At 68.2% G+C, this 57671-nt stretch carries 48 protein-coding genes and 1 riboswitch (2 of these 49 running past the window's edge); of the genes, 19 read left to right on the top strand and 29 right to left on the bottom strand.

Translation table 11 applies throughout. The features are described 5' to 3' along the window. Nucleotides 1-1024, bottom strand: the 5' portion of a protein-coding gene (locus ACT89H_RS25550; protein ID WP_445111191.1) for an acyl-CoA dehydrogenase family protein. It extends 932 nt beyond the left edge of the window; the window shows 1024 of its 1956 coding nt (coding positions 1-1024); it begins with the start codon at nucleotides 1022-1024; its stop codon lies off the left edge, out of view. A 160-nt stretch (nucleotides 1025-1184) separates the two neighbouring features. Beyond that, nucleotides 1185-2366: a DUF8462 domain-containing protein gene (locus tag ACT89H_RS25545; RefSeq protein ID WP_445111190.1), complete on the bottom strand. Its 1182-nt coding sequence runs from the start codon at nucleotides 2364-2366 to the stop codon at nucleotides 1185-1187. Nucleotides 2367-2531: 165 nt separating this feature from the next. On the opposite strand from ACT89H_RS25545, the gene ACT89H_RS25540 reads away from it, so the two are divergent. The 3 genes from ACT89H_RS25540 to ACT89H_RS25530 all read left to right on the top strand — a co-directional run bounded on the left by ACT89H_RS25540 (nucleotide 2532) and on the right by ACT89H_RS25530 (nucleotide 4257). Continuing rightward, a complete protein-coding gene (locus tag ACT89H_RS25540; RefSeq protein WP_445111189.1) occupies nucleotides 2532-2789 on the top strand; it encodes a hypothetical protein in 258 nt (85 codons plus the stop codon). 219 nt (nucleotides 2790-3008) lie between these two features. Further along, a riboswitch (cyclic di-AMP (ydaO/yuaA leader) is annotated at nucleotides 3009-3177 on the top strand. Between the two features lie 78 nt (nucleotides 3178-3255). Then, nucleotides 3256-3849: a C40 family peptidase gene (locus tag ACT89H_RS25535; RefSeq protein ID WP_445111188.1), complete on the top strand. Its 594-nt coding sequence runs from the start codon at nucleotides 3256-3258 to the stop codon at nucleotides 3847-3849. Between the two features lie 3 nt (nucleotides 3850-3852). Beyond that, complete coding sequence (locus ACT89H_RS25530) at nucleotides 3853-4257, top strand: RNA-binding S4 domain-containing protein (protein ID WP_445111187.1); 405 nt, start codon at nucleotides 3853-3855, stop codon at nucleotides 4255-4257. Between the two features lie 21 nt (nucleotides 4258-4278). Here the strand turns inward: ACT89H_RS25530 and ACT89H_RS25525 are convergent, their stop codons facing one another. Genes ACT89H_RS25525 through ACT89H_RS25515 form a run of 3 tightly spaced genes read right to left on the bottom strand, consistent with a single transcriptional unit; the run spans nucleotide 4279 to nucleotide 11461 of the window. Next, entirely contained in the window at nucleotides 4279-6114 is a 1836-nt protein-coding gene (locus ACT89H_RS25525; protein WP_445111186.1) for a fatty acyl-AMP ligase, read from the bottom strand. Then, nucleotides 6111-11168 (bottom strand): SDR family NAD(P)-dependent oxidoreductase, encoded by a 5058-nt coding sequence (locus ACT89H_RS25520; RefSeq protein ID WP_445111185.1) that lies wholly within the window; start codon nucleotides 11166-11168, stop codon nucleotides 6111-6113. Before ACT89H_RS25520 ends, ACT89H_RS25525 begins: the two co-directional genes overlap by 4 nt. Continuing rightward, nucleotides 11165-11461, bottom strand: a complete 297-nt coding sequence (locus tag ACT89H_RS25515; RefSeq protein ID WP_445111184.1) for an acyl carrier protein — start codon at nucleotides 11459-11461, stop codon at nucleotides 11165-11167. Before ACT89H_RS25515 ends, ACT89H_RS25520 begins: the two co-directional genes overlap by 4 nt. 151 nt (nucleotides 11462-11612) lie before the next feature. On the opposite strand from ACT89H_RS25515, the gene ACT89H_RS25510 reads away from it, so the two are divergent. Beyond that, nucleotides 11613-12584, top strand: coding sequence for an MBL fold metallo-hydrolase (locus tag ACT89H_RS25510; RefSeq protein WP_445111183.1), 972 nt, complete (start codon nucleotides 11613-11615; stop codon nucleotides 12582-12584). Between the two features lie 6 nt (nucleotides 12585-12590). Here ACT89H_RS25510 and ACT89H_RS25505 read toward each other — a convergent pair whose 3' ends face one another. The 3 genes from ACT89H_RS25505 to ACT89H_RS25495 form a co-directional block, all read right to left on the bottom strand. Further along, a complete protein-coding gene (locus ACT89H_RS25505; protein WP_445111182.1) occupies nucleotides 12591-13568 on the bottom strand; it encodes an NAD(P)H-dependent flavin oxidoreductase in 978 nt (325 codons plus the stop codon). Between the two features lie 255 nt (nucleotides 13569-13823). Continuing rightward, nucleotides 13824-14501 (bottom strand): TetR/AcrR family transcriptional regulator, encoded by a 678-nt coding sequence (locus ACT89H_RS25500; RefSeq protein WP_445111181.1) that lies wholly within the window; start codon nucleotides 14499-14501, stop codon nucleotides 13824-13826. Nucleotides 14502-14750: 249 nt separating this feature from the next. Next, entirely contained in the window at nucleotides 14751-17123 is a 2373-nt protein-coding gene (locus ACT89H_RS25495; RefSeq protein WP_445111180.1) for a lysylphosphatidylglycerol synthase transmembrane domain-containing protein, read from the bottom strand. Between the two features lie 278 nt (nucleotides 17124-17401). Between ACT89H_RS25495 and ACT89H_RS25490 the strand changes: the two genes are divergently transcribed. Continuing rightward, entirely contained in the window at nucleotides 17402-18301 is a 900-nt protein-coding gene (locus ACT89H_RS25490; RefSeq protein WP_445111179.1) for a polysaccharide deacetylase family protein, read from the top strand. A gap of 51 nt (nucleotides 18302-18352) precedes the next feature. Here the strand turns inward: ACT89H_RS25490 and ACT89H_RS25485 are convergent, their stop codons facing one another. Both ACT89H_RS25485 and ACT89H_RS25480 read right to left on the bottom strand, forming a co-directional pair. Further along, entirely contained in the window at nucleotides 18353-19081 is a 729-nt protein-coding gene (locus tag ACT89H_RS25485) for an SDR family NAD(P)-dependent oxidoreductase (RefSeq protein ID WP_445111178.1), read from the bottom strand. Further along, the gene (locus ACT89H_RS25480; RefSeq protein WP_445111177.1) at nucleotides 19068-19862 is read right to left on the bottom strand and encodes a 2OG-Fe(II) oxygenase family protein; all 795 of its coding nucleotides are present in this window, start codon (nucleotides 19860-19862) and stop codon (nucleotides 19068-19070) included. The genes ACT89H_RS25485 and ACT89H_RS25480 overlap by 14 nt, the downstream gene beginning before the upstream one ends. 463 nt (nucleotides 19863-20325) lie before the next feature. On the opposite strand from ACT89H_RS25480, the gene ACT89H_RS25475 reads away from it, so the two are divergent. Continuing rightward, entirely contained in the window at nucleotides 20326-21102 is a 777-nt protein-coding gene (locus ACT89H_RS25475) for a GntR family transcriptional regulator (protein WP_445111176.1), read from the top strand. A 50-nt stretch (nucleotides 21103-21152) separates the two neighbouring features. On the opposite strand, the gene ACT89H_RS25470 is transcribed toward ACT89H_RS25475, so the two are convergent. From ACT89H_RS25470 to rpsF, 8 genes are all read right to left on the bottom strand, one after another. Then, nucleotides 21153-22277: an NAD(P)H-dependent flavin oxidoreductase gene (locus ACT89H_RS25470; RefSeq protein ID WP_445111175.1), complete on the bottom strand. Its 1125-nt coding sequence runs from the start codon at nucleotides 22275-22277 to the stop codon at nucleotides 21153-21155. 468 nt (nucleotides 22278-22745) lie between these two features. After that, on the bottom strand, nucleotides 22746-23411 hold the full coding sequence (locus ACT89H_RS25465) for a class I SAM-dependent methyltransferase (RefSeq protein WP_445111174.1): 666 nt from the start codon (nucleotides 23409-23411) through the stop codon (nucleotides 22746-22748). 197 nt (nucleotides 23412-23608) lie between these two features. Continuing rightward, nucleotides 23609-25315 carry a cutinase family protein gene (locus tag ACT89H_RS25460; RefSeq protein WP_445111173.1) on the bottom strand — a complete coding sequence of 569 codons (1707 nt, stop codon included), beginning with the start codon at nucleotides 25313-25315 and terminating at the stop codon, nucleotides 23609-23611. A gap of 261 nt (nucleotides 25316-25576) precedes the next feature. After that, entirely contained in the window at nucleotides 25577-29446 is a 3870-nt protein-coding gene (locus ACT89H_RS25455; protein WP_498049541.1) for a replicative DNA helicase, read from the bottom strand. A 628-nt stretch (nucleotides 29447-30074) separates the two neighbouring features. Further along, the gene (gene rplI / locus ACT89H_RS25450) at nucleotides 30075-30527 is read right to left on the bottom strand and encodes a 50S ribosomal protein L9 (RefSeq protein WP_445111172.1); all 453 of its coding nucleotides are present in this window, start codon (nucleotides 30525-30527) and stop codon (nucleotides 30075-30077) included. Between the two features lie 17 nt (nucleotides 30528-30544). Beyond that, nucleotides 30545-30796, bottom strand: coding sequence for a 30S ribosomal protein S18 (rpsR, locus tag ACT89H_RS25445; protein ID WP_043734341.1), 252 nt, complete (start codon nucleotides 30794-30796; stop codon nucleotides 30545-30547). Between the two features lie 58 nt (nucleotides 30797-30854). Continuing rightward, nucleotides 30855-31391: a single-stranded DNA-binding protein gene (locus ACT89H_RS25440; RefSeq protein ID WP_445111171.1), complete on the bottom strand. Its 537-nt coding sequence runs from the start codon at nucleotides 31389-31391 to the stop codon at nucleotides 30855-30857. Nucleotides 31392-31481: 90 nt separating this feature from the next. Further along, the gene (rpsF, locus tag ACT89H_RS25435) at nucleotides 31482-31769 is read right to left on the bottom strand and encodes a 30S ribosomal protein S6 (RefSeq protein WP_040871220.1); all 288 of its coding nucleotides are present in this window, start codon (nucleotides 31767-31769) and stop codon (nucleotides 31482-31484) included. Between the two features lie 202 nt (nucleotides 31770-31971). Between rpsF and ACT89H_RS25430 the strand changes: the two genes are divergently transcribed. Further along, on the top strand, nucleotides 31972-33441 hold the full coding sequence (locus tag ACT89H_RS25430) for a glycosyltransferase family 87 protein (RefSeq protein WP_445111170.1): 1470 nt from the start codon (nucleotides 31972-31974) through the stop codon (nucleotides 33439-33441). Nucleotide 33442: 1 nt separating this feature from the next. Here ACT89H_RS25430 and ACT89H_RS25425 read toward each other — a convergent pair whose 3' ends face one another. The 3 genes from ACT89H_RS25425 to ACT89H_RS25415 form a co-directional block, all read right to left on the bottom strand. Next, nucleotides 33443-34066 carry a TerD family protein gene (locus ACT89H_RS25425; RefSeq protein WP_445111169.1) on the bottom strand — a complete coding sequence of 208 codons (624 nt, stop codon included), beginning with the start codon at nucleotides 34064-34066 and terminating at the stop codon, nucleotides 33443-33445. Between the two features lie 94 nt (nucleotides 34067-34160). Continuing rightward, nucleotides 34161-35258: a DUF475 domain-containing protein gene (locus tag ACT89H_RS25420; protein WP_445111213.1), complete on the bottom strand. Its 1098-nt coding sequence runs from the start codon at nucleotides 35256-35258 to the stop codon at nucleotides 34161-34163. A 158-nt stretch (nucleotides 35259-35416) separates the two neighbouring features. Further along, nucleotides 35417-35992 carry a TerD family protein gene (locus tag ACT89H_RS25415; protein WP_039803198.1) on the bottom strand — a complete coding sequence of 192 codons (576 nt, stop codon included), beginning with the start codon at nucleotides 35990-35992 and terminating at the stop codon, nucleotides 35417-35419. A 144-nt stretch (nucleotides 35993-36136) separates the two neighbouring features. Between ACT89H_RS25415 and ACT89H_RS25410 the strand changes: the two genes are divergently transcribed. Genes ACT89H_RS25410 through ACT89H_RS25390 form a run of 5 tightly spaced genes read left to right on the top strand, consistent with a single transcriptional unit; the run spans nucleotide 36137 to nucleotide 42032 of the window. Further along, the gene (locus ACT89H_RS25410; protein WP_445111168.1) at nucleotides 36137-37360 is read left to right on the top strand and encodes a hypothetical protein; all 1224 of its coding nucleotides are present in this window, start codon (nucleotides 36137-36139) and stop codon (nucleotides 37358-37360) included. 13 nt (nucleotides 37361-37373) lie between these two features. Then, nucleotides 37374-38588: an HpcH/HpaI aldolase/citrate lyase family protein gene (locus ACT89H_RS25405; protein ID WP_445111167.1), complete on the top strand. Its 1215-nt coding sequence runs from the start codon at nucleotides 37374-37376 to the stop codon at nucleotides 38586-38588. After that, nucleotides 38585-40048 carry a phosphoribosyltransferase domain-containing protein gene (locus ACT89H_RS25400; RefSeq protein ID WP_445111166.1) on the top strand — a complete coding sequence of 488 codons (1464 nt, stop codon included), beginning with the start codon at nucleotides 38585-38587 and terminating at the stop codon, nucleotides 40046-40048. Before ACT89H_RS25405 ends, ACT89H_RS25400 begins: the two co-directional genes overlap by 4 nt. Continuing rightward, the gene (locus ACT89H_RS25395) at nucleotides 40045-41184 is read left to right on the top strand and encodes a cysteine protease StiP family protein (protein ID WP_445111165.1); all 1140 of its coding nucleotides are present in this window, start codon (nucleotides 40045-40047) and stop codon (nucleotides 41182-41184) included. Before ACT89H_RS25400 ends, ACT89H_RS25395 begins: the two co-directional genes overlap by 4 nt. A gap of 59 nt (nucleotides 41185-41243) precedes the next feature. Then, on the top strand, nucleotides 41244-42032 hold the full coding sequence (locus tag ACT89H_RS25390; protein ID WP_445111164.1) for an HAD family hydrolase: 789 nt from the start codon (nucleotides 41244-41246) through the stop codon (nucleotides 42030-42032). A gap of 249 nt (nucleotides 42033-42281) precedes the next feature. Here ACT89H_RS25390 and ACT89H_RS25385 read toward each other — a convergent pair whose 3' ends face one another. Further along, nucleotides 42282-42683 (bottom strand): MerR family transcriptional regulator, encoded by a 402-nt coding sequence (locus tag ACT89H_RS25385; protein WP_445111163.1) that lies wholly within the window; start codon nucleotides 42681-42683, stop codon nucleotides 42282-42284. A 47-nt stretch (nucleotides 42684-42730) separates the two neighbouring features. Here ACT89H_RS25385 and ACT89H_RS25380 point away from each other — a divergent pair, with 47 nt between their 5' ends. From ACT89H_RS25380 to ACT89H_RS25370, 3 genes are all read left to right on the top strand, one after another. Continuing rightward, entirely contained in the window at nucleotides 42731-43549 is an 819-nt protein-coding gene (locus ACT89H_RS25380; protein ID WP_445111162.1) for an MBL fold metallo-hydrolase, read from the top strand. Nucleotides 43550-43801: 252 nt separating this feature from the next. Then, nucleotides 43802-43969: a hypothetical protein gene (locus ACT89H_RS25375; RefSeq protein WP_445111161.1), complete on the top strand. Its 168-nt coding sequence runs from the start codon at nucleotides 43802-43804 to the stop codon at nucleotides 43967-43969. Further along, nucleotides 43966-44148, top strand: a complete 183-nt coding sequence (locus ACT89H_RS25370) for a hypothetical protein (RefSeq protein ID WP_445111160.1) — start codon at nucleotides 43966-43968, stop codon at nucleotides 44146-44148. Before ACT89H_RS25375 ends, ACT89H_RS25370 begins: the two co-directional genes overlap by 4 nt. 45 nt (nucleotides 44149-44193) lie before the next feature. Here the strand turns inward: ACT89H_RS25370 and ACT89H_RS25365 are convergent, their stop codons facing one another. From ACT89H_RS25365 to ACT89H_RS25350, 4 genes are all read right to left on the bottom strand, one after another. Beyond that, nucleotides 44194-45039 (bottom strand): hypothetical protein, encoded by an 846-nt coding sequence (locus tag ACT89H_RS25365; protein ID WP_445111159.1) that lies wholly within the window; start codon nucleotides 45037-45039, stop codon nucleotides 44194-44196. Nucleotides 45040-45212: 173 nt separating this feature from the next. Next, the gene (locus ACT89H_RS25360; RefSeq protein ID WP_445111212.1) at nucleotides 45213-45977 is read right to left on the bottom strand and encodes an AIM24 family protein; all 765 of its coding nucleotides are present in this window, start codon (nucleotides 45975-45977) and stop codon (nucleotides 45213-45215) included. A gap of 2 nt (nucleotides 45978-45979) precedes the next feature. Beyond that, nucleotides 45980-46675: an AIM24 family protein gene (locus ACT89H_RS25355; RefSeq protein ID WP_445111158.1), complete on the bottom strand. Its 696-nt coding sequence runs from the start codon at nucleotides 46673-46675 to the stop codon at nucleotides 45980-45982. A 6-nt stretch (nucleotides 46676-46681) separates the two neighbouring features. Beyond that, nucleotides 46682-47305, bottom strand: coding sequence for an AIM24 family protein (locus ACT89H_RS25350; RefSeq protein WP_445111211.1), 624 nt, complete (start codon nucleotides 47303-47305; stop codon nucleotides 46682-46684). A 182-nt stretch (nucleotides 47306-47487) separates the two neighbouring features. Between ACT89H_RS25350 and ACT89H_RS25345 the strand changes: the two genes are divergently transcribed. Continuing rightward, nucleotides 47488-48909, top strand: a complete 1422-nt coding sequence (locus ACT89H_RS25345; RefSeq protein WP_445111157.1) for a TerD family protein — start codon at nucleotides 47488-47490, stop codon at nucleotides 48907-48909. A gap of 26 nt (nucleotides 48910-48935) precedes the next feature. Next, complete coding sequence (locus tag ACT89H_RS25340; RefSeq protein WP_445111156.1) at nucleotides 48936-50507, top strand: TerD family protein; 1572 nt, start codon at nucleotides 48936-48938, stop codon at nucleotides 50505-50507. Between the two features lie 15 nt (nucleotides 50508-50522). On the opposite strand, the gene ACT89H_RS25335 is transcribed toward ACT89H_RS25340, so the two are convergent. From ACT89H_RS25335 to ACT89H_RS25325, 3 genes are all read right to left on the bottom strand, one after another. Further along, a complete protein-coding gene (locus ACT89H_RS25335) occupies nucleotides 50523-52193 on the bottom strand; it encodes a glycosyltransferase family 87 protein (RefSeq protein WP_445111210.1) in 1671 nt (556 codons plus the stop codon). A gap of 186 nt (nucleotides 52194-52379) precedes the next feature. Next, a complete protein-coding gene (locus ACT89H_RS25330; protein WP_445111209.1) occupies nucleotides 52380-54815 on the bottom strand; it encodes a transglycosylase domain-containing protein in 2436 nt (811 codons plus the stop codon). A gap of 429 nt (nucleotides 54816-55244) precedes the next feature. Continuing rightward, complete coding sequence (locus ACT89H_RS25325) at nucleotides 55245-55664, bottom strand: DUF5318 domain-containing protein (protein ID WP_445111155.1); 420 nt, start codon at nucleotides 55662-55664, stop codon at nucleotides 55245-55247. 112 nt (nucleotides 55665-55776) lie between these two features. Here ACT89H_RS25325 and ACT89H_RS25320 point away from each other — a divergent pair, with 112 nt between their 5' ends. Together ACT89H_RS25320 and ACT89H_RS25315 are read left to right on the top strand one after the other, a co-directional pair. Then, a complete protein-coding gene (locus tag ACT89H_RS25320; protein WP_445111154.1) occupies nucleotides 55777-56880 on the top strand; it encodes a DUF1707 SHOCT-like domain-containing protein in 1104 nt (367 codons plus the stop codon). A gap of 5 nt (nucleotides 56881-56885) precedes the next feature. Beyond that, nucleotides 56886-57671: the 5' portion of a DUF1707 SHOCT-like domain-containing protein gene (locus tag ACT89H_RS25315; protein WP_445111153.1), read on the top strand. 12 nt of this gene lie beyond the right edge of the window; the window shows 786 of its 798 coding nt (coding positions 1-786); it begins with the start codon at nucleotides 56886-56888; its stop codon lies beyond the right edge, outside the window.

Raw genomic sequence — 57671 nt, 5'->3', positions numbered from 1 at the left:
TGGTCGCCGCGATGAACGCGATCTTCTGGCCCACGGCCGCGTGCTCGCCGACCGGCCTGCCCCACTGCACCCGCTGGGTGCTCCACTCCCGCGCGATCTTCAACGACCACTTGGCAGCGGCGGTGCACAGCGCCGGGATGGCGAGCCTGCCCGCGTTCAGGGTGGTGAGCGCGATCTTGAGACCGTCACCCTCGCGGCCGATCAAGTTGCGCTTGGGCACCCGGACATCGTGCATCCGGGTCACGCCGTTCTCGATGCCGCGCAAGCCCATGAACGAATTGCGCCGCTCCACGGTGATGCCCGGTGAGTCGGCTTCGACCACGAACGCCGAGATGCCGCCGCGGTGCCCCTCGCTCTTCGGCACGCGCGCCATCACCACCAGCAGCTCGGCGACCACGCCGTTGGTCGTCCACAGCTTCACGCCGTTGAGCAGGTAGGCCTCGCCGTCTTCGGTCGGTGTCGCGGTGCTGGCCATCCGGGCCGGGTCGGAGCCGACGTCCGGCTCGGTGAGCAGGAACGCGCTGACCGCCCCGGCCGCGCAGCGGGGCAGGAACTCGGCCTTCTGCTCGTCGGTGCCTGCCAGCTTGAGCGGTTCGGGCACTCCGATGGACTGATGTGCGGAGAGCAGGACGCCGAGGCTCGGGTGCGTCGAGCCGACCAGCATCAGCACTCGGTTGTAGCCGAACTGGGAAAGGCCCTGGCCGCCGTACGATTGCGGAATCTTTAGGCCGAAGCAACCGACTTCGGCCAAGCCTTTGACGTACTCGTCCGGGATCCGGCCCTCCGCTTCGATCACCGATCCGTCCATGGACTCGCACAGCGTCCGGAGCCGGGACAGGTACGCCTCGGTCCGCTCGGCCTCCTCGGGGCCGGGCTGTGGATACGGATGGATCAGATCGAGCCGGAACCGTCCCAGGAACATCTCCTTGGCGAAGGACGGCTTGGCCCAGCTCGTTTCGCGGGACTCCTCGACCAGTGCGCGGGCCTGTTCTTCGGTGGCGTCGACTTTCGCGGCTGTCGCCATGATGTCCTCCCTCGGACGTGATCAGGATCACATACGAGTCTAGGAGGGTTTGTTACCCATCGGTAGGCCTGCTGGTCGAGAGAAATATACGAATATCTAGCGATCTTGAAAGAGAGTCGAATAGTCGGCAATGGCCGCTGTGTGCCCGGTCGGGCCGCGCTCAGACCGAGCGCAGATAGCGGCCGAAGTGCGGCACGGTGAATCCGATCGTGCCGCGCTCGGCGGAATAGATGAGACCTTTCTTGATCAGGCCGTCGCGGGCGGGAGACAGCGAAGCCGGCTTGCGGCCGAGTTCGTTGGCCACCGCGGCGGTCGCCACCGGGCCGTCGTCGCCGGACAGGTCGGCCATGGCGCGCATGTATTCCCGCTCCGCAGGAGTAGCGCGCTCGTAACGGGAACCGAAGAATCCGACCGCCAGCTCCTCCTCCGCGGCAGGCGAGGCCACCTCGACATCTTCGGCCGTGATCGGGCTCTCCGGGGCCTGGTCCCACGCGGCCTTGCCGTACGCCTGCACGAAATACGGGTAGCCATCAGCCTTGCTGTACAGCGCGTCCAGCGCCTCGTCGGTGAACTTCACGTCCTCGCGCCGGGCCGGTGCGATCAGCGCTTGGTCGGCCGATTCCCGGTCCAAGCGGTCGATGCGGTGGTAGCTGAATAGTCGCTCCGAATAACTCTTCGAGGCCGACAGCACGGCGGGCAGGTGCGGCAGGCCCGCGCCGACCACGATCAGTGGCGCGGCGTCCTGGCTCAGTTCGTGGCACGCGCCGCAGATCGCGGAGATGTCGGCGGGCCCGAGATCCTGCATCTCGTCGATGAAGATCGCGATGCCGACGCCGATGTCACCGGCCAGCGCCGCCGCCTCGACCAGTAGTTCCACCAGGTCGATCTCGATGTCGCCGGAATCGGCGCGGCCGCTCACCGCCGGTACGTCGATGCCGGGCTGCCAGCGTTCGCGCATGCCCTTGTCCGCGGTGGCCCGCAGCGCGAAAGCCTTGAGGATGCCGAGGAAATCGTCCACCCGTTCCGGATTGCGGTGCGCCGTGGCGATCGCCCGCGCCGCCATGTGCAGCGCCGAGGACAGCGGGCGGCGCAGTTCCTGGTCCGGCCGCGCCTCGATCTTGCCGGTGCCCCAGCCGCGCGATATCGCGGCCGAGCGAAGCTGGTTGAGCAACACTGTCTTCCCGACGCCGCGCAGGCCGGTGAGCATGACGCTGCGTTCCGGCCGACCACGCGCGACGCGTTCGAGCACGATGTCGAAAGCCGTGAGTTGCTTGTCGCGCCCGGCCAATTCGGGCGGGCGCTGTCCCGCCCCGGGGGCATACGGATTCCGCACGGGGTCCATGCCCCGACACCGTAGCGCGTTTCGTCCGGATAATCTGGGCACATCTACGGCGTGTCCTAGAAAGCCTTAGCGTTGCGTAGGGCACTATGGGTCGCGCCGCCGGTTCGAGGCCGGTGGCGGTTCGCCAGAACGGTCGCGCGGCACGCAGCGCGGGAACGGAGGGGCATGTCCGACGAACTACCTCTCGCCGGCCTCGCCGAGGTGGTCGGGTCCTGGAAGGTTCCGGCGGGCGCCACGGTGGCCGAACGCATCCGGTCCAACATCCTCGTCGCGATCGAACGCGGCTACGACGATCCCCAGCTGGTCGCCGATCTCGCGGTGGGCCCACTGGTCATGGCGCTCGGCAAGCTGGAGGTCGAGCTGGCGGAGGCGCGCCGCAGGATCGACGAACTCGAGCGCGCGGTGCACGGCACGCGACGCTGAGCCGAGCGGTGGTGCGGCCCGGCATTGTCCATTCGGTGACCTGGCGGCGTTCGGCGAGATCGGTTCGTGACCTTGCCCTGACGGCCATTTTCCGCCGATCGAACTGGCGCTCCGGCCGCGATGGCAAAGACGCAGCTCCCTGCGCTGGACAACACCGCGTCGGCATCGTAATCTCTTCGTGACTTAGTGGAACCAGTCGCTTCGAAAGAGAAACGGCGCCACTAGTTACCGCCGCAACGGCGGTCGGGGCCGACTGGTCTCGACTGTCGTACCGGGGACCCAGGTTCGTCTGGGGTGAATCCTCGTGGCCGATTCCGGTCGACGAGGTAGGGCCGCTCTCCCGGCCCGAACCCGTCAGCTAACCCGGTCGGCGGGAGAGCAGCAAGATCGGAGACGTAGCTCGGTGGGTAAACACAGCTTGCAACGGGATTCTCGGGTTCCGAATTCCGTCAAGGGTGCGATTGTCATGGGTGCGGTGGCCGCGACCGGCGCCATGCCCGCGATTCCGGCCATGGCCGCGACCATCAACGTTCCCGGTGTCGGCAATTTCGACGTTCCGCAGGAGTGGGAACAGCCGGCCCAGCAGCTCAATCAGCAGATCCAGCAGGCGCTCGCGGCCGTCCCCGCCGCTCCTCAGGCGCCGCAAGAGGTCGCTCCTCAGGCCCCCAATTTCGCGCCCATGCTGCCGGGCCTGTTCGGTCAGCAGCAGAGCAACACTCCGGGCGACATCGCCCTGGACGCCGCCAAGACCAAGGTCGGCGCTCAGTACTCCTGGGGCGCCGCGGGTCCCCGCTCCTTCGACTGCTCCGGCCTCGTCCAGTGGGCGTTCCGCCAGGCGGGCGTCGAACTGCCCCGCACCAGCTTCGAGCAGTCGCACGTCGGCGCTCCGGTCGCATACAGCGACTTGAAGCCGGGTGACATCGTCATCACCAACGGCGGCGGTCACGTCGGCATCTACGCGGGTGACAACAAGCTGCTGAACGCGGTGCAGACGGGTACGCCGGTGTCCTACACGCCGCTGCGCCCCGACATGGTGGTCACCGCACGCCGTATCGTCTAACGAGTGGCCCGCGCCGAATCCGGCATCCAGAGCAGCGCAACGCAGGCCCGCGTCGATTCGTGGACGTGGGCGGTGCGCCTGTTCAAGACCAGATCGGCCGCCGCGGAGGCTTGTCGTGGCGGGCACGTTCGAGTGAATGGCGCTACGGCCAAGCCCGCGCAGCCGGTACGCCCCGGTGACGAGGTACGCGTCCGGGTCGGCGGCATCGAGCGCATCGTCATCGTGGAGCGGATCGTCACCAAGCGGGTCGGCGCTCCGATCGCCGCGCAATGTCTCATCGATCGCAGTCCGCCCCCTCCCCCGCGCGAAATTCAGGCGAGTATGCCTCGCCGCGACCGCGGCGCGGGGCGGCCCACCAAGCGTGAGCGTCGCGAGACCGATCGTCTGATGGGTCGAGACGAGCACTGAACGCGAGCCGGCGACCGCCGGTCAGATCATGGCGACCGGGCTGAGGTGCCCCGCCAGATAACGCGCCCTGCACTCGCCGCGGCGCAGCTTTCCGCTGCTGGTCTTGGGGATTCGTCCCGGCTCCACGAGCAGTACCGCACCGGGCATCACCTCGTGGGTGGACGCGACCGCGGTGCGGATGCGCCGGGCCAGGGCGAAGAGGTCGATCGGTTCCCGGCTCTCGACCGCGCCGAGTTCGGCGACCACGACCAGGTCTTCGCGCAGTCCGTCGTCGTGCCCGAACGCCGTCACGTGACCCGGTCGAACCTCGGGCGCGCAGGCCTGCACCGTCGCCTCGACATCGGCGGGATAGTGATTGCGTCCGTCGACCACGATGACGTCTTTGCGGCGGCCCGCGAGGTAGAGCTGGCCCTCGTACCGGAATCCGAGATCACCGGTGCGCAGCCAGCGGGCTGTGCTTCCCGGCACCGTGGCGCCGAATATCTCCGCCGTGGCATCCGGTCTGCCGAAGTATCCGTCGCACACATTGTCTCCGGCGACCCAGATCTCGCCTACGTATCCGGCGGGCAGCACGGCACCGGTCGTCGGATCGACGATCCGCAGTTGCTGTCCGACGGGTGCGCCGCAGCCGACCAGCGAAACACCATCCGCAGATTTCGTCGTACCTTCCGGCAGCGCGACCGCGCGTCCTTCCGACAGTGCGGTCCGGTCGAAACGGTGCCACACTGGGTTCTCGCGCTGGTCGCAGACGGTGACCGCCAGGGTGGCCTCGGCCAAACCGAAGCCAGGGGTGTGCGCGTGATGGCGGAAACCGTAAGGGGCGAACGTCGCGGTGAACTCCTCTAATGCGTCGGCACGCACCGGCTCCGAGCCGTTGAGCACGATGTCCAGTCCGGACAGGTCCAGCCCGGCCCGCTCGGCGGGGGTAGTGCCGGACACCGCGAGCTTCAGTCCGAAATTCGGGCATCCCGTAATGCCGGCGCGGTAGTCGGTGATCGCGCGCAGCCAGCGGGCTGGGCGCTTCACGAACTCCGCCGGCGCCAGCGTGATGCCGTGCACGCCGAGGAACAGCGGCAGCGACAGGCCGAAGATCAGACCCATGTCGTGGAAGAACGGCAGCCAGGTCACGACCGGACGATCGGCCGCGACCGACACGGCGTGCCGCAGCTGCGTCAACGCCGTGGTGAGATTCTCGTGAGTGACCCGGACACCGGCTGGAGACTTCGTGGACCCGGAGGTGTACTGCAAGTAGGCCAGCTCGTCACACACCGGATCGATGACCGGAGCGGTCGAACCCGCGATCGGCCCTGCGCCTGGAGCGACGAACGGCGCCTCCACTGATTCTGTGATCGGATCGGCCACGTTCGCCGCCGCCGGCGCGGTTCGCGTGGCCGAATCCGTTTCGGGCAGAGCTGGGTTCGCCGGCAAGCTGAGTACGCGGCCCAGGGCCGTCCCCAGGATCGGCGCCGTGATCTCGTCGTGTGCGGAGAGCAGGCTGAGCGTGGGCCGGGCATCAGCCAGGACGGCATGCAGGCGGCCGCGGTTGCGTGCGCCCGCGGCCGGGAACAGTGGTACCGCGACCCGATTGCTGTACAGGCAGGCGAGGAACGCCACCGCGTAATCGATGCCATGCGCGCAGAGGATGCCCACCCGGTCTCCGGGGGCGCTATCCTGCCGCAATCGGGCGGCCAGCGCGCCCGCCGCGGCATGCAGGCGCGCGTAGGTCAGCGTGACGGGCTCGCGTTCCTGGACGCGGAACCGCAGTTCGGTGAAAGCGGGCTTGTCCGGCCGGGTGGTTGCCCACGCGGCCACCGACGTCGCGAGGCCGTTCCCCGCCGGGTGGTCGTCGCGGCTCACGAGGTGCCTCCGGTGCTCGCGGTGACCCGGTCCAGCAGGGCGGCGCCGAGGGCGGTGATGGTGGGGTGTGTGAACAACTCCGCGGTCGCGATCCGGACGCGCAGTCGCGATTCCAGATTTCGTCGCATCTCGATCGCGAGCAGCGAGCTGAGTCCGAGGTCGTTGAAGTCGGCCGCGGGGTCGATGTGCTCGGCGGGCAGATCGAGCGTGCTCGCCAGGACGCGGCGGATGGTGGTGGTCAGGGTTTCGGTGGGCTCGAGCGGGCGCTCACTCGTCGTGGCCCGGGTGGACGCGGGGCCGCACCGGGCTACGGACCCCAGCAGATTCGTCAAGCGCATCGCTATCGGGGAAGTATCGGACGTCGGCGTATGCTCCAGCGCCAGCAGGTAAGGGCCGTCGTAGCGCAGGACCTGGGACAGTACGGCACTTCCGCTCGGCACATCGAACGCGCCGATGCCCGCTCGCCGCAGATGGTCCGCGCCGCCGGCCGCCGCGGCGAGACCGGAATCCCAGAGGCCCCAGCCGATGCTGAGGATCCGCCGGCCCGGATCACGCTGTGCGAGCGCGTCCATCGCCGCATTCGCGGCGGCGTACGCGGCCTGGCCCGGTGCACCGAGCGCGCCGGTGGCCGAGGAGAACAGCACGACGAAGTCGGTGTTGTCGGTCGCGGTGAGTTCGATCAGATTGCCCGCCGCGGTGGATTTGGGAAGGAACGTCCTGGTCAACTGGCCCGCGGTGACCGAGTCGAACCCGGCGTCCTCCAGCACGCCCGCCGCGTGCACGACACCGCGGATCACCGAATCCGAGGCGCGGATGTCGCTGAGCGCGTTGGCCAGGTCATCGCGGTCGGCGGCGTCACAGCGCACGACGACGATGCGGTCCTCCAAGCCGTCGAGCAGCGCGGGCACCGGGCGGGGCGCCCGGGTCAGCACCACCACATCGCGCGCGCCTGCATCGAGCAACCAGCGCACGGCGACCGAGCCGAGCGTGCCCAGCCCGCCGGTGACGACGTAGGTGCCGCCGGCGTCGATGCCGACGGCGGGCACGGCGCGCGGGCGCGCGGGCGGGAAACGCCGCACCGCGATCTCCCCCGCCGACAGGCGCAGCTCGTCGGGAACCGCGCTGTCGGTGGTCGCCACCAGCCGAGTGAGCAGCGGCATGCTCCTGGGATCGAGATCGGCCCAGATCAGGCGCACCGCGCGGCCCGTCTCCAGTTGAAGCGAGCGCACCAGCCCGGCGATCGCCGCGGGGACGACCGAGGGGGGGTCGTCGGGCAGCAGGAGTGCGCGATCCTCGTGCGGCAGCACGACCGTCACAGAGGAGGTGGCGTCGTGGGCGGAGATCAGTTGCAGCAGTGCCAGGACGCGACCGGCGGTGGCCGCGGCGTTCCTGCCCTCGCTCACGCCGGGACCGGTGGGCCAGACGGCTACGACGGCGTGGCCGCCGCTTCGTCCGGCCAGTACCGCGCTGACCAGCGGGCTCGCGTCGTCCGGTTCCCGCGCGATCCGTTCGGTCGGCAGTTCGGCATCGAGCGCGCGAGCGAGCCGGACGGCGAGGTCGGAGGCACCGACCACCACCGCACGCTGCACCCGGGTCGCGGGTGCGTCGCCGAGCCCGATCGAAGCGGGATCGCGCGACTCCCAGGCCTCTCGGCGGAAGGGGGCGTTGCGCGTTTCGGGTTCGGCAGACGCCGTGCGAAGGGCGCCGAGCCCATCCTGGCCGGTGGGGTCGGCGTAGCGAATGTGCACACCGGAGAGCGCCAGACAGGGCACGCCATGCTGGTCGGTCGCGATGACGTCACCGATCAAACCGGTGTCGGCGCGCTCGCGGACCAGTGCGTGTACCTCGAGCACGTGGCGATTCGGTTCATGTGACAGCCAGGCCGAGTCGATGCCGATCGGCAGCGGTATCGATGTCGCGGGCAAGTCGTCGAACACCGCCGCGGCGAGCACGTGCAGGCAGCTGTCCAGCGTTGCGGTGCGGTGCAATTCGGCGGCGTCGAACAGGCCGAGTGCCCGTCCGGTGCCCGCGGCGATGCCGCGCAACGTGCGGAACCGAGGACCGTACTCCAGCCGCCTGCGGCGCAATTCCTGGTAGAAGACGCTGGTGGTGATGACGCGCATGTGATGCCTGGCCGCCCGGTTTGCGTCGACCACCCGCATCCATGCGACGATATCCGCGGGTGTGGGGTCACCGGCGGGCCGGGCCGAAGCCAGCGTTCCGGTGCCCGTGACCTCCGCCCGTACGCTTTCCTCCGTTCCCGGCCCGTGATAGACGACCTCGGGCAGGGCGCTCGGATCGGTCCTCTCGTGCACGGCGAAGTCGGCCAGGGTCGCAGTACCCGCGGTGTGCCTGGCGACGTGCAGCAGCCTCCGCAGCCAGAACACGGCGGGCACGATGCTGTCGCCTTGCACCACGTGATCGTCCAGATCCTCGGCGGCGAAGGCGGATTCGGGGACGTGCTCGCTCGCGGGCCCGGCCACCAGCAGCGGGAATTTCCGCTTGCGCCACCGCCGCGGTGCGGGCGTGGCGAAGGGGCCGAGCGCGGACCAGTCCACCGGCCGCCCCTCCAGGTAGAGCCCGGCCACGCCGGTGAGGAAGCCGCCCACCTCATCATCGCGCAGCGCCACGGCATGCGTGCCGTCGCGGAAGTCCGGGTACTCCCGAACCGCCGTGAGCAACACCGGATGCGGGCCGATCTCCACCACGGTGGCGATGCCGTCGTCGGCCGCGCGTTCCAGTGCGGCCGCCAATTCCACTGTGCCCGCGGCATTCTCCGCCCAGTAGTCGCGGTCCATGGCGGCGGCGGTGAGTTTCGCGCCGCGCCGCGTCGTCGAATACACCGGCAGGCGCGGTGTCAGCGGGGTGATCTCGGTCAACGCCGCGACGAACGGCGCGAGCACGGTGGTGACCTGCGGGCTGTGCGCGGCGAAGTCGACCGCGAGCCTGCGCGCGAACATGTTGCGGCGCGTCGCGCGCCGTACCAGCGTGTCGATGTAGCGCGGTGTGCCGGACACGACCACCGACCTCGGGCCGTTGATCGCGGCGACGGCCACTTCGGACCGCATCGGCTCCACGAGTTTGGCCGCTTCGTCCGGGGCCGCTTCCAGCACCGCCATCGCGCCGCGCCCGTCCAGATGGGCCAGGGTCGCGCTGCGCAGCACCACCACGCGCGCCGCGTCCGCGAGCGTCAGCGCGCCGCTCACCGCCGCCGCCGCGGTCTCGCCGAGACTGTGGCCGGCCACCGCGTCGGGACGAATTCCCCATGCCGCCAGCAATTTCACCAGTGCCACCTGGAACGCGAACAACGCGGGCTGCACCAGATCAGTGGTCTGCGCATCGCCCGCGGAGGTGAAACCGTGACGCGGCGTCCAGACCCGCGGTCCGCCCGCCGTCACGATCGCGTCGGTCACCTCGGCGAGTGCGGCGGCGAAGACCGGATACCGCGCGGCCAGCGCACGGCCCATCGTCGGATGCTGACCACCTTGCCCGGAGAACAGGAACAGCAGCCCGCCGCGGCGGCGGTTCGGCACGGGACCCGGTGCCGCGTCGGTGTCGCCGCGGCCGAGCCTGCGCAGTCGGCGCACCGCGTCGGCGTGATCGTGCGCGATGATCGCGGCACGGGTCGGCTCGGGCAGCGCTCGCGCCGCGGCGGCGGCCGATGCCGGCAAGGACGGCCGCGCCCGATCCACGTCGTCGGCCAGCCGCAGTGCGCGCCCGCGCAGCTCCTCGTCGTCGCGTGCGGTGAGCGGCAGCAGCATCGGGAACTGCGCATCCCGTTCGGGCCGGGCCCGCGTGACGCCGCGGAGCACGAGATGCGCGATCGTGCCGCCGAATCCGAACGAGCTGACGCCGGCCACGCGCTGCGGCGCGGCGACCCGGCTCCAGTCCACCGGCTCGGTGGCGACGCGCAGGCCGCGCTCGGCCAAGCGCAGCAGCGGATGCTCGGTGTGCACATTGATGGTCGGGGCGATCATCCCGTGGTGGATGGACAGCGCGGTCTTCACCATCCCGGTGATTCCGGCGGCGGCCTCCAGATGGCCGATGTTGGACTTCACCGAACCGATCCAGATCGGGTCGTCCGCGCCGTCGGCGAGCGCGGCGGCGAGCGCGCCGACCTCCACCGCGTCGCCGAGAGGCGTTCCGGTGCCGTGACATTCGATGTAGCCCGCGTTGCTCGGGGTGCGTCCGGCCCGCGCCCACGCGGCGCGCACCGTCTCCTGCTGCGCGCGGCCGTTCGGCGCGTACAGGCCGTTCGAGCGTCCGTCGGATCCGACGGCGGTTCCGACGATCTCCGCGTACACCCGGTTGCCTTCGCGTACCGCGTCCGCACTGCGTTGCAGAACCACCACGGCGCAGCCGTCGCCGCGGGTGTAGCCGTCCGCGGTGACGTCGAACGGCGTCGATCGTCCACCGGGTGACAGAAACCCGCCTTCGGCCAGGTAGTTCGACGTGTGTTCCAGCAACACGAGATTGACGCCGCCCACGATGGCGAACGGGACCGCGCCATCGGCGAGCAGCCGGACCGCGAGGTCGACCGCGGCCAGCGAGGACGAGCAGGCGCTGTCGAGTACCAGGCTCGGCCCGTGCAGGTCGAGCACGTACGACAACCGATTGGCGATAATGCTGAGCGCCGACCCGGTCACCGCGTAGGGCGCGTCGTGACCCGCTCGGCCGAGCACCGCGATGCCGTGGTCATACCCCGACGCGCCGAAGACGACGGCCGCGCCGGAACCCCGAGTGCGATAGCCGATCCCGGCGTCGTCGATCGCCTCGACCGCGACTTCCAGCGCGAGCCGCTGCTGCGGATCCATCACCGCGGCCTCGCGGTCGGAGATGGCGAACCAGTCGTTGTCGAAGGACTCGACATCCGCGAGGTACCCGCCGCGCCGCGAGCCCAGCCGCCCTGCGGGCGGGGTGGACGTGGCGTCCCTGCCCTCCAGCAACAGCTGCCAGAACTCGGCGACGCTCGCCGCTCCAGGCAGTCGGCAGCCGATGCCGATGATGGAGACGGGGGGATGCGAGCCGACGGGATCAGTAGCCGCGCTGCTCATCGCATCGCGAGATACTCGACAAGCTGTTCGATGTCCGGATGGTCGTAGATCGCGGTGAGCGGAACTTCGACTCCCATGGCGTCCTCGAGGTGGGCGGTCAGCCTCGCGAGCTGAGTGGAACCGAGGCCGAGATCGGTAAAGGGTGAGTTGGTCGGCACCGAGGCGGCGTCGACGCCTAGTAGATCCGCTACGGCCAGGACGGCGGCGCAAGTAAGCACGGTGCGTCGGCTATTGCCGAGCGAACCGTCGTGTTCCGGTGCACCGCCGTGCCCGTCCGGAAGACCAGGCCGCATCGCGTCCTCCCTCCCCGTCTCCCCTGCTGCTGTTACCCGCTCGAGAACAGTACCCACGCGATTATGCCGCAGAAATCGCTCAGAGCAAGGTCGCATATCCGCTGTAGGCCCGGTGCTTCGGGAACCACCGATGATCACATACCGTGGCACCGTGACCGAACCGGACAGCGGTGCCGCGACCCGTGCCGAGCGCACGCCGACTCTGCCCACCCTGCTGCGCTGCTGCACCGCGCTGGCGGCCACGCCGGGCCGGTTGCTGCGCCCGCGCCGCCCCGACACCGCACTGCTGGCGAACCTCGAAGCGCTGCCGCCGCCACCCGCGAGTGCCACGGTCCGCCTGACCGTGCTCACCCAGGCCACCATGTCCGCGCCGACCACCATCGTGGCCGAGGGCGTGCGGAGCCTGCGGGAGATGCGGCTGTCGATGGCGGCATTTCTGGTCGAGCACCCGAAGGCGCGCTTCCTGGTCGATCCCGCCCTGTGCGCGGGCGTGCACGATCGCGTGCTGCCCGAACTGCCGTTCCCGGTTCCGCTGCTGGTCGCGCCGGACAAGCCGGTGCTCGGGCTGTCCGACGCGCTCGCCGCGCACGACCTCGCGGGCGCGGACATCGATTTCGTAGTGCCGACCCACCTGCACTGGGATCATGTCTCCGGCCTGCTGGAGCTGCCCACCTCGGTCGAGATCCGCTTGCCCGCAGTCGAATACGAGTGGGCGATGGGCGGCCCGCACGCACCGACCGGTGTGGCGCGCGGTCCGCTGCGGGGGCGCAGTTTCGATCGCTTCGAGCTGGACGGACCGCCGGTGCTGACCTTCCCGCGCAGCAAAGACCTCTTCGGCGACGGTTCCGTGCTGCTGGTCGATCTCACCGGCCACACGCCGGGCAGCATCGGCGTGCTGCTCGCGGTGGACGACGGCAGCCGCGTCTTGTTCGCGGGCGACGCCGTCTGGAGCAAGTTGCAGGTGGACCTGCTGCGGGAGAAGGCGCCGATGCCGGGCCGGCTGTTCGACGCCGATCGGGACGCCGCGTTCACCACGATCCATCGCCTGCACGCGCTTCCCGACGGCATCGAACTCGTCGCGAGTCACGACTACGCGGCGGTCACCGCCCGCGCTGTCGCGTAGCGCGGGTCAGCCGACCACCACGGTCTCGGCCAGCCGGGTCGTGATCAGCTGCTCGGCCTCGGTGACCATCCGGCCGATCAGCTCGGCGCAGGTCGGGATGTCGTGGATGAGCCCCTGGCACAGGCCGACCGACCAGATGCCCGCGTCCAGATCGCCTTCCTCGAACACCCGGCGGCCGCGCGCCCCCGCCACCAGTTCCCGCACGTCGTCGAAGGTGCCGCCGGCCTTTTCGATCTCGACGACCTTGCGGCTGATCTCGTTGTCCGCCACCCGCGCGGTATTGCGCATGGTTCGGAAGATGAGCTGGGTGTCGCGCTCGGAGTTCGCGACGATCTTCTCCTTGACCTTCTGATCGATCGAGGACTCCCGCGTGCACAGGAACCGGGTGCCCATGTTGACGCCGTCCGCGCCGAGGGCGAGGGCGGCGACCAGGCCGCGGGCGTCGGCGATGCCGCCGGAGGCGATGATCGGGATGCTCAGTTCCCGTGCCGCGGCCGGGATCAGGACCAGGCCGGGAACGTCGTCCTCACCGGGATGGCCCGCGCATTCGAAGCCGTCGATGCTCACTCCGTCCACGCCGATCCGTTCGGCCTTCAGCGCGTGCCGCACGCTGGTGCACTTGTGCAGTACCTTGATGCCCGCGTCCTTGTAGTAGGGCAGGAATGGTTCCGGGTTGCTGCCCGCAGTTTCGACGACCTCGACGCCGCTGTCGATGATCGCCTGCACGTATTCCGCGTACGGCGGCGGGTTGATCGACGGCAGGATGGTGACGTTCACGCCGAACGGCTTGTCGGTGAGTTCCCTGGTGCGCGCGATCTCGCGGCGCAGGTCGTCCGGGGTCGGCTGGGTCAGGGCCGTGATGAAGCCGAGCCCGCCCGCGTTGGCGACCGCCGCGACGAGCTCGGCCCGCCCGACCCACATCATGCCGCCCTGCACGATCGGATGCTCTACCCCGAACTTTTCGGTGAACCTGGTCCGCAGCATTGCGCTTCTCCTGTATCTCGCGCGGGCGTGCCGGTTCGCCCGTTGGGGTCGATGGTGACACGAGAATCACCCCGCGTTCAACTCACAAGTGAGCCGGAGTTCGCATATTTGGTGACTTCCTTCGATGCCGTATCCACCGTGATTCCGGTCGATGAAAGGCAAAATAGCCTGCTAGGAGCGATTCATGCTGGCGAAGATTCAGGTACCGGCTGATTAACGTGAATTCATTACACGATCTCTTGCCGGGCCGCTAAGTTAGTTGATATTCTGCATCTGATTCAGTCCGTCGCCGCCGTCGGACAACCCGGCGGGCCGGACGGAGTGATCCACGCGAATGCCTTCGGCCGGCCCGGAGAGTCGGTCGCGCACCCGTCCGGTCAACCCGGGACCGATCAAGCGGATCACCTGCTGGTAGGCATCTTCCGCCGAGAGCGGTGGATGTCCTTCGGCGATCGTGCCGAGCAGGCCGACCACACCCCAGGACAGGAAAGTCACGGTGGTCGCGAATTCGTCCTCCGGCATGGTGAGCCGGTCGCCCAGCCGCTCGTTCAGAATCTGCGCGACCATCACCCGCGTGGTGCGCAGCAGCACGGTGCTGCTTTTGCGGCCGAGCAGTGCACGGTAGATCTCGGGGTGACCGGCGGCCAGTTCGAACAGCGTGCGCACCGGCGCGAGCGGTTCGGCAGCGTTCGCCTCCGTCTGCGCCGCGGCCATGGCCGCGCGCAGATAGTCGGTGCTACTGCGCAGCAGCAGATCATCTTTGTCTCGGTAGTGCGCGTAGAACGTCGACCGCCCGACGTCCGCGCGATCCAGGATGTCGCGGACGGTGATCCGGTCGTAGGCGCCCTCGACCATGAGTTCGACCAGCGCCCGGTGTAGCGAGGCCCTGGTGCGCCGGACCCGGCGATCGGCGTTGTCTTGTTCTTCTGGCACGGTGCCTCCCGGACAAATGTCTCCTACGCGTCCGGTTACGGACGGTTTCCGTGGCATCGGCCCGGGTCTGATCGGCCCGATCGGCAGATACTGAACTCATGTCCGGAAACGAACACCAGTCTGCCACCAATTCCCACCGCGACGTCGGCGTGCTGTTCACCCGGCCACGGCCGTTACCGTGCCATCAAAGCCGCGCTCCTGCTGGGCCGGTCCGGCCGGCGACCAAACCATGAAGGGCACGGCAGCCGCCTAGATCAGATTCTTCTTCGTCAGCCAGCGCATGGCGCCCCAGCCGCAGAACACCGGAAGCCAGCAGGTGAGCACGCGGTAGAGCAGCACCGAGGGCACCGCGATATTCGCGGGCAGGCCGAAGGCGGCCAGACCACCGATCAACGCCGCCTCGACCGCGCCGACACCGCCCGGCGTCGGCGCGGCCGCGGCCAGGGTGCCGCCGATCATGGTGACGATCGTGACGGTGATGAAGGTGGTGCCGCCGCCGAACGCCTGCACGCTGGCCCACAGCGCGCCCGCCATACCGACGGTCAGCGCCGCGCAGCCGCCGATGATCACCGCGGACCGTCTGGGATCGCGAGCCAGTGCGGCGAGTTCGCCGACGACTTCCTGCAACTGCGGCCGCACCGCGTTGTTCAGCCAGCGGCGCAGTGTCGGCACGAACATGAACGCGCCGACGATCCCGACGCCGACACCGGCGAGCAGATACAGCACCGTGGCAGCCGGGACGAAATGCGACAGGTCCGCCGAGGTGCCCGCGAGGATGCTGAACGCGAGCAGCAGGCCGACATGGGTGATCACCTGCACCGCCTGTTGCAGCGCCACCGCGGCCGTGGCGCGGACGGTGCCGATACCGGACTTCTGCAGGAACCGCACACTCAACGCGAGTCCGCCGACGCCCGCGGGCGTAGTGGTCGCCGCGAAAGTATTGGCGACCTGCATGATGAGCAGATTCCGGATGTTCACCGCGCCGAACGCGCAGGCCCACAGCGCCGCCGCCGCGCCGACGTAGGTCAGGGCCGAGACCAGCAGCCCGAGCAGCGCCCACCACCAGTTCGCCGTACGCAGCTGAGTGAAGAAGGTGGGCACGGCGCTGATGAACGGGTAGGCGACGTACACCAGCCCGATCAGCAGCACCAGCTGGATGATCTGGTTGCGGGAGAACCGGGTGATCTGCTCGGCCGCGATCCGGTCCTGCCCGGTCTGCTTGCGCACTTCGTCGCGGGCGCCCGACAGCGCGGCCTTCCAGCCCGGGATCGCACTGCGGATACCGGTCGGCATGGCCGACTTGGCCAGCCGCCTCGCCGCCGCGAGTACCCGCGCCTCGCCCAGCGTTTCGATCGCCGCGCGCACCGCGGCCTCTTTGCCGAACGTCGCGGTGGTCGTCACCAGCAATTGGGCGATGTCGGATTGCAGTTGCGCGTCCGACGCTCCGTATTCGGCGTTGCCGAAGCCGCCGAACAGCGTGCCGCCGTCGGCGACGCGGATGTCGACCGGCCGCAGGGCGCCGTGCGAGATCTGCTTCTGCTGCAAGATGTCCAGCGCTTGCCACACCCCGGGCAGCACTTCGGCCGACTGTTCGGTGATCGCCGTGCCGCGGGGCTGGGTGCGCGCGTACAACACCCAGCCGCGCGACAGCGCGGCGACCGCGACGGGGGTGCAACTGCCGAGCCCCAGGTCGGCGACGGCGATCGCCATGAGCGCGCGATGCTCGACCGCGCGGTGCATGGAACCGTGGATGGCCGCGGTTTCGCTGGAGCGGAAGGTCAACCAGCGCCACAGCTGGCGCAGCGCGCCGAAACTGCGCTGGTTCTTGCCGAACATCTCGACGATGAGCTCGCGTTCCGGCCCTTCGATGGTGGCGGCGAGTACCAACGGCCCGCGGCCCGCCGGATGCACCACGGTGAATCCGGTGACGGTGTGTCCGCGTTTGGCGAGCACCCGGACGGCCGCGTCGAGCGGGACCTCCAGCGCGGGCGTGCCCACGACGAGCACGATCACCGCGCCGACCAGCCAGCCGACCGCCAACCCGAACATGGCCCGCGCGGGCACCACGGTACTGACTACGAGGTGGATCGGCGCGAACGCCAGCAGCAGGAACCACAACCAGCGCCGCGGCCGGGTGGGCAGCCACGGGCTGGCCACGGTCAGCATCGCGGCGATCATCGCGATCCAGCGCGGATCGTCGAGGAACTGGGACAGAAAGGTGTCCAACCGGTCCGGCACCTGCAGATGCCATTTCGGCGCGGAGAGGCCGGTGCCGGTGATGGACAACAGCAGTCCCGCTACGGCCCCGGCCGCGGCGTAGCCGGCCAGCAGCTTCCACTGCCTGCCGATGATCAGCTCGATCAGGATCGCGAACGGCAGCGCGAGAATCGCCATGCCGTAGACCAGGTACACCAGGTTCGACTGGTCCGGGTTGAGGAAACCGACGATATTGGAGACCGAGCGTTCCAGCGCCAGCCATTCCGGGCGGGTGATCAGTGAGGCCGCGATCACGACCGCCACCCCCAGCGTTGCGAGGACGACCCGGATGATGTCGCTGGTGCGCCGGATCATCGGCTGTAGCAGGCTGCCCGTGACCGGGATCTCCCGCCCGTCCACTCGCATGCTCGCCCGCCTCTCCGGGTATTCGGGCCGTACTGGTTGGGAGCCGCGAGACCCGCGTTCAGGTCCTGCGTCGAGTGCCGCTCCCCTTCTGGGCGTACCCGGTGAGTTACCCATGTGCGTACGAAATCTGTTGTTACGTTCGCTGCACGATACCGGCTGGTGTGCACGATCCGGCTCGCGGAACCCCGCCGCTGTCTCCGCTGGGCTGTGCACTGTGCCGGACGTCACTCATGGTCGAGGTTGATCCTCACATCGGTGTCAAGTTCGAACATGAGGGCATGGACAACGAACTCTTCGACTACAGCCCGATCGTCGACCGTCCGCCGCTGCGGTGGCCCGGCGGTGCCAGGGTCGCGTTCTATATCGGGCTCAATGTCGAGCACTATTCGGTGGACCGGCCTTCCACGAGCATTTTTCCCGGCACTGCCGGACTCGCGCCGGACCCGCTGAACTACGGCTGGCGCGACTACGGACCGCGGGTGGGCATCTGGCGGATCATCGAGGTGCTCGACCGGCACGGCATCCGGGCCAGCGCGCTGCTCAATTCGGACGTCGTCGAGCACAATCCGCAGATCGTGGCGGCGGGGATGCGACGGAACTGGGCGTGGCTCGCGCACGGGAAGAACAATTCGATCTTCCAGCCGGACGTCCCGGCGGGCGAGGAGCGCGCCTATCTCGCCGACGTGGTCGCGACCATCGAACGAGCGACCGGACGCAGGCCGCGCGGCTGGATGGGACCTGCCCTCACCGAGTCCTTCCGCACCCCGTCACTGCTGGCCGAACTCGGCATCGGCTATGTCCTCGACTGGACCAACGACGACCAGCCCTATCACCTGTCGACACCCGGCCTGCTCAGTGTCCCTTACTCGGTGGAACTCAACGACAACACGCTGTTCCTCGGCAAAGCCACCAGTGGACCGGACTTCGTGCAGATCGTGCGCGATCAGCTCGACCAGCTCTACGCCGAGTCGGCCGACAGCGGACGGGTCATGGCGCTGGCCCTGCACCCGTTCGTGATCGGGCAGGCATTCCGAATCACATACCTGGACCGAGCCCTCGATTACGTGGCAGGCCACCCGGGAGTGTGGCTGACCACCAGCGACGAGATCGCCGAGCACTACTCGAGTGCGTCGGTGCTCGCCGAACCCGCGCGAGCCGAAGACGATCCGGCCACGTAAACCAGGTGCACCCGGCTGTCACCGCCGACGGCGCGGCGATCAACGGCCGGTTCACTCCGGCTCGGCACCCACCCCGTACACCCCACCGGACACGTCGCTCGCGTCCAGCTCGGCAATCGCCCGTGCGACTCGCTCGGTGGGGACCAGTACCGGGAAAGTAGTCGGGGCGATGGCGTTCGCGCGCACACCGAACTCGGCGAACTCGGCGGCGACATTGCGGGTCAGCTGGTTGAGCGCGGCTTTCGACGCGGAGTACAAAGTCTGTCCGGGATAGACCTCCGAGCCGGAAATGCTCGAGACATTGACGATGTTGCGATTGCGCGCGCGATTCTCGGGGCCCGCGTGCATCCAGCATCGTTGCGCCAGCCGCGCCGAAAGTCGCAGCGGCACCGCGACGTTCAGCGTGAAATGCGGATCGAAGTCGTCCAGCGCGGCGTCGCCGTCGATGACGCCGCCCGGGTGCAGCCGGACGTGCGCCGCGTTGTTCACCAGCAGGTCGACTCCACCGAATCGGGCCAGTGCCAGGTCCACCACCCGTTCCACTTCGCCCGGTTGGGTGAGATCGGACCGCACCACGAAAAGGCGGGAAGCGTTCTCCGGTACGGCCGCGTCCGGTGCCAGCGGATCGACGTACCACTCCAGCTGTGACGGCACCGCGGGCGTGCGGGTGCGGCACACGGCCACGATGTCGTAGTCGCGGTAGTAGGCCTGACAGAAGGCGTCGCCCAGCGTGCCGCTCGCGCCGGTGAGCAGACAGACGCGGCGTTCACCAGTGGACAATCTTGTCTCCTCCCCAACGCCCTTCGGCATCCGCCTTGGCGCGATGCACCCACATCACCACGCTGTTGCGGTCTTTCGCGTTGTTGCCCGCGAACGTGTGCCAGGTGCGCGGGGTGACCTCGAACAGCAGCAGCGAATTGTCCAGCGGCGGAACGAGGGTCACCGACGGTAGCGCGGCTCCGTCGGCGACGTGGTCGTACAGCGCGGTCTCGCCGCCGTCACCCGGCTGCCACCCCGGATTGCCCAGATAGAACAGCACCGCGACGGCGCGCACGGTCTCGCGCGCGACGATGCCGGACGCTCGTGCCCCGGTCTTGGTGTGGACGGTGGCGTCGGGCAGGCGCACTTCGCCGGGACCAGCCGGCGGGCCGGGGAACCAGGCCGGATTGAGGTCGTTGTGCGGCCAGCCGAAGGGGCTGCCCGGCGCGTGGTGATGCACCGATCCTTCGACGTCGCCGGTCGCTTCGACGCCCCAGAGCCGGGCGACCACGTCGTGCCACTCGCGCGAGGTGAACACCGCGAGCGGTCCGTCGCGCAGGTCGGCCAGCCGGATTCCGTCGGCGCTGTAGCCGTCGGCGACCGGCCCGAACAGGTCGGGACGCTCCCTGCGAACCCGCTCCAGTTGCTCGGCCATCCGCTGATAGAACTCGGGAACGAACACGTCGCGGGCGTAGACGTGGGGAAAGGGCCGGTCGCGCCGGATCCAGCGACGGTGGGCGAACAACTCCGCGAACCACGGCGGAACCGGCGGTGTCGCGAGTTCCGGCTCGGTTGTCACCATTACTCCCTCCCGGTCGAACCCCCGTGATCATATTGCCCGTATCCGGAACCCGCGGGCCGGTCTCAGCCCTGCGAGGATGACGCGGGTGCGGTGTGTGCCATGGGTTACGAAGAAATCGCCGCGCTTATCGCTCCACAGTGGCGGGCGTGGCTGTCGCAGAGGTAGCAATCCGCCCCAGACAGTATCGGCAGATCGTCGCGTCGAACGGCGTGGGACCGGCACAGCGCCGAATGCGTCTGCGTCCCAGAGTGACCGGAATTGCCGATCGGCAGGTTCCGCTCGCCCAAGCGGCGAACAGCGGCGAGTAGGCGGGCTGCCCGCGCGTGGCGTCCGCCAGATCGCCTGGCCTGCCGCAGAATAGATGACGCACCACAATCGCGGGCCAGACCTTACACGGGTGCAGTACCGGAGAGTAGGGCCTAGGCTGTCTGGGACGTATTCGAAGTAGTCGAAAGGTGACTCGATGGGATCCCAGACGGTAGTCGCCGACGTTGCCGACGAGCTGGCGCGCCGGGTTGCCGCAGGGGAATATCAGCCGGGGGATCTCATGCCGTCGGTGCGTCAGGTCGCCGAGGAATTCGATATGAACCGCGCGACCGCGCAGCTTACGCTGGGCAGGCTGGAGTCCTACGGTTTCGTCGAAGCCCGGCGCGGCAAGGGATTCACGATCCGCGATGTCCGGGAGGCGGGCGGGGTGGACGTGTACCGCCAGCTGTTCCGATTCTCGATTCCCATGCCGGACACCGCGATCGAGATGTTCCGCGACATCGTGAACGTCGAGCGCAATCTCGTACTGGAGGCGCTGCTCGCCTACACCGGTGGGGAACACCGGATCGATTCGGTCGAGCTGAAATCCACCATCGATGAACTCGAATCCATAGCGCGTCAGCCGGATCCGGACTTGCGGCGGATGCTGGCACTCGAGGTCGCGCTGGTGCGCAGACTGCTGACCGCGCTCGGGCTGCCCATGCAGCGCGCGATCGTGAACTCGATCGGTGAGACGGTGCTCGAGGTGCCGGAGGCGGTCGAGGCGTACTTCGCGGGCGCGCCGGATCTGCACATCCTGGTCTGGCGGGCGCTGGCCGCGGTGTGGGACTCCGATTCGGGGCCGAGCGCGGCTCAGCTGGCGCTGTTCGAGGATCTATTCGGCATGTACCACGAAAAGGTCATCGCGCGCTTCGCGGAATTGCTGGCCGGCGTATCGGAAAGCGTCGACGAGACCCAAGCCGCCACCGTTTAGCCGTTTCGTACGCTGCGCATTCCGTCTGGGACGGCTATCGGGTGCCGGACTCAGGCCCCGCCGTTGAGCTTGTCGAGGCGCTCGCACGCCTCGATGTACTCCTGGACCAGGCGGTTGACCACGTCCGCGGAACGCTCCACCCGGTTCATCATGCCGACGATCTGGCCGACGGGGTTGAAGTTGACGTCCTTGGCGGCCTCCGGATAGCGGTGCCCGCGCTTCACGCCCTCCAGCGCGACCATCATCTGCAGCGGCATCGGTAGCGGGTCGGGGGTATCGGCCCGCTCCCATGCCTCGGTCCAATCGTTGCGCAGCATGCGGGCGGGCTTACCGGTCCATGCGCGCGAACGCACGGTGTCGTGGCTGGTGGCGTCGATGTAGGTCTGCATCTGGGCGGGCGGCACGTTGGCTTCCTCGACGGTCAGCCACACCGAGCCGGTCCACGCGCCCGCGGCGCCCATCGCCATCGCGGCAGCCACCTGGCGGCCGTTGCCGATGCCGCCCGCGGCCAGCACCGGCAGGTCGCCCACCGCATCGATGACCTGCGGCCACAGCACCATCGAGGAGACCTCGCCGCAGTGACCGCCGCCTTCGGTGCCTTGGCATACGACGAAGTCGAGGCCGGCCCGCTTGTGGTCGAGGGCATGCTTGACCGAACCGCACAGTGCGCCGATCAGCCGGTCGGAAGCCTGCACCTGCTCGATCACGTCCTGCGGCGGGGTGCCGAGAGCGTTGGCGACCAGCTTCGCCTTCGGATGCCGGAGAATCACCTGGACCTGCGGCCCCGCGGTGGTTGCGGTCCAGCCGAGCAGCTGGTTGTGGTGCTCGCCCTCGGGCAGCTCGGGCACGCCGTGGTCGGCGAGGATCTTCTCCGCGAAGTCGCGGTGCCCCTGGGGGACCAGTTCGGCCAGCTTGGCTTCGAGTTCCTCGGGGCTCAGTCCGTCGATGTCCTTGCCCTCGTACTTGGACGGAATCACCAGATCGACGCCGTATACGCCCTGCACGTGCTCGTCCAGCCAGGTCAGCTCGACCTCGAGCTGCTCGGCGGTGAAGCCGACGGCCCCGAGCACGCCGAGTCCGCCCGCGTTGCTGACCGCGGCCGCCACGTCGCGGCAGTGGGTGAAGGCGAAGATGGGGAATTCGATTCCGAGCCGCTCGCAGATTTCGGTACGCATGGCGTGCTGGTCTCCCTAACTGCTCCACCGCGAACAGCGTGGCGCACATTTACTAGAACGAGTTGCATAAGTGGCGCCGCTTTCGGCTGGTCGCCGTGCCGTCGAGTCCGCCGCGAGCCGCCGATATCGCCATGAAGCGGCCGCGGTTTTCTCGACTGGCCGATGCGCCATGCCTCGACAGTAACATGTTCTAGTTTTACCGGGAATGCGCCGACATGGTCAGGCGGTGGCGGCGAGCGACTCCGCCGAATGGTCGGGCAGGCGCGGCACACCGCGGCGGCAGCCGACCAGGCCGGCGTTGGAAGTGAGCGTGATGTTCACCGCCTGGCTGTCGAAATGAGTCGCCCGCCGCCGACCTGGTGACGATGCTCGGAATTCGAATCGACCACGTCGTCGGCGGCCCACGTAGCCAGGAGACCGCCGCGACAGAACAGACCCACCCGGGCGCGATGAACCGCGTTCGGTGAATCACCGAACCTTCGAGGCCAGTAGACAGGCCTGCCCGAACCGCTCTTCGGGACCCGGCTCCCGCACCATGCGAGCGATCATCGCGAACCCGGCGTCGCCGAGCAGGCGGGCGAGACGTTTCGGCGCCCACCGGTAGGCGCGAGTCACCTTGTGGTCGAAGGCTTCCACCGCATCGGGCCGGTCGGCCGTTTGGAAAGCCAGCAACACGTGCCCGTTGCCGGCGAGTACCCGATGGAACTCGCTCAATACGTGCGGCACGCGATCCGGCGGAAGGTGAATCAACGAGTACCACGCCACGATGCCGCCGAGCGCCTCGTCGCCGATCGGTAGCTGTTCGATGGAACCCTGGGTGAAAAGCAGCTGGGGATGCTCCATGCGGGCCAGCTCCACCATTCGCGGCGAGAGGTCGATGCCGAACACTTGGGCCCCCAGCGACGCGAGATGCCCGGTGATCCGCCCCGGCCCGCAGCCGAGATCGGCGATCGGACCGGAACCGTTGGCTGCCACCGATTCCGCGAACGCGCCGAGCATCGCCCGATCCAGTACCGCGTCGGCGAGGTGGTGCCGGAAGAGCTCGGTGTAGAGCTCGGCGATGTCGTTGTAGGCGGCGCGGGTGGCCGCCACGTCGGGATGGTCGTCAGCGAAGTCTGCGGTTGAATTCAGCACTCCGAACAGCGTATTACCTACTCCCCCGCATCGAATGCCTGGGCAACGGCGAGACTGTCCTCGTAGACGTGATGCCGCGTGATGATGGGCCGGCCGCCTCTGGCGGCGCGGGCGCGCCAGGTCTGTCGCGCGGTCCCGGCGAAGACACCGCAGGCCGCGATCACGCCTCGCGGCTGTGATCGCGGCCTGCGGGTCGATCAGTTCGACGCTTTCGCGGTCGCGGTGGTGGTCGGCGCCGCGGACGTTGTCGTCGTGGTCGATGGGGCGGTGGTCGATGGGGTGGTGGTCGACGGGGCGGTGGTCGATTCGGTGGTGGTCGGCTTTGTCGTCTCGACCGGCGCCGCGACCGGAGTCGGAGCGGGCGGTGTGGTGACCACCGGCGCCGCGGTGGTGGTCGAGGTCGGCGCCGTCGTCGTCGGCCGGTTCGTGGTGCCGGTCGTCGTGGGAGCGGCGCTGGTCGGCCGCGGCGATGTGGTCGAACCCTTGGCGGGTTCGGTCGTCGGCGCCGCCGAGGTGGTCTCCGCCGCCTTGTACACGGCGGCCAGGTCCGCCGCCTGCGGCTTGGATGACGGGTCGACCTGCTTACCGGCCTGCGCCTGCTTCGCCAGATGGGTGAGCCAGGCGGCCGCGTACTCCGCCGAGGTCGTCGGCTTGCCCGCGGCGGGGTCGGCGTCGTCCCAGTAGTCGAAGTGGTGACCGGTGTGGTCGGGCCCGAGGGTGAGGTTGTACGGGTCGCTCAGGATGACCGGAATCGTGTTCTGGTTGGTCACGATGAGCCCGACGATCTCGTTGAGCACCTTCTGCGGCAGGTAGGCCAGCGGCGACATGTCGTTCGTGGAAATCGAGTCCGTCTGCGCGGGCGCCTTCTTCTCACCCGGCTTGTACGCCGGATCCGACACCCGCAGCAGTACCTGAAGGAAGGTCTCGTCGCTCTGCATCCAGTTCGGCTGCGACTGGATGTCCGCGAACGCCGCCATCGCGATCCGGCCGAGGACCACGGCGACGTCCTGCCCGGTCGCGGGCGTGAGCCCGTCGCGTTCGAGCGCGTCGACGTTCAACTGCCTGCCGACATTGACGGCCAACTGCAGCAACGAGATGTTCTGCGGTGCCGCGCAGGTGAGATCGCCATCGGAGCAGAACGACGCGATCTTGCCGTTCAGCGCGCCGAAGTCACCGCTGGTGCCACGCACCGCGCCTTGCCCGGGAACCGGGTTCGTGCCGCTCTGATACTGCTGGTCGAAGCCGTCCGGGTGGCTGAACGGATCCTTCGATCCGGGGAACGGCCCGTCGCCCGCCGAGCGACCCGAGTCGGCGAGGATGACGACACCGACGACGTCGTCCGGATTCACGATCCCGTACGCGCCGTCCGGTCCGGGCTCCTGATGGCCGATCGTCATCGCGACGCGGCGAACGACATCGGCGCCCTCGCTGTAGCCGACGATCGAGAACTTGGTGTCGGGGCACGCCTGGGCGATTTCCCGCATCACCCGTTCGGTGTTCGCGACACCGGCGTTGACGGCATCCTCGTAGGTGGACATATTCGCCGGATAGGCGATGTAGACCGCGGCGTACGCGTCGGGATCGACGTCATCGGCGGGTGCGTTGACGACCGGATCGACCCACTCACTGCTGTGATCACCCGACAGCGCGGCGGGCAGCGGGTTGCCGTTGGCATCCACCAGCATCCTGGTGGTCCCCTCCACTGGCGTGTCGTTACGACCGGCCACCGAGATGGTGACCATGTCGCGGCATTCCGTGACCGACGTCGTGAGCCGCGTATCCCTGGTTTCCGGCGTCGAGGTCAGCGCCAACGAGGTGGCGACGACCGCCGCCAATCCTAGAACCGCTGGAGCGGCGACCGCCGAGGCGATACGATGCCGCGCGAAGAACCCGCGAAGAGCCATGTCCTGATTCCCATTCCATACACCGACAAAGTGGACGGACAAGCCCCCCGACGGGCCATACGTCACGGAGAACGTCGTGGCAGGGGCCCTGAGCGTTACTCGATGCCGGATGGAAGGGTTCGAACCCCGAAGCGTTTCGCCGCTTACTCTGCACGTCAGAGCGCCGGAAAGTGATGTCGGCCACGGTCGCCGACACCGCGACGTGAGGACATCAGGACACCCTCGAGGTGCCCGATGCGCGTAGGCCTCGGTCGGTCAGGATCAGCCGCGCGCCATATCCACGAACCGCGACAAATGCAATTGGTGGGCGACGGTGATCGTCGCGGTGGGGCCGTTACGATGCTTGCCGAGAATCAGATCGGCCTCACCGCCGCGCGGGTCGTCGCGCTCGAAAGCGTCGGGACGATGCAGCAGGATGACCATATCCGCGTCTTGTTCGAGGGAGTTGTGGACCGAAATGCCCTGCGCGACGAAATTGTGCGTCCCGGGCACGGTTCCGTCGTAGACGTCCTGCTCACCGAGGCTGGTGATTTCAACGATCGTGTCCCAGAACACATCGTTGGTGGCGAACATGTCGATTTCCGCGTCGTCCAGAACCGCTGCCACGCGAGCCAGCCGAGATCGACTGGGCGAGTGTTTCCACCTGGTCGATCCGCAGAACCGCGAGCCCATCGCTGCCGAGAATTCGCGGTGGGTCATGTCCTTGGCGCTAAGGAGGGCACGAACCCTCGACCCGACCTTGCGGGGGACCGTGTCGACGGTGGTATTGCGTGCCATCGGCTCCAATTCGGCAAGGGCTGCCTGGACGGACTGCCCGCGTGCACCGTGCACGCCGATGTCACGCAGGAAGATCGTCTGATTCTCCGCGCCGTCGATGGTGAGATGCCAACAATCCCGATAGCCGGGCTTGGTGACTTTTTTGATGCGGCCGTGCACACCCAAGCGAAGCAGCATTTGAACTACATCATCTATCAGACGGCGGCTGGCGGACGCGTAGTAGATCCTCGCTTGACGCCCCTTCGCATCCCAGCGCACGGAACCATCCGTTGCCCAGAGGTGATGTAGAAACAGCGCGATCTGATCATTGGGAAGCCCGAAGACGCGCTTGGGTACGAACTTCTCATAGCTGCGCAGACCGAACAAGCCGAGTTCATCCAGCCACGCGGCAATCGGATTGCGTTTGCCGCGCGCAAGTCGGTCGGGAGCGCGCAGTCGCAGCGCGGTGACCTTCGCTGCCGCATAGTCGTCACGAGCGGCGGTGACGCCGAAATGCGTCGCCGCTTCGGTGACCGCCGCCAGATTCTCCTCATCGACGCCGGCGTAGCGCATCGGCTTCCGCCGCACGCAGGAGCCGTCGCCGATCATGTGGGCGAGCAGGATCACCTCGGCATCGGGCATCCGCGACGTGTGCACCGGTTCCGGTACCCGGCGAGGAGTGGCGAGTCGGTCGCCGACCGTCAGCTTGTCGAGTGGAATCCAGCCATCCAAGGTCAAGAACGGATGGTTTCCGGTGGCATCCACTTCGCGGCCGGATGCCAGGCGCAGACGAAACACCTCTTTCCGCCCGCTGGGGAAGACCTTCACCATCGGTCGTGCCACCATCCGCATCCGTTCATCGAGCGACCACACCAACGGCTGCTCGCTGCTGGACAGCAGGTCGCCGAGCGTGGTCTCGGCGCCGGTGTCGGCGCGGAGGATACGGGTGGTGGCAGGCATACAACCCGATTCGCGGAGATCGGACACCATGGGGCGCTTGTCGGTTCGCTGTTCGGGACCGCGGTTGAGCTGGCTGATCGCCACCACCGGCACTTCGAGTTCCTTGGCCAGCAGTTTCAAATTGCGGGAGAAGTCCGAGACTTCCTGCTGACGGGATTCCACCTTCTTGCCGGATGTCATCAGCTGGAGGTAATCCACGACCACGAGTTTCAAATCGTGGCGCTGCTTGAGCCGCCGCGCTTTTGCGCGGATCTCCATCATCGTCAGGTTGGGCGAATCGTCCACGAACAATGGCGCCTCGCTGATCTCACTCATCCGCCGGGCGAGCTTGGTCCAGTCGTCGTCGCTCATCCGGCCGGACCGCATATCACCGAGCTTGATCTTCGCCTCCGCCGACAACAACCGCATGACGATCTCGGTGCGACTCATCTCCAGCGAGAAGATGACGCTCGCCAAGCCGTGCTTGATCGAGCAACTGCGCATGAAATCCATGCCCAATGTCGAGTTGTGCGTGGGGATCATCGAGCGCCCGGCCAGATACAGGTGATCGGCGTTGTCCACCTCGACGCAGCGCACCGGCACGCTGTCGATCCGGCGCACGTCGACGATGAAACGCGAGTTCGATCGCACGGTGCTGCGGCTCGCGCGCCGCTCCTTCTGCAGTAGCGCCTTCCGGTACAGGCCGAACACCTCGTCGTCGGTGGCGAACGTCAGGGTGTAGGCGGTGGACGATTCTTCGGAACGGCCCGCGACTCGTTTGGTCGAGACCTGGCATCGGTAACCGAGGCTGACGATCAGTTCGTGTACGTCTCGGACCAGCTGGGCGTTAGTGGCGCAAAACTGTACGGAGCCGCCGCCGGTCACGGTGCCGTCGGTATCCAGCAAACCCGCCAGGAGCGAACGGCGCTGCCGTTCGGATGCCCGCAAGTAGTCGATGGGAATGTGCTTGTCACCGAGAACACCAAGCGCTCGCAGACGCGCCTGCACGCTTCCGACGGTGTTCCGGCATTTCTGGCACAAGCGCAGACCTATCGAGCGCTCGCCACAATTCGGGCAGCGAGGCGAAGGTACCGGAGCCGAATGGAACCGTGCCTTTCCGCCGCATGATTGCCCGCAGGTGCGGACTTCACTGGTAAAAGGAACGAATTCCTTCCCACACACCACGCACTCGCGTGCGGTGATCGGCTCGTCGGCAGGCAATCTGAGCTGATAGCGCAGTCTCGCCGAACGCGACGGCACGGCAACGATCCCCTCCGCTTCGATGCGCGCGATGATCTCCGGATCGGCGCAGGTGAGCTGCGCGGCGGCGGAAGTCCCGTCGCCCAGCCAGGCACCCAGCGTGTAGGGCGGCACCGTCAAGGCGCGCTCAGGCAGCTGTAGCGGATCGGTGTTGACGACCGAGTGGTTGAGTCTGCGATCTGCGGTGTCGCACCGCAGCGTTCTCGCGATCTCGGCGGTCGTGCGCACCTCGGCAGCCGCCCGCTTCGACCGGCGAGACGCCCTCGTCTCCGTGAGCCATTGATGTTGTTCATCCGCGACGAGCACGGAGCCGTCGGAGAACTCCACTTCATAGCAGGGACGTCCGAGCAGAACTTCGGTCGCCGCTACGACGCGGGTGGGACGACCTTGCGCGTCCAGCAATTCGTCGCCGACCTGGACCTCACCCATGGTGGTCCATCCGGTGGGTGTCGGCAGAGGAGTGTCCAGGGCCAGCGCCTTACCCACGCCAGGCCTGGCGGCGACGATGATCATCTGACCCGGGTGCAGACCATTGGTGATTTCGTCGAGTTCGGTGAAGCCGGTGGGGACGCCGAGGGAGATGCCGCCGCGGCTGGCGATGGAGTCGATTTCGTCCATCGTCGGCTGGAGCAACTCTTCGAGGGGAAGGAAGTCTTCGCTGGTGCGGCGTTCGGTGACCTCGTAGACCTCGGCTTGGGCGCGGTCGACGACCTCGGCGACGTCCTGGCCGTCGGCGCCCGCGTAGCCATATTGGACGATACGGGTGCCGGCTTCGACCAGCCGGCGCAGAATGGCCTTCTCGGCAACGATTTCGGCGTAATAGCCCGCGTTTGCCGCGGTCGGTACGGTCTGGGTGAGCGTGACCAGATAGGGGGCGCCGCCGATGCGCTTGAGCTCGCCGCGGCGGTCCAGGCCCGCGGCGACGGTCACCGGGTCGGCGGGTTCGCCGCGCCCGTAGAGGTCGAGGATGGTGTCGTAGACGGCCTGATGGGCGGGGCGGTAGAAATCACCGGGCCGAAGGACCTCGACGACGTCGGCGATGGCGTCCTTGCTCAACAGCATGCCGCCGAGCACCGACTGCTCGGCCGCCATGTCGTGCGGAGGCTGGCGGCCGAAGTCCTCGCCGGGAGGTTCGGGCGGGAAGTCCGTGCGCCCGCGGTCATCGGTGGTTGTCACCAGACTCGACCGTCCTCTCTAGCCCACGACCGGGATGCACCCCGTCGACTCGTTGTACTCCCGGGCACCGACACATTCGTAAAAGCCGTTGACCAGGGCTCCAGCTACCGCCGCGGCACCGGTCCGTGCGCGTGGTCGGGAGCGGTCCGCGCGCAGCGATGCGACGAACCTAGGCGACCCGCTGGGTGTGCACCAAACCGCGCTGTGCACACAACTGTGGATAACTTGGGGAAAGTTCACCCAACCGTGTGCACCCCCTGTGTACAACTTGGGGAAAACCCAGGTCCACAAGGTCAAATACGCAGATAGATATGGGCTTCCGCGTTCTTCCAGGTGTGGATTAATGAAGTACCGGCGTGTCGGCCAAGTTGAACAGCCGGGCGTGTTGGGTTAACGGCGCATGAGCTACGTATGACCTGAGTCACACGACGGACGGTCGGCTCGGCTGGTAATCCACAGGCTGGGTAAACAAGGCGTCGTCGGCGTGTGCTGTGGCGCCCAGATTGTGCCGAATGATGCTCGACATCATTCAGCAAATAATTAGTTACAAGCGGCTCGCGGCAGCAGGGCACAACCGAGGACCACTCCCGTGCGCAGACGGGAGTGGTCCTCGACGCAGTGCCTGAAATCAGGCGGCGGTGACCGTGAGGTCGAACTTCGCCGCCACGTCCGGGTGCAGGTGCACCACGATGGCGTGCTTGCCGGTCGTCTTGATGTGCGCCTTCGGCAGCTCGATGCTGCGCTTGTCGACGACGGGGCCACCCGCCGCCTTGACGGCCGCCGCGACGTCCGACTGGGTCACCGAGCCGAACAGCTTGCCGGTGCCCGCGGTCTTCACCGCCAGCGAGACCGACTCCAGGCCCTCGATGGCCTGCTTCAGCTCGTTGGCGTGGTCCAGGTCGCGGACCCGGCGGGATTCCTGCGCCCGGCGAATGCCCTCGACCTGCTTCTGCGCGCCGCGGCTGGCCACGATCGCCAGGCCGCGCGGCAGCAGGTAATTGCGGCCGTAGCCGTCCTTGACCTCAACGGTGTCGCCGGGGGCACCGAGGTTGTCCACATCAGCGGTAAGAATCAACTTCATTGGCGTGCCTCCCTTTCTCAGCGAGCCGTCGACACGTAAGGCAGCAGGGCGACCTCACGCGAGTTCTTGACCGCAACCGCGATATCGCGCTGGTGCTGCACGCAGTTGCCGGTGACGCGGCGGGCGCGGATCTTGCCGCGGTCGCTGACGTACTTGCGCAGCAACGCCGTGTCCTTGTAGTCGATGTTGACGGTTCCGGTCTTGCTCTCCTTGCAGAACGAGCAAGCCTTCTTCTTGAGCACCTTCTCGCGCGCGGGCGCTTTAGGCATGGTCTTGTACTCCGTAATCAGTGATGGCCCGGATCAGCGCGGGCCGTTGTGGCCGTTCTCAGAACGGCGGTTCGTCATCCATGCGGCCGCCGCCCCCGAAGGAGCCGGCCGCGGGCGCACTGCCCCAAGGGTCGTCCTCGGCACCGCCGGAACGCCCACCGCTACCACCCGAGGAGGCGTAGCCGCCACCGCCGCCGGAGCCGGACCCGAAGCCGCCGCCACCGCTGCCGCGGCTGGTCTTGTTGACCTTCGCGGTGGCGTAGCGCAGCGAGGGACCGACCTCGTCGACCTCGAGCTCGACGACCGTGCGCTTCTCACCCTCGCGGGTTTCGTAGGAGCGCTGCTTGAGCCGTCCGCTCACGATGACACGGGAACCCCTGGTCAGGCTTTCGGCGACATTCTCCGCGGCCTCGCGCCAGATATTGCAGCGCAGGAACAGCGCTTCGCCGTCTTTCCATTCGTTCGAATTACGGTCGAACACACGGGGAGTCGACGCGACGGTGAAATTCGCCACCGCCTGTCCCGCCGGTGTGAATCGAAGCTCCGGGTCGGCCGTCAGATTTCCGATGACGGTGATGACCGTGTCGCCTGCCATGTGGTTCCTCCTGCTCGGTGTGCAGTCCGCGTCTCGCTTTTGCGCTAAAGCCTAGGCACAGGCTCCGACGCGAAACGAGGGGTTGCCGGACTACTTGTCGTGGCGCAGAACCTTGGTGCGCAGCACCGTCTCGTTCAGACCGAGCTGACGGTCGAGCTCGCTCACGGTGGCGGGCTCGGCGGTCAGATCGACCACGGCGTAGATGCCCTCGGCGTGCTTGGCGATCTCGTAGGCGAGCCGGCGGCGGCCCCAGATGTCGACCTTGTCGATCTTGCCGCCCTCGGTGCGAACGACACTGAGCAGGTTGTCCAGCGACGGACCAACAGTGCGCTCGTCCAGGCTCGGATCGAGGATGACCATCACTTCGTAATGACGCACGGACCAATCACCTCCTGTGGACTAGGAAACGGCCACGGACGGTCCGTGGCAGGAGGGTCGTTGCGTCAGCAACCCGAACAGGCTACATGAGCGGCGCCTGAGCACTGAAATCGCCCCGGCGAGCCGCCCGGGCGCGCTCGCGTACGCGACGCCGGCGAGGGGACCGGCGGCGCGGCCCGGACCGTCCGCTTAGGGTGGATCCATGCCGACCGGACTCGCCGCCAGCGACCTGCCCGCGGGTGGCGCGCGACGCCGCGCGGCGTTCGCCGTGGTGGTGGTGTTGCTCTGCGGTCTCGTCCTCGCGCTGGCGTACGCGAACAAGGCCCGCTGCGCGGGTGCGCCGTTCGACCGGGACGGGCGCAGCGCGGTTTTCGATGTGATCAAGGATTCGGACGTCTGCTACTCGGACATCCAATTCCTCTGGCTCGGCCGGGACATCAACGAGCACGCCTTTCCCTATGTGACCGGCGGCATCACCGACGACGGGGCGCTGGTCGGCGGCGCGGTGGAATATCCGGTGCTCAGCGGCGTGCTGATGTGGCTCGGAGCGCTCGGCGCGCACAACGACGCCGATTTCCTGCGTCACTCGGCGCTGCTGCTGGCGCCCTTCGCGCTGCTGACCGCGTGGATGCTGGCTCGCTTGGCCGGGCGCGCGGCCTTGCTGTGGGCGGCCGGACCGCCGCTGGTGCTCTACGCCTTCCACAACTGGGAGCTTCCGGTGGTGTGCACAGCGGTGGCGGCCGGCTACGTGATGACGGCGCTCACCCGCTACTCCGTGCGTACCAGGGGCATCGTGGCGGCGGTGCTGCTCGGGCTCGGGTTCTGCCTCAAGCTCTACCCGGGGATCTTCGTGTTGCCCTTGTCGGTGTATGTGCTGACCAACGGTACCGAGCGCGACCCGGAAGACGGCGATCGCGGCCTCGATGTCCGCGGCGCTCTGCTCACCGCGGCAGCGGCGATCGGCACCGTCGTGGTGGTGAATCTGCCGTTCGCGCTGGTGGGCTACGAGGGCTGGCGCGCGTCCATCACGTTCCAGCAGTTGCGTCAGGCCGATATCACCACGAATTCGATCTGGTATTGGGGGCTTCGGCCGATGTTCGGTGCCGACGCGCGCAGCGAGGCGGCGTTCCAGCAAGTGGTCTCGGTCGCCTCTCCCGCGCTGGTGCTCGCGACGTTCGCGCTGGCCATGTGGCTCGGCCGGCGGCGCTACGCGACGACCGGCGTGTTCCCGTGGGTCGGTGTGAGCGGTGCGATGCTGTGTGGATTCCTGTTGTTCCACAAGGTGCATTCCCCGCAGTACACCCTGTGGCTGGTGCCGTTCCTGGTCCTGCTCGAGATCCCCTGGTGGTTGATCGGCAGCTATCTCCTCGCCGACGCGGCCATCGGGATCGGGGTGTTCCGCTACTTCTACTCGATGGGTACGGGCACCTCGGTCGAGCTGATGGAGCGCATCGTCCAGTTCGGTGTGTGGGGGCGCGCGAGCCTGCTGATCGTGTTCTTCTTCGTATTCCTGTGGGCGGTGCCGCGCGGTGGTCGCTCGATGCCGCCCCGAGAATCGCAATCCGATCCCCGCAAGCTGGTCCCGGCGGTTCAGGGCCCACTCGGCCGGGGCCTGGAAGGCAGCGCTTTCGGCGCGGTCGTCGGGCGCCCGCCTGCGCCCGTGCCGCGTTGACCTACTTGCGCCCGGCCTGCCACTGCATGCCCCACTGGTATGCCTGGTCGAGTTCGCGCTGGGCGCCGTTGATGTAGTGCACTTCCCGGTGCACCGTGATCCCGGCTCCCTGGTTCTGCAGCAGGGCGACGGCGCAGGAGCGGGCGCCGTCCACCGGGGAATCGAGGCGGACCTCGATCTGCGGACCGGTCGTGGGGTAGAGCGTCACCACGCCGTCGGCGGCGGCCCAGTTCGGGACACCCTCATAGATGAAGGCGAAGATCAGGATGCGCCGGAACAACTCGGGCCGGGCGAGGTCGATGTGCAGGTTCTCGCCCGACGTGGCCGAACCGCTGCGATCGTCGCCGTCGAGCCGGATGTAGGGCTCGGCCTCCAGCGTGCCGAAGTTGTTGCCGAGCGCCTGCACGACGCCCTTGGCGCCGTTGGACAGTTCGTAGAGACAGCCGAGGTCCAGATCGATGGGCTTGGCGCGGCGGAAGAATCCTCTGGGTCCGCTCGACCAGTTCAGATTGACCCGCACGGTGCCCTGCTGCTCACCCGGCTTGGTCAGGTTGATGCTCGGTGTCGCCTTCGACAGGGTCACCTTGGACAGGTTGACGCCGCCGGGGTTGTCGTTGATCGCCATGGCGCGATCCCCCCTCTGTGGAAACGAGAGCGGCAGCGGCCGTCCTTCGGGACGGGGCCGCTGCCGCAACGGGTCTTCGGCTGCTTGCCGGGAATCAGCCTACCGGCGTCGGTTCCCGTTCGCTGTCCAGTTCCTCCTCGTCCGCTCGGCCGTTGCGGACGATGCTGGTGACGAACGCCGCGCCGATGAACGCGACGCCGACCAGGCCGGTGACGATCTCGTTGATGTGCACGCCGATCGAGACCAGCAGGATCGCCGCGAGCGCGCCGATCGCCCAGTGCGCGCCGTGCTCCAGGTAGACGTACTCCGACAGTGTGCCCTTGCGGACCAGGTACACCGTGATCGACCGGACGAACATGGCGCCGATCAGGCCGAGGCCGAGCGCGATGATGATCGGGTCGGAGGTGATGGCGAACGCGCCGATCACGCCGTCGAAGGAGAACGACGCGTCGAGCACCTCCAGGTAGAGGAACAGGAAGAAGCCCGCCTTACCGGTGGCCTTGACCAGCTCCGACGGCCCTTCGCTCGCCTCCTCGGTGTGGAACATGGAGCCGAGCCCGTCCACCGCGATGTAGGTGATCAAGCCGAGCAGGCCCGCCACCAGCACGGTCGAGCGGTGCGCCTCGTCGGCGACGAACTCCGCGGTGAGGATCAGTCCGGCGCCCGCGACCACCACGGAGAGCATGTCCAGCTTGCCCGCCTTGGCCAGCGGCCGCTCCAGCCAGCTCAGCCAGGTGATCTCGCGCTCCTCGAAGATGAAGTTGAGGAACAGCAGGGCCAGGAACATGCCGCCGAACGCCGCGATCTGCGGATGCGCGTCGGTGAGCAGTTTCTCGTAGCTGGGGCTGCCGTCCGGGAAGGTCAGTGCGCCGTCCGGGGGCGGGTTGAGAGCCAGGTCGAAGGCCCGCACCGGGTCCAGCCCGGCGGTGATCCACACGATCGCCAGCGGGAAGACCAGCCGCATGCCGAACACGGCGATCAGCACACCGATGGTGAGGAAGATCCGCTGCCAGAACGCGCTCATCCGTTCCAGGACGGTGGCGTTGATCACGGCGTTGTCGAACGAGAGCGACACCTCGAGGATGCCGAGGATCGCGGCGAGCGCGAGGGCGGTCGGTCCGCCGTACACGACCGCAACGACGAGCGAGACCACCGTGACGACGAGGGACATGCCGAAAATGCGCAGGACCACGCTGGGACCTTTCATGAGTGAAAACGAGGCGGCGACGGTTGCTACCAGCGTGGCCGCTGGATCGCTGGTTGTCCAACGCCCCTCCCGGGGCGTCGGCATGCCTGGTCGCACGACGAGGGGGCCCGTCGCCGGGCCCCCTGTGAACAGCGGAGCGTTCCTTAGACGTTCACGCCGTAGTCACGGGCGATGCCCGCCAGGCCGGAGGCGTAGCCCTGACCGATCGCGCGGAACTTCCACTCCGCGCCGTTGCGGTACAACTCGCCGAAGACCATCGCGGTTTCGGTGGAGGCGTCCTCGGTGAGGTCGTAGCGCGCCAACTCCTCGCCGTTGCTGCGGTCCACGACGCGGATGTAGGCGTTGCGGACCTGGCCGAAGGACTGCGAACGGGAGTCGGCGTCGTAGATCGAGACCGGGAAGAAGATGCTCTCGATCGTGGGCGGGGTGTTCGCCAGGTCGACGTTGATGACCTCGTCGTCGCCCTCGCCCTCGCCGGTCCGGTTGTCGCCCGCGTGCTCGATCGAGCCCTCGGGGGAACGCAGGTTGTTGAAGAAGACGAAGTGCTGGTCGGACAGGACCTTCTTGTCCGCGCCGGTCGCGATGGCGCTGGCGTCGAGGTCGAAGTCGGTGCCGGTGGTGGTCCGCACATCCCACCCCAGGCCGACCGAAACAGCGGTGAGGTTAGGCGCCGCCTTGGTCAGCGAGACATTGCCGCCCTTGGACAAACTGACACCCATGCGGGATTCCCTTTCAATAGTCCGTCATTGGTTCCCAGCATGTCCGAATCGCCGGGGACGCCATCGACAGTAGTAGGTTTCCGCGAAGTTGCGTAGGAACCCGCGCACCCCCCGGCGAACAGGAAGATCTCCTACCATCGGGGCGTGGCAGGCCGGATGCGTGGATGGTTCCGTTCGTCGGGAAACGACGAGTGGATCGAGCATGCCCGCGCGACGCTGGCGACGGCGTTCCTCGATATGGATCGTCGCCAGAGCGCGGCCGAGGCGGCGGTGCACGCCGCCGATCAGATCTTCCCCGAACGACATACGGGCGCGCGGTGGGAACCGGTGCGGCACAGATGCTATGGCGCGGCGGAGGTCTATCTCACGCTGAGCGCGGAGCTCGAGGCCGCGCAGCAGGGCGGCCCGCCGGTGCCGCAGGGGCGGCAACGGGTCGACGCCGCGGTAGGGCAACTGACCGACGCGGCGCGCGCGGTCGACGAGTTCTATCGCGGTGACCAGGGCAAGCTCGACGAGGCGGTGGCGGTACTCGGGGCGGTCCCGCAGTTGGTTCAGCAGGTGAAGGCCGCCGCGGCCGGTGTGCGCGGCCGGGCCGCCGAATCGGAGTTCGCGGACTATCCCTCGGTGCGCGGGCACGCCGCCGCGGTCGATGAGGCGCTGCTCACACTGGAGGCTGCGGGTTCGGCCACGGCCACGGCCTCGGGCGCCGTGCGGGAAGCCGCGAACCGCCTGCAGGCGGCCACCAAGGAGCTTGCGGATGCATTGGCGCAAGCGCCATCTCGGGCCGCGGCGGCGCGCACCGCGATATCGTCGGTGACAACCCGCCTTGCCGCCGTCCGGACCAGGGCCGATGGCGTTCCGCAGGCATTCTCGGCGCTGCTGCGCGAGTTCAATGCTGCGAGTTCGGCCGATCTGGCCGACAATGTGCGGGAAAGCCAGCGAGCCATCGAGGCCGCGGACGCGGCCCTGGGCAGGGCGCGTGCGGCGGCGGTAGAGAACAATCCGGAGTTTGCACTTGATCTGACCACATCCGCGCGCGGATTCCTCACCGATGCCGAGCAGCGCGTCGACGCCGTCACCAAGCGGCTCACCCTGCTGCGTGCGATTCGGTCCGACCCGCAAGAACAGGCCAAGGCCGTACGATTTCGGCTGCGGGACGCGCAGATGCTCGCGGTGAGCCGCGGGCTGGTCGCCGAATGGGGCTCGGTGCTCGACGCACAAGCGGCGCGGATCGACCGCATCAGCGGAGCACTGTCGGGGCGCCACCCCGACTACTGGGCCTATATGACGGAACTGGATGCCGTCACCGAATTCATAGCCGGGGTAGTGGATCGAATGAGAAAACAAGTAGGACCACGACGAGAATGAGGATGGGACAACGATGACCGCAGGCATCGCCGTCCAGCAGGAGGTTTCCCTGCGGAAGCGAATGCCGCTGCGCCACTTCCGGCAGTTGCACGGCCCGGAGGCGAGGCGTCTTTTCCACCGGCAGCCCGAACCGTTCGGCGACGACGACGCCGGCCGCGAGCTGCTCGCGATCGGTCTGGGCGCGACGCTGTACGCGCCCGCGACCAGGCCCGATCTCGCGTTGACGATCAGCAGGCGCGCCGGGCAAGGTGTGTGTTCGATGGTGATCGACCTCGAGGACGCCGTGGCCGATCACGAGGTGGAATACGCCAAGCGGCAGACCGTCGCGACGCTGGACTTGCTGGCGAGCAGCCACGACGCGAATCCCCTGTTGTTCGTGCGGGTGCGCGACGCGGACACGATCACCGAGCTCATCGAGCAACTCGGACCGGGCGCCAAGGCGCTGACCGGGTTCGTGTTCCCGAAGTTCGACAGCGTGAGCGGGCCGGCGTACCTCGACGCGCTGAACGTGGCGGCCCAGCGGGTGGACCGGCCGCTGTACGGGATGCCGGTGCTGGAGTCGGCGGGACTGGTGCACCGGGAGACCCGCGATTACGAGCTCACCCAGATCGCGGCGCTGCTGGCCGCGCACCGGGACCGGGTACTGGCGGTGCGGGTGGGTGCGACCGACATGTGCTCGACCTTCGGTATCCGGCGCGACCGCGACCTGACGATCTATGACGTGCGCGTGGTCGCCGACGTCATCGCCGACATCGTGAACTATCTGGGGCGCGCCGACGGAACCGGTTTCATCATCACCGGGCCGGTGTGGGAGTACTTCGCCGATCACGAACGGATGTTCCGGCCATTGCTGCGGACCGCGCCGTTCGAGGAATCCGACGCGGTGCCGTTCCGCCAGTACCTGGTCAGCCGGGACCTGGACGGCTTGTTGCGGGAGATCACGCTGGACCGGGCCAACGGCATCCAGGGCAAGACCGTGATCCACCCGTCGCACGTGGCGGCCGTGCACGCGCTGTCGGTGGTGACGCACGAGGAGTACTCGGACGCGCTGGACATCCTGCGCGAGGACGTCGGCGGCGTGGCGGCCTCCGGTTACCGGAACAAGATGAACGAGATGCGACCGCATCGCAACTGGGCGCGACAGACCCTGTTGCGCGCGCGGGTGTTCGGTGTGGCGAACAAGGGAGTGTCGTTCGTGGATCTGCTGACGGCGTTGGTCACCGTATGAGCCGGACCGCGACCGATCTCGGTGACAACGAAACATTTTGGGCGACAAGAGTTCTTGGCATAGGACTGCATCACGACGCGGTGCGTGACCGGGACCGGCTGCGCACGGCGCGGTTGCCGATCACGGCCTTGGTGCAGCCGGGGGTGCGCCACAACAATCGGCGCAGGGCGCACCTGCTGGTCTCCACCGTGCTCGGCAAGCACCTGCCGACCGATCCGCGGGTGGTGCTCGGCGCGGGCGATCACCTGGGCGATCTGGTTCGCGCGGTACTCGGCGAGCGCCCAGCCGTCGTGCTCGGGTTCGCCGAAACGGCAACCGGTCTCGGCCACTGCGTGGCGGCACGGATCGGTGCGAGCTGTTACCTCCATTCGACCCGGCGCGCGGTGCCGCACGCGCCGACGCTCGCCGGCTTCGAGGAGGGACACTCGCACGCCACCTCCCACCTGCTGCAGCCCGCGCCGGCCGACATCTTCGTCAACGATCTGCCGCTGGTGCTGGTGGACGACGAGATCTCCACCGGCGCCACGGCGATCGACGCGGTGCGGGCATTGCACGCCTGCGCGCCCCGCGCGCACTATGTGCTCGCGTCGCTGGTCGATCTGCGCACCGATGCCGACCGGGCCGGATTCGACGCCGCGGCAGCGGACCTCGGTGCCCGCATCGACACGGTGTGTCTCGCCACCGGCCGTGCGTCGCTGCCCGACGGGCTGGTGGACGCGGTCGGCGCGCTCCCCGAACCGCGGCTCAACCCGACCGCCGGGCACATCGGTTCGTTCGGACGCGTCGAACTCCCCTGGCCGACCGCTGTGCCGGAGGGCGGCAGGCACGGCGTTCTCGCCTCCGATATCGGCGCCTTCGAGGCCGCGCTGCTGGACGCGGGCCGGGTGCTCACCGCCCGGCTCGACGCGGATTTCCCGGGCCGGGCCGCCATCGTGCTCGGGCACGAAGAGTTGATGTACCTGCCCCTGCGGTTGGCGGCGCTGCTCGCCGAGTCGGGTACGCCCACGCGTTTCCAGACCACCACGCGATCGCCCGCGTACGTGCTGGACGAGCCGGGGTATCCGTTGCGGCGGGGGTTCCGGTTCGTCGCGCCCGAACCGGGGGATGCCGCGCCGCGTTATCTGTACAACGCGCAGTGGCCCGCGACCTCACTCGACCTGTTCGAGGCCGACCTGGCCGGGTTGGGCGCGCTGGTCGGCGATCCGGTGCGCCGCGATGCCGCCGTGACGATCACCGACGACGGTGTCGACAGCGGCGGGGAGGGCGACGGCCCGGCCGCCGATCCGGTGCTCGTCGTGGTGGTCGACTCGCCCGCCGACACCGCGGAGTTGACGGCCGAGCACGGGCTGATCGATGTGCTGACCGCTTCCGGGGCCGACGTGCTGCTCGCGGTGCTGCCGGAGGCGGACCCGCGGCGGCTGCACGCCGAACGCGCGGAGTCGAACGGGAGCCGGGGATGACGAGTACCAGGGTGGGCGCGCTACCCACGCCGCTGCGCGGACCGGAGTTCGGCTCCTACCCGGCCGACGAGGTGTCCTGGCTGCTGACCGACCTGTCGGAAGTCGACCTGGAGGCCGACATCGCCGAGCGGGAACGGCGGATCCAGGCCGGCAAGGCGCACTACGCGGAGTCGCTGCCGATCGAGTACCAGCCCGACGCGTCGTACCGGGCGCTGTTCGACGAGGTGCTCGCGGCCAGCGCCGAGCGGCTCGCGCTGGCCGTGGCCACCGTGTCGGAGCTGGTCGTCGCCGAACGCGGCGAGGACATCGTCCTGGTGTCGCTGGCACGGGCGGGCACGCCGGTCGGCGTTCTGATGCGCCGCTGGCTGCGTTCGCGGCGTCCCGGCCTGGAGGTGCCCCACTACGCGGTGTCGATCGTGCGCGATCGCGGCATCGACGCGGTGGCGCTGGACTACCTGGCCGAGCATCACGATCCGGCCTCGGTCGTTTTCGTGGACGGCTGGACCGGCAAAGGCGCGATCACCCGTGAGCTGACCGAAGCGCTGGACGCCTATCACGCCGCCGGTGGCTCGCGGTTCGACGGCGAATTGGCGGTGCTGGCCGACCCTGGGCACTGCGTGCGCACCTACGGCACCCGCGATGACTTCCTGATCGCGTCGGCCTGCCTGAATTCGACTGTGTCCGGGCTGGTTTCCCGCACCGTGCTGAACGACACGCTGATCGGGCCCGGCGATTTCCACGGCGCCAAGTTCTACCGCGAATTGGCCGGTGACGACGTGTCCGGGCGTCTGCTGGACGCGGTGAGCGGCGCCTTCGACGCGGTCCGCGATCGGGTGCCCGCCGAGGTGGCCGCCATTCGCGCGAGCGACCGGACGCCCACCTGGACCGGCTGGACGTCGGTGGAGCAGGTGCGGGAGCGATACGGCATCACCAGCGTGAACTTCGTGAAGCCCGGTGTCGGCGAGACCACCCGGGTGCTGCTGCGGCGGGTGCCGTGGCGGGTGCTGGTGCGCGAGGCGGACGCGCCGGAGCACGCGCACATCCGGATGCTGGCCGCCGCCCGGGGTGTCCCGGTCGAAGTCGTCGCCGACCTGGCATATTCGTGTATGGGATTGATCAAGGACGTGCAGCAGTGAACCTATGCCCGGCAGCCCACCGAAGACGTGCGCTGATCGCGACCGACCTGGACCGGACGATGATCTACTCGCGTAACGCCTTCAGCACCACCGCCGACGTGCCGACGGTCTGCGTGGAGCATCTGGAGGGGGCTCCGCTGTCGTTCATGACCACCACCGCGGCGCTGCGGATGCAGACCTTGACCGAACCCGCCGCCGTCGTTCCCACCACCACCCGCACCATCAAACAGTTCGACCGCATCCGGCTGCCCGGAGCGCCGTGGCGCTACGCGATCACCAGTAACGGCGGGAACATCCTGGTCGACGGTGTGCCCGATCTGAGCTGGCGCATCGACATCGACACCAAGGTCCGTGCGGGCGGGGCCACGCTGTCCGAGGTGAGCAAGGAACTGCGCACCCGCATCGACGACTCGTGGGTCACCAAGTTCCGCGTGGCCGACCACCTGTTCTGCTATCTGGTGGTCAAGCCCAAGGCCGTTCCCGAGGGATTCCTCGCCGAGTGGGACGACTGGTGTCGTCCGCGCGGCTGGTCGGCCTCCCAGCAGGGCCGCAAGATCTACACCATGCCGCTCGCGGTCTGCAAGAGCCGCGCGGTCGCCGAGGTGCGCAAGCGCATGTGGGAAAGCGGGGAACTCGCCGCCGACGCCCGCACACTCGCCGCGGGCGACGGTGCCCTCGACGCGGAAATGCTGCGTGCCGCCGACTCCGCCATCCGCCCCCGCCACGGCGAACTCGAACAACTCAACTGGACCCACCCCAACCTCACCGTCACCCGAGCCACCGGCATCCTCGCGGGCGAGGAGATCATCAACTGGTTCATCAAGGCAGCTCCGACGCCTTCCGAATAGCCGACACCGCATCGGTGTACTGCTCGGTGGTGAGGTCGCCGTCCGCGATCCCGAGTTGATGGACCGCCTCGATCATGTTTCCGATCCTCTCTCGATCGGCCGGGCTTGCTGCCACATCTGCTCGAATTGCCGTAGGAATCCGGCATGCAGGACGCCGTTGGTCGCTGCATCGACGGGAAGGCATTCCCGATCGACTCGACCAGCCAACAGGCCAACCGACCATCGGCCGATCGGGCTGCACTTGGCGACTCACACCGTGTCGGCGGGCGGCTCGAAAGTGGACTTGAAGTCCGGGCATTCGACCAAGGGATCGTGGGGGCAGGTGGCGGCGTGGCGGAGGCTATCGCGCATGCGGATGAGGCGGGTTATGTCCTTGTCGAGCTCGCCGGCTTTTTCGGCCATGCGGGCGCGCAATTCGGCATCGGAGGGGGTGGCGCGCAGGAAACGGGCGATTTCGGCGAGGGTGAAACCGGCGCCTCGGGCGCAGGAGATGAGGGCGAGACGGTTCAGGATGTCGGGGTGGTAGGTGCGGCGCAGGCCGTTGCGGCCGGTCGCGGCGATGAGACCGCGCTTCTCGTAGAAACGCAGGGCGGAGGGGGCAAGGCCGGTTCGCGCGCCGACCTCGGCGATATCGAGCAGGACGTCGGTCATCTCGTCTCCTTGACTTGAACCGCGCTTCAAGTCACAGACTAGCTCGCATGACAATTCACCACCTCAATTGCGGATCGGTTCGGCAGATCGAAGCCACCTACGACGGACCCGCGCCGGCCCACGCCGTGAACCATTGCCTGCTGGTCGAGACCGAATCCGACGGGCTGGTCCTGATCGAGACGGGGATCGGGCTGGACGACGTGCGCGACCCGGCGGGCACCCTCGGTCCGGAATGGGTGGCGATGGCCCAGCCCGTGCTCGCCGAGGACGAGACCGCGATCCGGCAGGTCCAGCGGCTCGGCTACGACCCCGCCGACGTCCGGCACATCATCCTCACCCACCTCGATGTGGACCACTCCGGCGGACTGCCCGATTTCCCACATGCGCGGGTGCACGTGCTTGCCGGCGAACTGGCGGCGGCGCAGGCGCAGGCACCGAGTTTCCGCTATCGCCCCGCGCACTGGGCGCACGATGTGCGCTGGGTGGCCTACCCCGCGGAACCGACCGGAAAGTGGTTCGGCTTCAACGCGATTCAACCGAAGGACCTACCCGACGACTTCCGGTTGATCCCGCTGGGCGGGCACACCGCAGGCCACACGGGAGTCGCCGTTCGAGACGGCGACAACTGGCTGTTGCACTGCGGTGACGCGTACTACTACCATCGCGAACTCGACTCCGTTCCACAGCCGCACCCGGTGCTCGACATCGTGCAGACCGGTTCCGAGGTCCACCACGACCTGCGGCTGGGTACTCAGGCGCGACTGCGCGAACTACACCGCGATCACGGCCACGAGGTCACCCTGATCAGCGCGCACGACCCGTGGGAATTCCAGCGCGTAGGCAGACCCGTTCGTCGAGGTTTGTGAACACGGGCGCGGTTGTGGTCCGGCGAACTCGAACAACTCAACTGGACCCACCCCGACCTCACCGTCACCCGAGCGACCTCCAACCGCCGCGGGGATCTCGAATACCTGGTACGCGGTTGCGCCGAGTTCATGTCTCACAATGAGATGCCCGAAGGGCGTCACCGACGCCAGAATCTCTCCGTAATCGCCGCTGTTCCTGCAGCTATGGGTAGTTGGCGACGACAACTATCGAGTACGTCGAGAGATTGTGTGATGGCCGTAGATCTCGTTACCGCCAGCGTCGTTGTTCTCGCGGTCCTGTTCGGGCTGTGGGTCATCTGGTTCGCGCTGCCGTGGCTTATCGACCGCGAGGGAGAATTCGATGAATCGGTGGATGCCTACGGCATCGACCGGCGCGTCGAGCAGGAGGTCGATCGATGATCATCTCGCTCGCTGATGCCGAACAGTGGCGCATGATGCACCGAAATTGCGCGACCGATGGCTCGTTCCGATCTCTGGAGCAAGCGCGCTTCGTCGTGAATGTCCACAGCGGCCACGGCCCTGGCTGCAAGCAGTACTTGTCCGCCTCGGCCTACAGCTTCGGATTGTCGGAGGATTAGCCGCGGGCGGGCTGGGAAGGTGTTCCACTCGACGTGGCTGACTCGTCACCGACGCTGCCAGCACTGCGCCCGATCGTCGAGATTCCACCACGAGACGTAGTCCGGGTCCTGGTCGAGCAGAGTCCATCCGGCCGCCAGCGTGTCGAAGAACGCGCTGTCGGCCGTACGCCCGCCGCGTGGTTCGCCGATGTAGATCAGCACCGAGCCGCCCGCCTCCTGGTAGGCGGCGAGAGCGGTAGAGGCCATCGGGTTCTCCCAGCCGGGCGGCCAGCAGAGGAACAGTGCGTGGTCGGCGTGCGCGGCGACCAGATCGTCCGGGGAAGCCGGCGGCGCGGCGGTGGGGTGCCAGGTGGTGGTCTGCCCCGGCGCGTCGGGGAATGCGCTGTTCGTCGCGCGGCCGGGTGGATGTGAGTCGAAAGCGCTTGTCGGCACGCCGAGTTCGGTAAGTTGATGCGCCCAGTAGCCGCGTCCGGCTCCGACTTCCAGTACCGGCCTGCCCTGCGCGACGTCGGCCACCCAGCGCAGCGTGGCGGGGCACGGAATCGCATAGGCGTAAGCGGCCTGCAACACGATCTGCGCATATGCCAGTCGCGCACTGCCTTTCGGGTTTCCGCCATTCACCTCCGCGCGGTTCGCACGTTCCCATGGGCCGGCCGACACCGCGGCGGCGACGATGTCCCAGTACGGGTTCGTGCTCGCACCACCGGTCATGTAGTGCAGTAGGTGCAGGTCGAACGTCGCGTCGGCGATGTCGTCACCGGTGCCGGGCAACTGGGCCGCGGTGGACCAATAGTCCGCGACCCGCGGATACGCCTTCGCGAACGTGATCTCGTCTTCGACCAGGTGCGTCAGCGCCGTGCGACGCTGCGGCGAAAGCGCCAAGTCAGCCATCGTTCGATTCTCCGCCGACCGGCACCGCCCACGGCGAACATCTAGACGAATTCACCGATCCGTCGCGAAACCTTCGCTCTCCGTGACTATTACGGCTACGAGACACGGTCGGGCCGACGCGGCCCGCGCGCCTCGCCGTCGCGAAATACCCTGCTCCGTCGAGCGTGCGCGTTTCAGTACTGCTGGTGCCCGGCCAACTGCTGCGCGATGATCCCTTGCAGGCGTTGCAGGCCGCCGACGGTGATGCCGCTCTGCAGCTGTCCCTCGATGGTGCGCACCAGCATGGAGTCGCTGAGCACCTTCTCGCTGGACTGGATCAGCACGGTCCCCGCACCGGTGAAATCGAACTGACGCTCCTCACCGGAGTTCACCCCGAAGCGCGCCGCACCCGCGGCCAGGAAACCCGAGATCCAGCGTTCGTCGTAGTGGTGGCTCGGGGACGGGCAATCCGCCCAGCCGACCAGCGCTTCCGGATCGACGCGCAGCGGTGGCTCGGCGAACAGCACCGGACCGTTGGAGGAGGCGAGGAACTTGCCGGTGCCGATCAAGGTGAGGAAACCGGGCACGATCGACTGGTTGAGCGACAAGCCCGGCTCGAAGGCCAGCAGGTTCGCCGCCCGGATGGTGAGGTTGCCGTTGTCCTCGAGATCGTAGGAATTGATGTCGTAGCCGCGGTCGCCGATGATCAGCTTGCCGTGCCCCTCGGCGACGACGTAGTCGCCGGTGAACAGCGGCGCGGAGAACTGCTGCGACACCATGTGCAGCAGTCCGCCCTGCAACCCGTGGCTGAGCGCCTGGAACCGGATGTCGCCGTAGTAGGCGATCATCGCGCCCTTGCGCATGAACCAGGGCTTGTTCAGGTCGATGCAGTAGGCGTAGCTGTTTCCCGGGACGTTGTCGCTCATACCGAGATTCATGGGGTTGAGGATCTGGGACATGCTCACAACTTCTCTTCGGAGGCCTGCACGTAGACGACGCCCTGCCCGACGCAATGCAACTGCATCGCCTCGCCGGAACCGCGTCCGACGGCGTCGCGCCAGCTCAGCGCCGCCTTGAGCTCGGTCTGCACAGTGCCGTAGGCGGCGACGAAGGCTTGCGGATCGACCACGACGGGGTTCGGACCGCCCACTTGCAGTTCCAGGAACCCGCCGTGCGCGAGCAGCACCGCGGCGCCGTGCCCGGACAACTGGGTGGTGAACAGGCCCTGCCCGGTCAACGCGCCCGAGGCGGCACCGCGCAGCGCGCCCATCAGGCCGCCACCGCCTCCGCCGCCCGAACTCATCACCGACACCACCGAACTTTGTAGCGCGGCGGTGTTGGCGAGCAGCCGCGAAGCCTCGACGCGCAGCGTCGCACCCGGCTGCATGTGCACCACCTGCACCTCCAAGCCGGCGAATCCGTAATGGACCTCGCCATTGCCCTGCGCGAGCATGGTGCGCTCGTGCTCGCCCGCCATCGCCCGGCCCGCGAGACCCATCAGCCCGCCCATGCCGCCCATCCCTTGCGCCCCCGGAATCTGGTGGGGAGCAAAGGAAACATCGCCGGTATAGAACAGCATCGCGCCGCTGCGAGCGACCACACCGCCCGCCATCCCGACGTCGACCTTGACGACTTTGCCGTTGACCTTCTCGAACATCCGCCTCTACCGTTCCGCCGGTTGGATCGACACCACGCCGTGGCCGTCCCAGCGCAGCGAGAACGCCTCGCCCGCGTCCTGACCGACCACAGTGCGCCAGGACACGTCGGTGACGAAGGACTGGTTGAGGTTCCCCCGCGCCGCGACGAACGCGTCCGGATCCACGATCAACGGGTATTGCGGGGAAACCTCCAGGTGGATGAGCGGCCCGCCGGCCGAGAGCAGCGCGACCTGGCCCTGGCCGGAGACGGTCGTGGTGAACAGGCCCTGCCCGGTGGACGCACCGCGCAACCCGGCGAAACGTACGTCGGTGCGCAGGTTTCCGGCGAACGCGAGCAGTTGCTGCGATTCCACTTGCAGCGTCTCGTTGTTCAGGTTCACCACGGTGACGTGCTGGCCGTTGACCGCGAAGAACACCCGCCCGTGACCAGCGCACTCCATCAGCGAGAGTTTCTCGCCGGTGGCCCGGCGCTTCAACCCGGCGAGCACGCCGTCGCCCCCGCCGAAGCCCGCCGCCTTGAACTGCACGTTCCCCTCGTAGGCGATCATCGAACCGGAGATCGCGCGGAGACTGGTGCCGGCCAGATGGGCCTCGATCACCTTCTTCGATTGCTCGAACAGTTGCGCCATGGAATGTTTGCCTGCTGTCTCGATCGGGAACACGGTGTGATCGCCGTATTCCATCTGCGTGCCGTCACCCTAACCGATGCTTGCACGGGTGCCGGGGCAGCGCGGCCGTTGGATTCCAGCGGCGCGCAGCGCGTTTCTCGTAGAGTGTCAGGCGGAACGCACCGACAAGCGAAGGGTCGAACTTGTCCGCAACACTCGCCAAGGGCCAGAACGGTCCGCTGGCCACCAATGACGTGGTGATCTCCGTCCAGCTCACAGCACCGGCGGATTTGTCGGCGCTACTGGTAACGGAGCGGGGCAAGGTCCGTTCCGATGCCGATTTCGTCTTCTTCAACCAGCCCAGTGGCCCCGGCGTCAATCTGCAGCCCGCGCCCGCGGGCGGGCCCGCGGCGCTGGCGGTGTCGCTGAACACGGTGCCCGCCGACATCGACCAGATCCGCGCTGTGATCACGCTCGACGACGCGAACAGCAATTTCGGCAGGTTCCCCGCCCCGACCGCGATCGTGTCGGACGCGGCCGGTAATCAGTTGTACGAGTACCGAATCGACGGGCTGAACACCGAGTCGATCGTGATCGCGCTGGAGCTGTACCGCCGCCAGGGGGCGTGGAAGGTGCGTGCGGTCGGGCAGGGCTACGCGGGTGGTTTCGCCGCGCTGGTCACCGATCACGGTGTGACGGTCGATGATGCTCCAGCCCAGCCCGCGCAGGCCCAGCAGGCCCCGCCGCAGGCCCAGCAGGCCCCGCCGCCACCTCCGCAGCAGCCGGTTCAGCAGCCGCCGAACTACCCGCCACCGACCACCCCGGCGTACCCGACCCAGCAGCAGGCGCCGCAGTACGCGCCGACCGGCGGCTATCCGCCGCCCGGACCCGGTTACCCGCCGCCGCCCGGCCCCGGCCAGCCGCCGCAGAGCGGTCCTGGTTACCCACCTCCCGGTCCGGGTTATCCGCCGCCGCCCGCCCCCGGGCCCGGCTATCCGCCGCCGGGCGGGCCGCAACAGCCCGCCGAGGTCAGCCTGAGCAAGGACCGCCCGGTCAGCCTGGTCAAGGGTCAGCGGGTCACGCTGCGCAAGGAAGGCGCCGCGCTGACCTTCGTGAAGATGGGGCTCGGCTGGGATCCGGTGCGCAGCCGCGGCATGTTCGGCAACCGCACGGTCGACATCGACCTGGACGCGTCGGTCGTCATGTTCGCCGACATGAACCCGGTGGACGTCGCCTACTACGGCCAGCTGACCTCCAAAGACGGTTCCATCCGTCATCAGGGTGACAACCTCACCGGCGAAGGCGAGGGCGACGACGAGGTGATCCTGGTCGACCTGACCCGCGTCCCCGCGCACATCACCACGCTGCTGTTCATCGTGACCTCCTACAAGGGACACACCTTCGAGCAGGTGCAGAACGCGTTCTGCCGCTTGGTCGACGGGACGAACAACGGCGAGCTGGCCAGGTACACCCTCGCCGGTGGCATGCCGTTCACCGCGATGGCGATGTCCAAGGTGTACCGGGTGGGCAACGACTGGAAATTGCAGGCGCTCGGTGAGGGATTCCAGGCCAAGCATCCGGGTGAGGCGGTGCCGCAACTCGGCCGGTTCCTCGTCAACGGTTGAGCGGGCGGGACAGCAGGGCGGACACGGTGATTCAACTGCAGGCCGGTCAGAACATCCCGTTGACCGGTGAGGTCGTTCGTTTCAGCGCGAAAGCCGAGGCTGCCCTCGACGTTTCCGCGCTGGTGGTCGCCGAGAACCTGAAGGTGTTCTCCAGCGACGATTTCGTCTTCTACAACCAGCCGGCGGCGGCGGGGGTCGCCTTGGCCGCCGACGGGGTAACCATCACGCTCACCGAGGTACGCGCGGACGCGAAGGCTGTGCTGCTGGTGGTCAGCGCCGATCCGGCGGCCCCCGCGCGGGCGGGCGGGCTCGGGCCGGTCACCGCCACCCTGTCGGAGGACGACAGTCCGATCGCCGAATTCGCGATCACCCCGTCATCCGGTGAGACGGCGCTGATCTGCCTGGAGGTGTACCGGCGCGGTCCGGCCTGGAAACTGCGGGCGGTGGGCCAGGGTTACGCGGGCGGGCTCGCCGTGCTGCTCACCGCGCACGGCGTCGAGGTCGACGGTGCGGCCCCGGAGCAGCCCGCCCGGCCCGGCACGCACACCATGGCCGGTCCGTTGGCGGGGGACGCGCAGATCGCCACCGCCGGTGCGCCGCTGGAAGTCGGTCACGGCCTGGAACGGTTGTGGATGGTGTTCGAGGACGCCGCGCGGTCGGCCGCCGCCCTGGTATCCGCGCGGGAGTACGCGGCCAAGCGATTGGATCACGAACTGTCGCTCGCGGTCTCCGATCCCGCGACCAGGAACACGCCGGCGGCCGAGCAGGCGCGCAGCGTCGCGCAGCAACGGTACGACGAACTCGTCGACACCGCCGAGCGCAACCATCAGCGTGACGCCGACCAGCTGATGGGCGAACTCGCCGAGGCCGACCGGGTGCTGCCGCCCGCGTTGGCGTCCTGGGACTCGCCCGCGTGGGACAAGCCGCCCGCGCCGAGCGACGGTATCCGGCTCGGCGAGCTGTACGCGTTCGACCGGGGACCGCTGCGCGTTCCGTACTGCGTTCCGGTGCCGTTGAATCGGCCGCTGTGGATCGATGCCGAGTCGACGCGTGCGGTCGCGCCCGTCGTCGGCGCACTACTGGCGCGACTGCTCGCCACGGCGCCGCAGCGGCGGACCCTGGTCGACATCATCGACCTCACCGATGCGTTCGGCGGCTTCACCGGCCTGCTCGCTCCCGTGCTGAACGGCCCGCCGATCACCGACCACGCCGATATCTCGGCGCGGCTGCAAGCGCTGGTGGACGCGGCCGAGCTGGCCGAATTGGCTTATTCGAGCGGCGTTTTCACACCGCCCGCGGAGCATCGGGTGCTGTTGGCCGCGGACTTCCCGCACGGCTATCAGAGTTCGGACGCGCAGCGCATCGGCGCGTTGATCACGCGCGGCGAGCTGATCGGACTGTCCATCGTGATCGTCGGCGCGGACGAGTCCGATTCGGCCGACACCACCGTGGCGATGCTGTCGCAGTCGTGCCGCCACCTGCCCACCGTCGGCGGCACACCGCTGTTCGATCCGTGGACCGGCAGCGCGTGGCAACTCGATCTGGACCTGTTGCCGCACGAGCCGGAACGGCAGGCGCGCTTCCTGCGCACGAGGTGAACGCCGGCGGCCGGATCAGGCGCGGGCGACCGCCGTTCGCGGCCGCAGCGGCTTCGGCAGCCAGGGCGGCAGCGGATCCGGCATGCGATCGACCACGCCACCGACCGGGTCGTCGACGAAATCGCGACGCACCAGATCCTCCTCCGGGCGGTAGATCTGGCGCACGATCAGGGCGCACAGCCCCACCACCGCCACGTCGCGCAGTGCGACGGTGCCGGTGAACCACTGTTCGGGCAAACCTTTGCGGTCCACGCCGAGGTAGTAGAACATTCGCGGCACCCAGACCAGCGCGTCGATGGTCATCCAGGTCAGCAGGATGCGCCGGTGCGGCAGCGCCAAGACCGCGAGCGGCACCAACCACAGCGAATATTGTGGACTCCACACCTTGTTCGTCAGCAGGAACGCCGCGACCACGAGGAAGCACAGTTGCGCCAGCCGCGGCCGTCGCGGCGCGGTGAGGCCGATGTAGGCGATCACCGCGCACGCCGCGACGAAAGCCAGCAGCGAGACGGCGTTCAGGATCGCGGGCGGCTGCCCGTACTTCAGCGCGCCGTCGAAGCCCGGCCAGCCGGTGAACGAGGAGATCACGTTGTAGATCGAGTCCGGGTCGGCGTGCCGGGTGGTGTTGAGGCGGAAGAATTCCTGCCAGCCGTTCGGGAACAGCGCGGCGATCGGCAGGTTCACCGCGAGCCAGGTGGCCAGCGCGGCGCACATCGTGACGGACGCGGCGCCGATCGGGCGGGCGCCGAGAAATTGGATGCGGTAGGGCGTCTCACGTACCCACGCCAGGAAGGTCGGCCAGCCGTCGATGTCGCGCATCCGCAGGCCCAGGTGCGTCCGCAGCGTGCGTTGCATCGTCTCGGTGCGCAGGCACAGCACGAGGATGGGCCCCAGCAACAACAGGGGATACAGTTTGGCCGCGCCGCCCAGACCGAGGAGAACCCCCGCCAGCACGGGTTTGCGCCGGGCCCAGGCGAGCAGACCGGTCGCGGCGAAAGCGGTCGCGAGCGCGTCGAAATTGGTGAACGCGTGCACGATCACCAACGGCGAACAGGCGATCAGCGCCGCGTCCCAGATCCGGCGACCGGACAGCAACGCCGACGCCCAGACAGTGATCAGCCAGGCCATCGCGAGACCGAACGCGACGACGTCGAAGTAGATCACCACCTGGAGCGCGCCGGGCAGCGGCGAAGCGTCCCAGCTCTTCGCGATCCGCATCGACAAATACTGGTACAGGCCGGAGAGCACGGGATATTCCATGTACCGCGTCTCGCGCCCGCCGTCGGGAGTCTTTTCGGTCCACTGCTTCTTGTACGGGAAGGCGCCTTCGTTCAGTCGTTCCGCCCCGTAGAGCGGCACCGTGTCCGAGTAGCACATCGCCACGTACTGGCGGCCGTTGTTCCAGTCGAGGGTCGGACCGTCCGCGCCCGCGGTCTGCTGTATGCAGGCCGCCTTGCCGAACCAGCCGAATGCCAGGAACACCACGGCGAACGCCATCAGCACCCGCATGGGCGTCCAGAACCGCACCCGCCCGATCAGCGCGTGATCACCGACCGGCCCACCGATCACCGTCGACAATTGCGCGGTGAGGGAATCGTTACGACTCGGCCGGTCCCGCGCGTCCGCCGACCGGAGATCGGAAGCGAGTGGAGCAGGGGCGGCGTAGTACGCCCCACGAGGCGCCATCTGGTCCGACAGCGGTGCCCTCCCATTCCTGCGTGGCTCCACCAGCTGCTGATCGGTCACGAAACCCGAGGCTACCCTGTGACCGATTCCGAGCGGAGAGCGATCGGCACGCCTGGAGGGCGCGTCGATTTCGAACAGTGGGGTTCACCTACTGCCGGAGTGACAAGGGAGGTTTTCGTCGATCGACTATCTACTTCGTGTCGACGGCGTCCCGTTGGAGTTTTCTTCTTGCCCGGAGTTGTCGTTGCGCTGATTGCCAGGACGGGGTGCACCGGTGGCTGTCGGCGACGAGCCATCTGTCGGTGCGACCGGCTGGCCGGGCAGCGGTCCCGAGTCCGGCTGACGCTGTTGCTGCGGGCGTTGCTGCTGCGGGGCGGGTTGAACCCCGGGGACGGGGATCGTGATGCCGGGCAGAATCTCCACCTGGGTCGGTGCGACCACTACCGGCGGAAGCAGCGGGGATTCGACAGTGGACGGCGGGGTGTACGGTGCCGACCATTCCGGGACACCGGCTTGCCCCTTGATCGGAGCCGGCTTCGGGAAGTTCTCGTTCGGGGTTCCCTTCAGCGCGCCGTCCATCGTGGCCTTCCAGATATCGGACGGCAGGCCCGATCCGTAGATCATGCCACCACTGGCATTGCGCAGCCGGTCACCCTGCTCCGTGCCCACCCACACCGCGGTCGACAACGACGGGGTGTAACCGACCATCCACGCGTCCCGGTTCTCGCCGGTATCACCGAGCTGGGCGGTGCCGGTCTTCGTCGCCGACTCCCGGCCACCGGCCAGGCCATGGTTGCGCGAATAGGCGGCGATGGGCTTCATGGCGGCGGTGACGTTGTCGGCCACCGCGGCCGAGACACGCTGTTCCCCGGCCACCTCACCACGGTCCAGCAGAACCTGACCGTCGGCGGTGACCACTTTCGACACGAAGTGCGGCGCGTGGTAGACGCCGGAGGCCGCCAGCGTCGCGTAGATGGAGGCCATGTCGAGCGGCCGGGCTTGGTACTGGCCGAGCACGATGCCGTTGTTGGGCCCGGAGCCGTCCGGCTCGGTGAGCGTCTTGCCGACTCCCGGAATGGTGTCCGGCATGCCGAGCTTGTACGCCATATCGGCGATCTTGCGCGGGCCGTTCTGCATGTCCAGCTCCATCCGATAGAAGCTGGTGTTCAGTGACCGTTTCAGTGCCTCGGCGATCGTGCATGTGCCGCACTGCTCGCCTTCGACATTGGAGATCTTGATGCCGTTCACGGTCACCGGCGAGCTGTCGTACATCTGCGACAGCGGGATGCCCAGCTCCAGATTGGCCGCGAGGCCGATGACCTTGAACGACGAACCGGTCTGCAGGCCCGCGTTGGCGAAGTCGTAGCCCTGGCCGTCGCTGCCGCCGTAGTAGGCGCGTACCGCACCGGTGCGTGGATCGACGGAGACCACGGCGGTGCGCAAGTTCGCCGGCTCGCCATCCATGTTCTTGTTCACCGCGTCGACGGCAGCCTGCTGGGCCTTCGGGTCGATCGTGGTGGTGATCTGCAGACCTGCGGTGTTCAGCTGCTGCTCGCTGATGCCCGCGGCACCGAGTTCCTTGAGCACCTGCGTCTTGATCAGGCCCTCGGGGCCGGAGTCCTGCGCCTTGTCCCTGGTCGACGCGAGGGGCACGACCTGCGGATATTGCAGGCCCTGCCGCTCGGCCGCGGCCAGATTGCCGCCGGAGACCATACCGTCGAGCACGTAGTTCCAGCGGGTCTTCGCGCCGTCGGGGTTCTTCTCCGGGTCCAGGCCGGACGGCTGCTGGATGGTGGCCGCCAGCACCGCGCCCTCGGCGACGGTCAGCTGCTGCACCGGCTTGCCGAAGTACGCCTTGGCCGCCGCGTCGATGCCGTACGCGCCGCGACCGAAATAGATGGTGTTCAGGTAGGCGGCGAGGATCTCGTCCTTGCTCCATTGCCGCGCCATCTTGGCCGAGATGACCAGCTCGTGCATCTTGCGGGTCAGCGAGTGTTCGTCACCGACCAGCGCGTTCTTCACATACTGCTGGGTGATCGTCGAGCCACCGCCCGCGCTTTCCTTGCCGAGGATGTTGTCCCTGGCCGCGCGCGCGAAGCCGGAGATCGAGAAGCCGGGGTTGGTGTAGAAGTCGCGGTCCTCGGCGGCCATCACCGCGTTGCGCACGTGCGGCGGGATCTGGTCGATGGTGACTTCGGTCCGGTTGCCTTCCGGTGGAACGACTTTGCTGAGCACCGTGGTGCCGTCGGAGGCGAGGATGGTCGCCACCTGATTGGTCTTCAGGTCGCCCGGCTGCGGCACCGACACCGTGGTGTACGCGGCCAGGAAGATGCCACTGGGCAACAGGATGGCCAACGCGATCAGGACGTAGAGGGTGCGGCGCACGATCCGCCAGGGGAACTTCTTCTGCTGCGCGGGCCGACGGCCTCCCGGCCCGTCGGAGCCGCCGCTGCCGCCACGGCGCGGCGGCGGGCCCGCAGGCGGACCGCCCGCGGCCTGCCTGCGTTCGCCGGTGCCGGGTCCGCTGCCGGGAGCGCGACGTCCGTCGCGGTCCACCGCCGGACGTGCGCCGGTGGCCGGGCGCGGGCCGGTGGCGGGGCCGCGCCGGTTGCGCTCGCTCACCGCCTCGCTCAGGGAACCCGGACGCTGGATCCGCTGGGTCGCCTGGGGGCCGGGGGCGACGCCATTGGGCACGCCCCGGTTCGGCTGGGGCGGACGCGCGCCCTGCGGGGGCCGCCCGGTCGGGGGCGGGCCGGGACGGCGCGGCGGCTGCGGCCCGCGCGGGTCACCGGGGAGGGGACGGGCACCGGGCGGCGAGCCGGGACGGGCGCCGGGGGGTGGCCCGGGACGGGGATTCTGGTACGGGTTGGGACTTGGACGTGAACTCTGCGGAGGACGACCGCCACGTGGCTCATCGCCGTAGGGCTCGTAGGGCGAATTCACTGACAAGATCTCCATAACTCGTAGCGGTCCAGGTGGCAATCAGCGGTCGTCACCGCGGCGGAGGCATACCGGCTCCGCGAGTCACCCGCTGGGGACGACCCAGGCACATCATTCGGCGGCGGTACGCCGGTTCGCGCGGGTCCCGGCGCGGCGGCGCGGCGGTGCCGGAGCGGAACCGAGCACATAGGACTGCACCAGATGGTTCCAGCTGCACGTCCGGCATACCTCGACGACATGAACCGAGAATTCTTCGCTTGTCTCGGCGAGTCGCGCAAGTTCCTCGGGTGTGCGAGCCGATCCGGCGACCGGGCCGAGGCCGTCGCCGAAGACCCAGGATACGAGGGTCAGCTGTTCCTTCCGGCAGATGGGGCAGGTGACCTCGCTCCCCCGGCCGTGGAACTTCGCCGCACGCAAGAGATAAGGATTCGCATCACACACCTCGGCGACATCGACCCGGCCCGCATAGACGTCAGCCAGCAGCGACCTGCGCCGCAGGGCGTAGTCGACAACTTGCCGCTGAATTCGCACGAGAACCAGAGTAGCGGTGTCGGAATCGGGCCGCCCCGGGCTGTTGCGGATTGCCCGGTCCCGACCGGGCCGATCCAGCGCGTAGGGCCGCCGCTCGGACTACGATCCGTCTGTGTCCACCGCAGCATCCGGGCGCATGCGAGCGCGTGATCTCGACCGTGCCGACGCGTCCGGTCTTCTGGATGCCGCCTACGCCGAGGGCCAGCTCGGCGCCGATGAGTACCACGCACGGATCGCGCAGGCCGCGGCAGCGAAGACGCTGGGCGAACTGGCCGCGCTCACCACCGATCTGCAAACCCCGGCCGCGGTCGGTGAGCTCGCCGGACCGCGTCCGTCCGTTACGCGAAAAGTATTGCGGCGCTCGGGATCCGGTGAAAGTTATCCCGATCACACCCGAGCGCGCGATGCCGATCGCGCCACTACGCGCGAACTGCTCGACCTCGCCCGCGCCGACGGTCAGCTGTCCGAGGAGGAGCACGAGGCCCTCACCGAACTCGCCGCGGAGGCGCGCACCCTGGGGGATCTGGAAGATCTGGTCGCGGACCTCCAGCGGCCCCGCGACCTCACCCCCGCGCCGCGACCGCCGCGTTCGCACCGGCGTCGGTGGTATCGGGCCGCGGTCGTCGTGGCCGCGGCGCTGGCCGCCTGCGCCGGTTTCGTCGCGGTCACCAGAGAGGCGGAACCGCGATCCGCGGCCCAAGCGCCGCCCCCGGTGCGACTGGGGACGGTGCAGCCCGTGGTGGTCGCGACGCCGAGTCTGGTCACCACCGCGGGAATCACCACATTCCTGCGCAACTACCAGCGGAAATTCGGTGATCTGCAAGTCGACGAGCTGCTTGTGTACGACGGCTTCGCCTCGCTCACCCGGGCCGTTCCCGGGCAGCCGAACCGGAAGGTTCGGTACGACTACCGCGGTGGTTTCGCCCAGTCCACGGAGATCGAGACACGCAAGGCGGACACTCCATCGGTGGATCTGGCCGGGCTGAACGCGGAGGCGATCGGCCGGGCCCTGGCCGACGCGGCCACCACGACCCGGGTGCCCGGCGGCGTCGTGTCGTATTTCCAGGTGCGCGTCAACGGGCTGTCCGCCGATTACGGCATTCCCGTCGGGCAACCGGTCATCGAGGTCTACGTGACCAACTCCGTCCAGGAGAGTGGCCAGTTCGTGCTGACCCCGGCGGGCGAGCTGCGCCGCGTCCGGCCCTTCGGAGGATGAGAGCGATGGCGACCACCCGATACAGCGACGTCCGTGCCCGCGACACCGATCGCGCCGACGTGTGCGGCCTGCTGGACGCCGCGTTGGCCGACGGCCAGCTCGACGCGGCCGAGCACGCCGCGCGTACCGCCCGAGCCATGCGCGCGAAGTCCTTCGGTGAGCTCGACGCGTTGATCGACGATCTGCAGATTCCGGACGGGCTGGCCGACGCGCCGGTGGTGCGGGTGGACCGGCGGCGTCCGCGCCGCTGGCCGGCGCCGGTGTCGGTGCTGGTCGCGGCCCTGGTGGCAGGTGCGATGGTCGGGGGGATCAGCCGTTGCGGCGACGATCTGCCGGGGGTATCCGAGAACGTTCCCGACTTGACCACCGGCGCTGGGCTGGCCTACTTTCTCGCGGAGTACCGGGTGGAATTCGGCGATATGAGCGCCGACGAGGTCACGTTGTATCCGAAGTACGTGACCGTGGACCGGCAGAAGCCCGGCAGCGCGTCCGAGACCGGCGACTACTACTACGACGGCGACTTCCGCGCCTCGAGGACGTCCGAGCGTCAACGCGGAACCCGCTCCTTCGATCTCGCCGCCATCGACGTACCCGCCATCGCCGGTCTGCTGGCCGGTGCGCCCCAATCGGTGAAGGCTCCGGATGGGGTGATCACCCACGTCATCATGAATTTCCAGCCCAGCGGTCCGGTCGACGCCGGCCCGGCGATATATATCTACGTCAAGAACAAAGGCGGCTCGTCCGGATACTTGACGGTCACCTTCGCGGGCGAGCCGATCGTGGTCTCCCCA

The organism is Nocardia aegles, assembly GCF_052545135.1.
The sequence above is the reverse complement of the archived record's forward strand: the minus strand, read 5'-3'. Positions and strand labels throughout refer to the sequence as shown.

Bases quoted from the DNA above. Each gene is read 5' to 3' on its own strand.
- ACT89H_RS25545 (WP_445111190.1), bottom strand. From the start codon at position 2,366: ATGGACCCCGTGCGGAATCCGTATGCCCCCGGGGCGGGACAGCGCCCG.
- ACT89H_RS25540 (WP_445111189.1), top strand. From the start codon at position 2,532: ATGTCCGACGAACTACCTCTCGCCGGCCTCGCCGAGGTGGTCGGGTCC.
- ACT89H_RS25535 (WP_445111188.1), top strand. From the start codon at position 3,256: ATGGGTGCGGTGGCCGCGACCGGCGCCATGCCCGCGATTCCGGCCATG.
- ACT89H_RS25520 (WP_445111185.1), bottom strand. From the start codon at position 11,168: ATGAGCAGCGCGGCTACTGATCCCGTCGGCTCGCATCCCCCCGTCTCC.
- ACT89H_RS25515 (WP_445111184.1), bottom strand. From the start codon at position 11,461: ATGCGGCCTGGTCTTCCGGACGGGCACGGCGGTGCACCGGAACACGAC.
- ACT89H_RS25505 (WP_445111182.1), bottom strand. From the start codon at position 13,568: ATGCTGCGGACCAGGTTCACCGAAAAGTTCGGGGTAGAGCATCCGATC.
- ACT89H_RS25495 (WP_445111180.1), bottom strand. From the start codon at position 17,123: ATGCGAGTGGACGGGCGGGAGATCCCGGTCACGGGCAGCCTGCTACAG.
- ACT89H_RS25490 (WP_445111179.1), top strand. From the start codon at position 17,402: ATGGACAACGAACTCTTCGACTACAGCCCGATCGTCGACCGTCCGCCG.
- ACT89H_RS25480 (WP_445111177.1), bottom strand. From the start codon at position 19,862: ATGGTGACAACCGAGCCGGAACTCGCGACACCGCCGGTTCCGCCGTGG.
- ACT89H_RS25475 (WP_445111176.1), top strand. From the start codon at position 20,326: ATGGGATCCCAGACGGTAGTCGCCGACGTTGCCGACGAGCTGGCGCGC.
- ACT89H_RS25470 (WP_445111175.1), bottom strand. From the start codon at position 22,277: ATGCGTACCGAAATCTGCGAGCGGCTCGGAATCGAATTCCCCATCTTC.
- ACT89H_RS25460 (WP_445111173.1), bottom strand. From the start codon at position 25,315: ATGGCTCTTCGCGGGTTCTTCGCGCGGCATCGTATCGCCTCGGCGGTC.
- rplI (WP_445111172.1), bottom strand. From the start codon at position 30,527: ATGAAGTTGATTCTTACCGCTGATGTGGACAACCTCGGTGCCCCCGGC.
- rpsR (WP_043734341.1), bottom strand. From the start codon at position 30,796: ATGCCTAAAGCGCCCGCGCGCGAGAAGGTGCTCAAGAAGAAGGCTTGC.
- ACT89H_RS25440 (WP_445111171.1), bottom strand. From the start codon at position 31,391: ATGGCAGGCGACACGGTCATCACCGTCATCGGAAATCTGACGGCCGAC.
- ACT89H_RS25430 (WP_445111170.1), top strand. From the start codon at position 31,972: ATGCCGACCGGACTCGCCGCCAGCGACCTGCCCGCGGGTGGCGCGCGA.
- ACT89H_RS25425 (WP_445111169.1), bottom strand. From the start codon at position 34,066: ATGGCGATCAACGACAACCCCGGCGGCGTCAACCTGTCCAAGGTGACC.
- ACT89H_RS25415 (WP_039803198.1), bottom strand. From the start codon at position 35,992: ATGGGTGTCAGTTTGTCCAAGGGCGGCAATGTCTCGCTGACCAAGGCG.
- ACT89H_RS25405 (WP_445111167.1), top strand. From the start codon at position 37,374: ATGACCGCAGGCATCGCCGTCCAGCAGGAGGTTTCCCTGCGGAAGCGA.
- ACT89H_RS25400 (WP_445111166.1), top strand. From the start codon at position 38,585: ATGAGCCGGACCGCGACCGATCTCGGTGACAACGAAACATTTTGGGCG.
- ACT89H_RS25395 (WP_445111165.1), top strand. From the start codon at position 40,045: ATGACGAGTACCAGGGTGGGCGCGCTACCCACGCCGCTGCGCGGACCG.
- ACT89H_RS25390 (WP_445111164.1), top strand. From the start codon at position 41,244: ATGATCTACTCGCGTAACGCCTTCAGCACCACCGCCGACGTGCCGACG.
- ACT89H_RS25385 (WP_445111163.1), bottom strand. From the start codon at position 42,683: ATGACCGACGTCCTGCTCGATATCGCCGAGGTCGGCGCGCGAACCGGC.
- ACT89H_RS25380 (WP_445111162.1), top strand. From the start codon at position 42,731: ATGACAATTCACCACCTCAATTGCGGATCGGTTCGGCAGATCGAAGCC.
- ACT89H_RS25375 (WP_445111161.1), top strand. From the start codon at position 43,802: ATGGCCGTAGATCTCGTTACCGCCAGCGTCGTTGTTCTCGCGGTCCTG.
- ACT89H_RS25370 (WP_445111160.1), top strand. From the start codon at position 43,966: ATGATCATCTCGCTCGCTGATGCCGAACAGTGGCGCATGATGCACCGA.
- ACT89H_RS25365 (WP_445111159.1), bottom strand. From the start codon at position 45,039: ATGGCTGACTTGGCGCTTTCGCCGCAGCGTCGCACGGCGCTGACGCAC.
- ACT89H_RS25360 (WP_445111212.1), bottom strand. From the start codon at position 45,977: ATGTCCCAGATCCTCAACCCCATGAATCTCGGTATGAGCGACAACGTC.
- ACT89H_RS25355 (WP_445111158.1), bottom strand. From the start codon at position 46,675: ATGTTCGAGAAGGTCAACGGCAAAGTCGTCAAGGTCGACGTCGGGATG.
- ACT89H_RS25350 (WP_445111211.1), bottom strand. From the start codon at position 47,305: ATGGCGCAACTGTTCGAGCAATCGAAGAAGGTGATCGAGGCCCATCTG.
- ACT89H_RS25335 (WP_445111210.1), bottom strand. From the start codon at position 52,193: ATGGCGCCTCGTGGGGCGTACTACGCCGCCCCTGCTCCACTCGCTTCC.